This is a genomic window from Leifsonia sp. NPDC056665, from assembly GCF_042791795.1.
Taxonomy (GTDB): Bacteria; Actinomycetota; Actinomycetes; order Actinomycetales; family Microbacteriaceae; genus Leifsonia.
Genome location: NZ_JBHTXK010000006.1, coordinates 122727 through 178238, shown reverse-complemented (window position 1 = coordinate 178238; position 55512 = coordinate 122727). Strand labels below are relative to the sequence as shown.

Below are 55512 nucleotides of genomic sequence, written 5' to 3'. Positions count from 1 at the left end.
GCTGAAGGGCAAGGTCGACGAGGTGATCGGCAAGGTCACCGACGACAAGTCGCGCGTCGTGAAGGGAAAGGCAGAACAGGCGGAGGGCAGCCTCAAGGACACCGCCGCTGACGTGAAAGCGCACCTGAAGGACAGCGCAGAGCGCTCGCGCGACGACCGTCGCGAAGACACGGGGACGCTCTAACGGGCGGCTGATGCGTCCTCGATGGCTTCCGCGAGGTAGCGGGCCGAGGCGCTGATGGGCGCATCCGCGACCTCACGGGGTGTGCCCGCGGCGACGACGGTTCCGCCGTTCTCGCCGGCGCCGGGGCCGAGGTCGATGACGTAGTCGGCGGTGGCGACGACGCGCATGTCGAGTTCGACCACGACGACAGTGTTGCCGGCGTCGACGAGACTCTGCAGATGCTCGACCAGGCGGTCCGCGTCGGCGCAATGCAGACCGGAGGTCGGCTCGTCCAGCACATAGAGGGTGTCCGCGCGTTGGGCGCGTTGCAGTTCGGAGGCGAGCTTCACCCGTTGCGCCTCGCCGCCGGAGAGCTCGGTGGCCGGCTGGCCGAGCCGCAGGTATCCGAGTCCGACGTCGATGAGCGCGGTCAGTGAGCGCATGATCTCGTTCTCGCCGGGGAAGAAGGCGTGCGCCTCCTCGACGGACATCGCAAGGAGCTCGGCGATGTTCCGGTCACGCCAGGTGATCTCGAGTGTGTCCTCCGTGTACCGGGTGCCGTGGCACTCGGGGCACACGGTGTAGACCGACGGCAGGAACAGCAGCTCCACCATGACCGATCCCTCGCCTTCGCAGGTGGGGCAGCGCCCGCCGGCCACGTTGAACGAGAACCGACCCGGCCGGTATCCGCGCGACCGTGCTTCCGGCGTCTCCGCGAATCGGCGCCGGACGTGATCGAACAGTCCCGTGTACGTGGCGACGTTGGAGCGGGGCGTGCGGCCGATGGGCTTCTGGTCGATGCTGACGACTCTGCGCACGCCGCCGAGATCGCCCGACACCCCGCCTTCGAGCACTTCGCGCCCTCCCGCGAGGAGCAGGTCGTCGGTTTCCGGGGCGTCGTCGTCCACACTGACGGGTCGGCCGAGGTGGTCCCCGAGCAGCGCGGGAAGGACCTGGCTGACCAGGCTGGACTTGCCCGAACCCGACACCCCGGTCACCGCCGTGAAGGCGCCGAGAGGGAACGAGACCGACGCGTCGCGCAGGTTGTTGCGGCTGATGTGCTCCAACCTGAGCCAGCCGGTCGCCGCGCGCGGGGTTCGTGAAGCGAGCCCGCGGCTGCCGAACAGATAGCCTCTGGTCACCGACTCGTCCACGTCGGCGAGGCCGTCCGGCGCTCCGCTGTAGATCACGCGGCCTCCCCGTTCACCGGCACCGGCCCCGATGTCCACCAGCCAGTCGGCGTGCCGCATCACCTCGACGGAGTGCTCGACCACGAACAGGCTGTTGCCGCTCCGCTTGAGCCCCTCGAGGATCCCGAGGAGGGCGTTCACGTCTTGCGGGTGGAGGCCAGCCGATGGCTCGTCGAGCACGTAGACGACACCGAACAGCTCGGAGCTCAGCTGGGTGGCGAGGCGGAGTCGCTGCAGCTCGCCGCCGGACAGAGTCGGTGTCGTCCGGTGCAAGGAGAGGTAGCCCAGCCCGAGGTCGATGATGGGTCGCAGGCGTTCGAGCAGCTCCGCCGCCAGCCGCGCCGCCGCAGCGCGCTTCTCAACTGACCGATTCGGAGTGCGACGGACGTCCGGGGCGGCCGAATGCGACGCACCTCCCGAGGCGACACGCTGCTGCGTCGCCTCGTGGCGGGCGGCCTCGTCGAGCGCCACCCCCGAGGTGGCGGGGTCGTCAGCTGCTGCGGCCACGACCGCCGCGAGCCGGCCGGAGAGCTCGCGAAGCGGGAGCCGGGAGAACTCGGCGATGTCGAGCCCCTCGAACGTCACGGAGAGCGCCTCCGGCTTCACACGCTTCCCATGGCACACCGGACACACGGCGGAGGTGAGATACTCCGCGACCCGCCGTTTCATCGATGCGCTCTTGGTCGTGGCGAACGTGTCGAGCACATAGCGGCGCGCGCCGACGAACGTGCCCTGATAGCTGGGCTCCATCCTCGCCGAGATCGCCCGCCGCGTCTGTGCCGGTGTGAGCCCCGCGTACACCGGGACGGTCGGCCGTTCCTCGGTGAACAGGATCCAGTCGCGGTCCGCGCGGGGGAGGTCCCGCCACTTAGTGTCGACGTCGTAGCCCAGCGACACCAGGATGTCCCGTTGGTTCTGCCCGTGCCACGCCGTCGGCCAGGAGGCGATGGCCCGCTCGCGGATCGTGAGCGAGGGGTCCGGGACCATCTGCCGCTCGGTGACTTCGTAGACGCGGCCGATGCCGTGGCATTCCGGGCACGCGCCCTGCACCGTGTTGGCCGAGAAGTCCTCCGCATAGAGCATGGGCTGACCGTCCGGGTAATCGCCGGCTCGCGAATACAGCATCCGCACCAGACTGGAGAGTGTGGTGATGCTGCCCACCGTCGACCGGGCGCTGCGCCCACCGCGTTGCTGCTGCAGCGCCACCGCCGGTGGCATGCCCGTGATCGAGTCGACGTCCGGGACGCCGGCCTGGTCGATGAGCCGGCGGGCGTACGGGGCGACCGACTCCAGGTAGCGCCGCTGCGACTCCGCGAAGAGCGTGCCGAACGCGAGGGACGACTTCCCCGAGCCGGACACCCCGGTGAACACCACCATCGCGTCGCGCGGGACGGTCAGGTCCACGTTCCGGAGGTTGTGCTCGCGTGCGCCCCGAACCCGGACATCCGGCTGGACCGCGGATGCGACTTCCTTCGTCATCGTCCTGAAACCCTCCTCACTGCCGGACGGTACCAGCGCTCCCGGAGTGCACAAGGGCGCGCACCGGCGACGGAGTGCGCTGGATCACAGATGCACGATCTCGACATCTCCCCACGCGGCAGCCAGATACTCCGCGGCCAGGCGCCGATGGCACCGTTCGGGAGTCGCCTCGGAGCACAGCAGGACCCCGCCGTCGAGGTCGGCTGGTGTGAGCACTGCTTCGACTCGTCGATCGCGGATGAGCGCGAGGTAGGTCTCCGCATAGCGATCCCAGGGGAGGTCGCCCCTCTGGTAGGCCCGCAGGTATTCGGCGGTGGGCGCGAGCCGTAGTTCGTGCCGGTACGTCATCCCGCACAGCTCGCGGACGAAGAACTCGAGGTCATCCCGTTTCGCGAAGCCGGCGAGCTGCGAGACGTTGTTGAGCCGAGTGTCGACGAGCGTCTTCGCACCGCTGTCTCGCAGCATTCCGAAGAACTGACTGGCCTTCTTCTTCGTGAAACCGATGGTGTAAAGCCTCATCGTGCCGCCCCTCGCTGTTCTCCGCCCATCGACCGCCATTGTCCCCCTCACCTCGACGGACCTCGATGGCTCGAACCGGGTGCAGTCGTTGCTATGACCTCACGCTGTCCGGACGACCCAGAGCTCAGCGGTGACGGAGCTCCCGTCGGACACGCTGGTGTGCTCCAGAGGTGGAGGCAAGGTCTTCGAGACCCAACTCGATCAGGGCGAGGCGCGCGCGGAGAATGACCGAGCGTGGAAGCCCCGCGAGCTGCGCAAGGCGCGCGTGGCTGAGCGTGGAGACTCCGGTGTCCGAAGCCTGTGCCGCCTCGACCCGGGCGACCGTGAGTACGATCTCACGGTCAAGTGCCTTCGCGGCCAGAACGGCGCGTGTGTCAGGACGCGAAAGCGCACCAACGACGGCGGCGATCCACTCGTGACGCCCCTCGAAGTGGGTGTCTTGCATCGTCCTACCGCCTGACGAAGCCGATGAGCCGGGCGAGTCCGTGACGGGGCCGCGGTCTCGTCGGGTCGCTCGCGTCGCTCTCGTCCGCGGCCTGCCCGGTACCAACGAACCCGACCGACTGGCACCGCGTGCACGTCCACAGATGGGTGTGCACCGCCAGGCCGACGCCGTAATAAGGATTGCTCACAACTCGTGCGCGGGACCCGCAGCGCGTGCAGGTGCGCCTCCGAGACTGGAACTCCGAAGCGGTCATCGGATGCTGGCCGCGTGGTGCCGTAAAGGGTGCATTCGTTTCCGCCTCGGGATGTCTCCCTGCGGTCGCAGGGTCGTTCAGCAGGATGCGGTGGCCCTCCCCACCCGAAGGGGAGGGCCACCGCTCGCCGGCGACGGGCTCGGCTCGGCGATCACTCCACGCTATGCACGCCGGGGGGGCCGCCGATATCCGTTCAGCGCGGGACGCTGTCCGAAGTGCGCGGCCGTCCGACTTTTAGTTAGTGCACATACAATCGCCGCATGGGACCGCACCACGACGAGATGTTCAGGGACCGCCGCATCGCATCGGGACGCGACGTCGAGCAGGCCCGTCGAGCGCTCTCCGACGTGTTCCTCCCCGTCGACTTCCCCCGCGCGCGATCGAGGACAGCTGTCGACCTGACCCTCAACGCCGTGAACGTAGGCCGGATCGTCTGCGGCTTCATGCGATTCCGGGATGCTGTCCGCATCGACACCGCCGAAGCGGAGAACTACCACGTGGACATCCCGACCTACGGCGCCGCGATGATGCGCGCCCCGCTCGGCACTCCGGTGTACGGGACTCCGCATACAGGGGCGATCTTCATGCCGGGCAGGCCGGCCGAACTCGACTGCGGCGAGCGCTTCGCCCAACTCGGGCTGATGATCCCCAGCGACGCGTTACACCTGGAACTGGAGAACCTGCTCGGCGAACTTCCCGCTTGCCCGCTCGAGTTCGAAGCCGAGCTCAGCCTCACTGGAGCGGGTGGTCGGTCGATCCTGCACGCCCTCCGGATGATCGACGCTGCGGCGGCACAGGCTGACGGCCCGCTCGGCCACCCGCTGGCCGCGCAGCGGTTGGAGCAGACGCTGATCCAGGGCCTGCTCTTCGCACAGCCTCACAATCACACAGTTGCGCTCTCCGCACCGTCACCCGGCGCGGGACTGCGCCCGGTGTCCCAGGCGGCAGAGCTCCTCCGCAGCGATCCCGGACACCCGTGGACGGTCGCCGAGCTGGCCGCCGACGTCTCGCTGAGCGTCCGCAGCCTGCAGGAAGGGTTCCGCCGCTCGCTGGACACGACACCGATGGCCTATCTGCGTAGGCTCAGGCTGGAGCGAGCGCACGACGAACTGTCCGCCGCGGAGCCCGGCGCCGTCAGCGTGACCGAGGTCGCCACCCGCTGGGGATTCGTGCATCTCGGCCGCTTCTCATCTACGTACACCCGCGAGTACGGCGAGCGCCCGTCGGCGACCCTGCGACGGTGAACTGCGAGTCCATACCTGTCAGCACGCGCTGGCTCCCCGTCAGATCCGGCAGCCTCCTGTCGCGAGATAATCGTGCACCATCTTCACGACGCTCGCCCCCTCCCCGACCGCCGCGGACATCCGCTTGACCGATCCGCTGCGCACATCGCCGACGGCGAAGACGCCCGGCGTCGAGGTCTCGTAGGGCTGGGAGCTGGAGTCACCGGCGCGCGACCGGGCTCCGGTGAGGAGGAACCCACGTCCGTCGCGGTCGATGCCGGGTCCGAGCCACTCCGTCGCGGGTGCCGCCCCGATGAAGACGAAGAGGTGCGCGGTGGCGATCTCCTCACGCGCGCCGGAGGGCCGATGCTCGACGGTGACGGATTTCAGCCCGGCTCCTCCGGCGGCCTCCACTACTTCGGAGTGCAGATGCACACGGATGCGCGGGTGCTCCTGGACCTGGACGAGCAGGTACCGTGACATGTCCGCGCCGAGGTCGGCGGCGCGCACGACGAGGTGGACACTCGACGCTGTTCCGGCGAGGAAGACCGCTGCTTGTCCGGCCGAGTTGCCTCCGCCCACCACCACGACCGGATCGACTCCGCACTCGCGCGCCTCGTTGATCGTCGCAGCGTAGAAGACGCTCGTGTATTCGAACCGATCGAGGTTCTTCGCCGCCAGACGGTGATACTCCATCCCGGACGCGACGACGACGGCCCGAGGAGACACTGTGGTCCCGTCGGAGAACCGGACCGTGAGCGCACCCCCGGCCGTGTCGAGAGCCTGTGCGGCCGCCGGCGCGAAGACGGTGGCTCCGAACTTGACTGCTTGAAGGCGAGCACGCTCGGCGAGTTCCGCGCCCGAGATCCCCGAGGGGAATCCCAGATAGTTCTCGATCCGGGCGGACCGTGCGGCCTGCCCGCCGGTGGCGACGGCATCCGAGAGGACGACCGACAGACCGTCCGAGGCTGCGTAGACCGTCGCGGCGAGACCCGCCGGCCCAGCGCCCACGATCAGCAGGTCGCAGCCGGCGTCGGGCCGCGCTCTCCCGATACCGAGGATCTCCGAGACCTCGGCGATCGACGGATTCCGCAGAACGCGCGAGCCGGACAGGATGACGACCGGCAGATCGGCGATGTCGAGGCGCAGCCTGTTCACGATGACCTCGGCGCCATGATCGCCTTCCAGGTCGAGCAGCCGGTGCGGTATCCGGTTGCGGGCCGCGAAGTCGAGCAACCGGCGGGTGTCCGGGGAGAACCGCGAACCGACGATGCGAAGGCCTGCGCCCGACCCGATCGCCAGCGACCGCCGGATGAGATACGCGCGCAGGATGACGTCACCGAGCAGCGGGTCGCTGGTGACGATCCGCTCCAGCGCCGGAATCGGCACGGCGAGCACCCTACCGCTCTCCATCGCGGCGATCGTGACGAAGGAGGGCTGACCCTCCAGGAGCCCGATATCGCCGACGAAACGGCCGGGCCCGTGGACCTGGACCGGCACATCCCGCTCGCCCTCGTCGACGGCGACCTTTCCCTCAACCACCGCGAAGAACGATCCGAGGGGCTCGCCGGCGCGCGCGAGCACCTGGCCCTTCGAGACGGGCTCGGTGGTGCCGTGTCCGCTCAGCGCCTGCAACTGAGCCGGCGCGAGCCGCGGATACGCTCCGAAGGCGTCGGGCGTCTCGGCCGCCGCAGGGTCGGCGCGGGGAGCGCTCACCACACGTAGTCCTCGTCGAAGTAGCACCAGCGCCAGTCCTCGCCCGGCTCCAGCGAGCGAACGATCGGGTGGACGTCGTTCAGCGCATGTGACCGCGCGTGCTTCATCGGCGAGGAGTCGCAACAGCCCACTTTGCCGCACGTCAAGCACAATCGCAGGTGGACCCACGGCGTGCCGAGCGCCAGGCAGTCCTCGCACGCACCCGGCGTGCGCGGAGTAACTGCGCGGATGTAGGCGATATGGGGATCCCTACGAGCGGTCACGGGGGTGCCCTCCTTCCTCGGCCTCTCCGGCCTTCCTCTGCGCCCGTCGGCGCTGCAGCATCGCGTCATCGAACCAGCGGCGCAGGACAGCGACGGGCGCGGCCCCCGCCTGCCGCGCGATGACCTCCCCGTGATCGAGGATCATCAGGGTCGGCACGGCCTGCACGGAGAACCGGGAGGACAACCGGGGCGCCCGATCGACATCCACCTTGACGAGCTTCACCTCGCCTGCTCGTTCGGTGGCCAGTTCCACCAGCACCGGGCTCACCATTCGACAGGGGCCGCACCAGGTCGCCCACATGTCGACGATCACTGGCGGATCCGCCTTCACAGCGATCTCCGCGAACGTGTCGTCGAGAGCGTCGACGATCCACGGCAGGGCCTTGTGGCAGTTCGCGCAACGCGGTCGTCCACTCGCAGCGACGGGAACGCGGTTCTTGCGCCCGCAGTTCGGGCAGCGGATGACGGTGGTCGCCTCGAGGGTGGTCATACGGGAACCCCGGCGTCCGCGTCGGCCTGTGCCGGCGCCTCGACCGCGTCGACGACGATGTCGCCGTCCCGCACGTCGATGCGCACGGTCGAGCCCTCCAGCACCGTGCCGGAGAGCAGCGCCCTGCCCAAGCGCGTCTCGATGTCGTGCGAGATGTACCTGCGCAGCGGCCGCGCGCCGTACAGCGGGTCGTAGCCGCGTTCCGCGATCAGCCGGCGCGCCTCCGGTGTCACGTCGAGCCCGATCTGACGTTCCGCTAGCCGGCGCGCCAAGTCGGCCATGAGGAGTTCGACGATCGATTCGATCTGTTCCAGGCCGAGGGGGGCGAAGATGATGATGTCGTCCACCCGGTTGAGGAACTCCGGCCGGAAACGACCGCGCAACTCCGTCAGCACCAGATCTTTGACGTCCTGCGGAATGTCTCCGCCGCTGTCTCGGGAACCGGTCAGCAGGTGTTCGGCCCCGAGGTTGGACGTCATGATCACGATGGTGTTGCGGAAGTCGACGGTGCGACCCTGGCTGTCGGTGATCCGTCCGTCGTCGAGCACCTGCAGCAACGTGTTGAACACGTCCGGGTGCGCCTTCTCGATCTCATCGAAGAGCACGACGCAGTACGGTCGGCGGCGCACGGCCTCGGTGAGCTGGCCGCCCTCGTCGTACCCGATGTATCCCGGAGGGGCTCCCACCAGTCTGCTGACCGTGTGGCGCTCCTGGTACTCGCTCATATCGAGCCGGATCATCGCGGACTCGCTGTCGAAGAGGGCGCCGGCCAGGGCTTTCGCGAGCTCCGTCTTCCCGACTCCTGTCGGCCCGAGGAAGATGAAGGAGCCGATCGGCCGGCGCGGGTCGCGGATGCCCGAGCGGGCGCGGATGATCGCCTCGGTGACCAGTCGCACCGCTTCCTCCTGGCCGACGACGCGCTCGTGCAGGACCTCGTCGAGCTTGAGCACCTTCGCGCGCTCCCCCTCCTGCAGCCGGGCGACGGGGATACCGGTCCAGGCAGCGACGATCTCGGCGATCTCCTCCTCGGTCACGACCTCGCGAAGGAGCCGCTGAGTGCCCTGTTTCGATTGGAGCCTCTGCTCCTCGGCGGAGAGCTGGCGCTCGAGTTCGGCGAGCCTGCCGTAGCGGAGCTCGGCCGCACGGTTGAGGTCGTAGCTGCGCTCGGCGTCCTCGGCCTCACGACGCACCCTCTCGAGCGCGCCTCTGAGCTCTTGCACCTTGCGGATCGCCTGACGCTCCGCCTCCCATTGGGCACGCTTCGCGTTCGCTTCCGCTTGCAGATCGGCGAGTTCGCGCCGCAACTCCTCGAGGCGGAGCCGGCTCGGCTTGTCCTTCTCCTTCTCCAGCGCGGCCTCCTCGATCTCCAGCCGGGTCACGCGCCGGGTGAGCTCGTCCAGGTCGGCCGGCATCGAATCGATCTCCGTGCGCAACCGCGCACAGGCCTCATCGACCAGGTCGATGGCCTTGTCCGGCAGGAACCGGTCGGTGATGTACCGGTGCGAGAGCGTCGCTGCCGCCACGAGCGCATTGTCCTGGATCCGCACCCCGTGGAAGACCTCGAGGCGTTCGCGCAGCCCGCGGAGGATCGAGATGGCGTCTTCGACGCTCGGCTCATCCACCAGAACCGTCTGGAAACGCCGTTCGAGTGCGGCATCCTTCTCGATGTGCTGCCGATATTCGTCCAGGGTGGTCGCGCCGATGAGATGGAGCTCACCACGCGCGAGCATGGGCTTCAGCATGTTCCCCGCATCCATCGCGCCCTCGGTGGCTCCGGCGCCGACGAGGGTGTGGAGCTCGTCGATGAAGAGGAGGATGCGCCCCTCAGCGGCCACGACTTCGGCCAGCACCGCTTTCATCCGCTCCTCGAACTCACCGCGATACTTGGCGCCGGCCACGAGGGCCGCAAGGTCGAGCTGGAAGATCGTCTTGTCGCGGAGCCCTTCCGGGACGTCGGTGCGCACGATCCGCTGCGCCAGCCCCTCGACGATGGCCGTCTTGCCGACGCCCGGCTCTCCGATCAGCACCGGGTTGTTCTTCGACTTGCGCGACAGGATCTGGATGACGCGGCGGATCTCGGTGTCGCGCCCGATCACCGGGTCGAGACGGCCGGACCGCGCGTCCGCCACCAGGTCGCGGCCGTACTTCTCCAGCGCCTCGTAGGTCTGCTCGGGAGTCGCGGAGTTCACGTGCTGATTGCCGCGGACGGCTGTCAGCGCCCGGAGGAAGCTCTCCCTGTTCACCCCGTTGCTCTGCAGAAGCCGAGCGGCTCCGCCGGCAGGATCGTCGGCGAGCGCGAGGAGCAGGTGCTCGACCGAGACATAGGAGTCCTTCAGTCGCGTCGCCTCCCGCTCGGCACGGTCGAGCGTGGCCGCCAGGGCTTTGGAGAGGAACACCTGGCCGGGCGTGGCCCCGGGGCCGGTGGTGCGCGGTTTCCGTTCGATCGCCTGCTGCACCTCGGTGAGAAGGACTGCGAGGTCGACCCCTGCCGCTTCGAGCAGCCGCGGGATCAGGCCGCCTTCCTGCGTGAGCAGGGCGAGCAGGAGATGCTCGCTCTCGGTCTCCGTCTGCCCGTTCCGGCTCGCGATGCTCTGGGCCTCTTGCAGGGCCTCCTGGGACTTCTTGGTCAGCTTGTTCATCTCCATGGCGGAGTCTCCCTTCCGGAGCGGACGACCGATCGCCGGCCCTCGAGCACGTCGATTCGGGCGAGCAGGTCGATGACGAGTGCGACGCCCGCGTAGTTGAGCGCCAGGTCAGCGTGCAGCCGCACGATCCGCCGGACCTGTTCCGGCGCGTCCGTGGTGAACCACAGCCGGCCTGACGCGTCCGCCCGTGCGGGAACGAGCCCGAGTTCGACGAATCGCCGAACCAGCTCGGGATGCACCCTGGACGCGGCGGCGACCATCCCGAGGTCGAGGCGGGGCGGAAGCACGGGGAGCAGAGGAGAGCTCATGATGACGACCTCGGATCGTAGGAGGATTCGCGCTTCAACTGCTCGAAAAGTTCGCGTTCGCGGTCGGTGGGGTGCGGGGGGACCATGATCTTCACCTTGGCGAACAGGTCGCCGGGCTTGCCGCCGGGCTGAGGCATCCCCTGGCCCTTCAATCGCAGCCGGCGGCCACTCGACGAGCCGGGGGGAACGCGCACCGTGATCGGGCCGCCGGGCGCCCGGGTCGAGACGCTCGCGCCCAGAGCGGCCTCCCAGGGGGAGACCAGCAGGTCCATCTCGATGTTCTTCCCGTCGAGGCGGAGCCGCCGGTCGGGCCTGACCCTGAGGGTGATGACCAGGTCTCCCGTCCCGCCGTCCTGTCGCCCGGGTCCGCCGCCGCCGGAGACACGGATGCGCTGCCCATCCAGGGCGCCGGGCGGAATCCGGATCTCGAACGTCTGACGCTCACCGTCCGGGCCGGCGAGGACGACCGTCCGGGGACCGCCGCGGAACGCCTCGTCGACCGTCAGTTCGAGCTCGGCCTCGGAGTCCATCCCGCGACTGGAGCCGAAGACGTCGCCGAAGAGGTCGTCCCAGTTGACCGAGGCGCTCCCCGGGCCGGCTCCCGCCCGGGCGCTGGACCAGCTGAATCCCGACGCACCCGGCCGGGCTCTCGCGCGCGCTCCGCCGCCTGCGGCCCCGGCACCCTGGGCGGCGTACTCCTGCTCGGCGCCCGCATAGCGACGGAAATCCGGTCCGAACCGGTCGTACTGGGCGCGCGACTCGGGATCGCTCAGCACGTGGTACGCCTCGCTGAGCTGCTTGAACCGGTCCTCTGCGCCCGCCTCCTTGTTGACGTCGGGGTGATACTTGCGTGCCAGCTTGCGGTAGGCGCGTTGGATCTCCTTGGCGTCGGCCGTGCGCGGGACGCCGAGCAGCTGATAGTAGTCCTGTGCCACGGCGTCACTCCCGGGTTGCGGAGACGACGACGCCGGCCGGTCGCAGCAGTCGGTCGGGCGTGCCGAAGCCGAGCCGGGTGACCGCCACGACGGTCCGCGGTTCAAGGTCATCCCTGTCGATGACCGACACGACCTCGTGGAGGCGCGGATCGAACGGCACGCCGACCTCGTCGATGCGCGGGTAGCCGAGGCGCTCGAGGGCGGCGACCGCCTGCTCACGGATCGACTCGATGCCTTCGCCGATGGGGTCGTTGACGCGCTTCGCGTAGGCGACCGCATCCGCGAGCCCGTCCACGACGGGGAGGAAGACGGACGCTGCGCGAGCGCGTTCCGCGTCGCGGGCCAGGGCCAGTTCGCGGGCGGCCCGCTTGCGCACGTTGTCCAGATCCGCGGCGGCACGGCGCCAGCGATCCTCGAGTTCCGCGAGGCGGACGCCCCGCTCGTCCTCCGGGGGCGGCTGCTCCGTCGTCTCGGCCCCGTCGACCGACGCGAGCGGCCCATCACCGCCCGGGTCGCGTGCATCCCCGCTCTCCATCTCCGGGCCCCTCAATTCCGATCGAACTCGGCGTCGACCACATCGTCGGAGTCGTCGGCATCGTCGGAGGCTCCTGCGCCGCCCGAGGGCGAGGACTCCTGAGGCGCACGCGCGACGGACAGCGCGGCGTCCATCTGCCGCAGCTCGCTGGTCAGTTCCCGCGCCTCGGCTGCGGAGACCTCCCGTTCGACGGCCTCCCGTGCCTGTCCGACCAGCATCTCGGCGCGCGACCGCTCGTGGGCCGGCGCCGCGTCGCCGTGCTCCGCGAGCGCCCGCTCGAGGCGGTAGGCAGCGGCGTCGAGCTCGTTGCGTGCGTCGATGTCTTCGCGCAATCGCTGATCTTCGACGCGGTGCTGCTCGGCCTCGCGTACCATCCGGTCGATCTCGGCCTGATCGAGGGTCGTGGTGCCGCTGATGGTGATGCCCTGCTCCGCCCCGGTGTCCTTGTCGCGTGCGGTGACGTTGAGGATTCCGTTGGCGTCGATGTCGAATGTGACCTCGATCTGGGGCTCGCCCCGCGGGGCCGGCCGGATGCCGGTCAACGTGAACCGGCCCAGCACCCGGTTGTCCGCAGCGCGTTCGCGCTCCCCTTGGAGCACGACGATCTCGACCGAGTCCTGGTCGTCCTGCGCGGTGGAGAAGACTTCGCTCCGACGCGCGGGGATCGTGGTGTTGCGCTCGATGATCGGCGTCATCACCCCGCCCCGCGTCTCGACGCCCAGCGAGAGCGGGGTCACATCGAGCAGGAGGACGTCGCTGACTTCGCCCTTCAGCACCCCCGCCTGGATGGCCGCGCCGATGGCGACGACTTCGTCCGGGTTGACGGTCATGTTCGGGTCCTTGCCGCCCGTGAGCCGCTTGACGAGGTTCTGCACGGCCGGGATCCTCGTCGAACCACCGACGAGGATGACCTCGTCGATGTCGTTCTCGGTGACCTTGGCGTCCTCCATCGCCTGGCGCACCGGGCCGAGGCAGCGCTCGACCAGGTCGGCGGTGATGTTCTCGAAGGTGGCGCGCTTGAGCGTCGTCGTCAGGTGCTTCGGACCGGCGGCGTCCGCCGTGATGAACGGCAGGCTCACCTGCGTCTGGCTCACGGTGCTGAGTTCGACCTTCGCCTTCTCCGCCGCCTCGAACAGACGCTGGAGGGCCTGGGCATCGTTGCGGAGATCGATGCCGTTCTCCTTCTGGAACTCATCGGCGAGGTAGTCGACCACGCGGCGGTCGAAGTCGTCGCCGCCGAGGTGCGTGTCGCCCGCTGTCGAGCGGACCTCGACGACGCCGTCGCCGACGTCGAGCAGGCTCACGTCGAAGGTGCCGCCGCCGAGGTCGAACACCAGGACCGTCTCGTGCTCCTTCTTGTCCAGCCCGTACGCGAGGGCCGCCGCGGTCGGCTCGTTGATGATCCTCAGCACCTCGAGGCCGGCGATGCGCCCGGCGTCCTTCGTCGCCGTGCGCTGCGCGTCGTTGAAGTACGCCGGAACGGTGATGACGGCTTCGGTGACTTTCTCGCCGAGGAACTTGCCGGCGTCGTCGGCCAGTTTCCGCAGGACGAGAGCGCTGATCTCCTCGGGCGCGTACAGCTTTCCTCGGACGTCGAAGCGGGCTTCGCCGTTGGGGCCGGCCACGACGTCGAAACCGACCGCCTTCGCCTCCGCTTCGATCTCGTCGAAGGATCGCCCGATGAAGCGCTTGGCCGAGGAGATCGTCCCCTTCGGGTTCAGTATCGCCTGACGTCGGGCGAGCTGGCCGACGAGTCGCTCGCCGGTGTCGGTGAAAGCGACGACGGACGGAGTCGTGCGAGCACCCTCGGTGTTCGGGATGACTTTCGCCTCTCCTCCCTCCCACACCGCTATCACCGAGTTCGTGGTTCCGAGATCGATGCCGACTGCCTTAGCCATGAAACGCTCCTTCTGTCTGATCAATCGCCCGACGGCGGTTCGCTGTTGCGGGTGTGTTCGTCTTCCGGCCGCGACGAGATCTCCACCTGCCGCGGACTGCTCGACTCGTCTACAGGGACGAGCAACGTCAGCACACCGTTTCCGAGATGGGCGGTCAGTCCCGCGTCGTCGAGGCTGTCGCCGAGGAAGAGCCGGCGGATGAACTCTCCGCGAGGACGCTCGTCGATGAGGACGAGGTCGTCCGGCGCGAATTTCGGCCGGCGTTGGACGGTGATCGTGACGACATTGCGCTCGACGCGCACGTCGATGTCGCGGATGTCCACTCCCGGCACGTCCGCTATCACGATGTACTCGCCTCCGCGCCGATAGGCCTCCAGCGGCACTGCGTAGGTGCGCCGGTTGACGCCGAGCGCCTGCTCCACGGCGCGATCGACATCGCGAGACGTGTCGAACCCCATCAGACTCACGAACTCCTCCTTCACGGACGGATCGCTGCGTGCTCTCGATACGGAGTCTTCGCCTGCGCAGCAGTCGCCTCATCGACCGAGCGGGGCGAAAAGCAGACCCCGGCGTTGCACTGTCAGAGCAAGCGGATAGGGGCTACCGTTCGCCGCGATGGACGCGTCGACTTCTCCGAACGGTGTCGCGCAGCCCGGCACCGCCCCGAAGGGACGCCCCGACCTGTACGACATCTTCAGGGTGGGTTCGGCCATGTTCGAGCGTCCGTCCACCCGGCGAACGCTCCGCCTCGCAGGGGAAGCGGCCGAGGCGATCGCCCGTTGCGCCGTTCTCGCCGTGTACGTCACCTCGCACGGGCAGCTCGTCCGGTATTCGGGCCGGGAGGATCACCGGCTCGATCTGCTCGTGGAAGCCAGAATGGGGATCGACGGTGACCTCGCGGAGGATGGAGCGTGGAGCTTCGCGCTCTTCTTCCGCGGGACCGGCAAAGTGAAGGGCGCCTTCGTGCTCCAGGCGGCCGGGAAACCGTCGGGAGCGGAGATGCGTCTGCTCCTCGCGCTCGCGGAGCCGACGGGCGCCGCGCTCGCCGCGGCCGAGCTCATCGGCCGCGAGCGCCGTCAGGCCAAGGAATTGCGGCGACTCGGAAAGGCGCACGACGCCTCCGACCGCGCAATGGCCGCCACGATCGTGCAGTTGAACGCTCAGCAGCAGATCCGTGATTCGATCGTCGCGGCGGCCGGCTCCGGCAACGGAGAGGCGCAGATCGTCGAAACGGTGAGCACCGTCACGCGGCGGGCGGTCGTGCTGCAAGACTCCTTCGGCAACGAGCTTGCGCTTGTCGCCTCCGCAGACGACACGGAGTCTTCCGCCATGACCGCGTCCGTCGTCAACCTCTCGACCGTTGGACGCACAAGTACCGGCTGGCGGTCCACGGTGATCCGCTCCCGGGGCGAGACGCTCGGCGTCCTCGGCATCTACGATCCGGAAGACAGCAGGAGCGACGACGATCGATTCGCGGTCGAGTACGCCAGCGCGACGATCGCGGTCGAGCTCGCCCACCGGCGTAACGTCGCAGAAGTCGAAATCCGGCTCGGTCGCGATCTGGCGGACGACCTCGTCTCGGGGGGCGACGTGGTCGACGGTCTCGCTCGTGCAGAGGCTCTCCATTTCGACCTCGGCGGCCTCCAGCGCGTGGTGCTCGTCGCCTGGGAGTCGCCCGCCCCGAACGGAGTCGATGTCAGCGCCGCGGTTCGCTACCAGCTCGCGGCGATGCATGTGCCTGCACTGATCTCGCGGCGACCCGAGGCGACGCTCGCCGTCGTCGCAGACGGCTCCGACCTCTCAAGACTCTATGACAGAGTCGCCGGCGCCCTGACCAGCGTGCGAGGCGCGATCGGCATCGGAGGTCGGTGCACGGCCGAGGAGCTCCCCCGTTCGTTCGCCGAGGCGGGCCGGGCACTCCGCATCCGGTCCGAGTCACGGCAGCCGCTGGGGGTCTCGAATCATGACGACCTCGGCCTCCTCCGCATCCTCGACACCTCGGATGACGGGGTCCGGCTCGAACGCTACGTCAGCGAGTGGCTGGGCGCACTCATCGACCACGACAGGGAGCACCGCTCCGACCTCGTCCACACTCTCGCCGTGTATCTCGACGCCGGCGGAAACTACGACCGCACCGCGGCTGCCCTCGTCATCCACCGGAGCACGCTGCGCTACCGCCTCGGCAGGATCCGCGACCTGAGCGGGCTCGACATCGGCGACCCCGAGTCCCGGCTGAATCTGCACATCGCCGTCCGGGCGCGGGTGGCGCTGACGGACTATCTCCGCTGAAGACGGTCCGACCCTGCCCCGAATCGGAAGACGCACGGATCCTCCGCCTGCCAGATCAGGAAACGCTCACCGGCCTCGATGCGCACGACGGACCCGTCGACGTCCTCGAAGAACCCGAGCGCTATCGCCGTCCCCTCCACCGGCGAGATGCCCTCCCCCTCTTCGGGCGCGCGGAAGGACCGCAGCGTCGTACGCCGATCGAAGAGGATCGCCTCGTCGTCGAGTGCACCCGTTTCGATGCACGTGACGCGGCTCACAGCATCCGCCACATCGTCCGGGTACCCCCGCGTCAGCCCTTCGTAACCGCCGTAGGGGACCAGAAGGACGAAATGCCGCGCCGCGCCGCGCAGCGCTTCGAGCACGTCGCGGACCCCCGGCGCAGTCGGATCGAGCACCTCGCTGTGCAGCGACCGCAGCTCGGCGATGACGGTGCGGTCCTCCGCTTCGGTGAACCCGTCGGCGATCATCCGACCGAGGGCTTCGGTCTCGGCGGAGGTCTGTTCGGTTACCTCTCCGGCGAACGAACGGCGGGGAATCCGGAAGCTCATTCCGAGGATCGGCAGCGAATCGGGTGCGCTCGCCGGAACCTCGCTATCGGCGGGAAGCTGCTCCGAGACCCGCTCCCGCGCGTTGAGTGCATCGCGGAGGGCGGAGGCGAGCGACTCGGTCCGCGACGCCGGCACCGGTTCTCGGAGCGAGCGATCGTTCTGAGCTGAATCCCAGCTGCTGATCGCCGCCTCGAGTCCTTCTGCGGGCAGGCCCTCTCGCGCCGCCTCGGTCCCGGATGAGCCGGCGAGTGCCGTCAGTTGTGCGCGGTCGATGAGGTCGAGCAGCTCGTCCGACCCGACGCTGCCGGACGCCGAGCTGTTCGTCTCCCATAAGTCCCATCGGCTGAACGGCGTTCCCGCCTGCACGACGTCGCGTGCCGCGAGGATGTCGCGCCAGGATCCATCCGAGACCAGGATCGCCTCCAGGCCCGGGTCGGCCGGATAGCGCTGATCGTTCGTGCCGGCGAGATACTGGAGCCATCCGGACAGGACCAGAAGACCCGCCCGGACTTCGCAGCGAGCGGGCCCTTCCGGGTCCGATTCGAAGAGCCGATGGAGTTCTTCCGCCGCACTCTTCGCGATCTCCGGCCTCCCGGCGTCGAGGGCCAGCTTGACCAGCTCGACCATCGCCCAGATGCCGCGCGATCGCAGACCCTCGCTCGCTGACGGGTCAGAGTATGTGGTGAGGTTCTGGACGCACGCGACGATGCGGGGCAGCAGCGCGTCGAACTCGGGTCCGCCGTTCCGGAGGATGTCGGACCACTGCCGCGTGAAACTCCGGAGGCATTCGTCGACGTACTCCGCGGACCCCGTGCCCGGTGCTTCCAGAGCCCGAGTCGTCGCTGCGTCGAGGAAGACCTGTGCGACCTGCGGCGACAGGAGGAGGTCCTGCTCGACCTCGACCAAGCTCTGGAGAAGTCCGCCTCGCTGGGCCGGCGATGCCCGTCGAGACGCGACCGAATGCTCGTGCTCGATGATCCACACTCCTCGCACGACATGCCCGAGCAGTTCCAGCCCCCGCTCGGCCGTCGCCAGAGCACCCGACCGCAGGTTGGTTCCGATGGCGTCTTTCAGAGCGGCGATCTCGTGCTCGGTCTCTTCGTACGGGGTGACCGCTCCCGGTGCCTCCAACTCGATGCTCGACTGGAGGAGTCGGACGATCCGTCCGGTCGTGGCCGCTTCGAGGCGGGCCGACGTGACGACGCGGAACGCGGTGTCGCCGAGCCGGGTACGGTCCCCCGGGCGGATGTCGAGCAGGATTCGCGCCGCGACGTAGTCGTCTGCGGGGCCGCGATCCGCCGATCCGCGGCCGATCGCCGGCAGACCGAGCGACGCGATCGCCTGGCGGACGCCCTTCGGCTTGATGGCTCGGACGATGCGCCCCGCCTTGGGAACCGGCACCTTCAACGTCGACTCACCACTCCTGGAGGTGCGTGGAGCCGATTCCGACGCCAGCAGCTCGTCCAGGCCCTTCCTCGTGTCGGCATACCGACGGGCCATCTCGTCGAACCGGACGGTGAGCGTCTCGACCAGAGAGGACCGCACGACCTCATCGAGCCGAGAGGGGTGTCCGAAGAGGCGGGTCAGCCGGGACGTCGACACCAGCAGCAGCACGGCGGTGGCCACGAACCACGCGAACGCGATGACGACCCCCGTTGCGCTCGGCAGCCAGATGCTCTCCAGAGCCATGACAGCGTTCGCGACCAGCCCGACGGTCACGAACCAGCCCGCGCCGATGTACGCGAGAACACGCTTCCGGGACGTCCCGATCGCGAGGGGAGCTTCCGCGAACAACTGTGCCGCGATGGTCAACCCGGCGAAACCGACCGACAAGAAGGTCGTCTGGACTTGCCAGAGCGCTGCATCGGAACCGGGGACCGGGGTGAGGTCCCGGCGTAGCCAGGCCGGATCGCCGGCGTGATGCACGACGACGAGGACGATCGCGCTGACGAGCATGGCACAAGCCACGATGGTGGCCTCGCGCCACCACGCACCACGCGATCCCTGTGAAGCACGATTCTTTTCGCGCATGACGCGACACTACTCACACGCGCTCCGCCACGACCCCTTGGTGCCCGCCGGATCGCGAAGAAGGGTCGGCTCAGTTGCCCTGACTCGTTCCGCCGTTTCGCTTGCGGGTGAACTTCTCCGCCAGCCTCCTGGCCATGCCCTTGGTCTCTGCTTCGACGCGCTGCGCCAGCTGTTGAAGTCTGCGCAACGGACGGAGCTGGGCTGCATGCCGGTGGCTGGACTCTTCGCTGGTCTCCTCCAGCGGCGCCACGAACTCGTCATCGGCGACCGTGACCACGAACGCGGAGTCGTCCGGGTTCAGAGCGATGCTCACCGGTATCGCCGCCCCCGTCTCCGGGTCTACCGAGATAGCGTTGATCAACAGGTCGGTGTGCTCGCCGTCATCGACCTCGACGACCTCGACGTCGGTCAGCGGCCCGCTCTCGAGTGCGAGGACGAAGTCGTCCTGGGCGGGCGTTCGGTCTTCATCGTCTCTGTCGGTGTCCACGATGGCTCCTTCGATAGTCGGCGGTCGGTATCGGTGAGCACGCTACGCGCCGAGCAGGCCTCGAACACGTCCCGGGCAGCCCAAGAGTGTTCCCGGCACTTCACCTACGAGGGCAGGTGTGTGAGCGCTCAGTCGCCTTCGTGCTTGACGGCGAGGAGGTCGACGGTGCTCAATTCGGGGTCCTTCGCGAGCAGGCGGGGACCCTCCTGACCGAGAGCCGCGGGAACGGCGCCGTTCAGATGCGCTTGCCGCGCGTCCTCATCGGCGAAGGTATCGAAGATGCCGAAATGCGTTTCATCGAGTCGGAAGGCGTACCAGGTGCGCGTTCCTGGCTCGAGGTCGACCAGGGCTTTGCCGCCGATCAGGAACTCGTTCAGCTCCTCCGCCTTGTCGGGCTTTGCTTCAAGCCTTGCCAGTACACCGAGCTTCAGTTCCATGGGATTCTCCTTAGCAGGTCGGTGACGCCCCGCCATCCCGATCGCTGAGGTGTCGGACCGGACGGTACCCCCGGACGCTTGGGTCCGCCATTCGAGGGGCTCGTCGGGAGGTCCTTGGTCGGGCGATCACATGTGTTCGTCAACTGCCGAGGCGACGGTGGAGCTCGGCGTTCTCGGCGAGCAGCTCGCGTACGCGGCCGATGCCGGCGAGGTTGATTCCGTCACCTTGAAGGACGGCCACCTCGCGGATGGCTGCGATGTCGTCGTCGCTGTATCGACGGGTGCCGCCCTCCGTACGCGCAGGTGCGACCAGACCCTTCTCCTCGTAGAGCCGCAGCGTCGCGGCGGGGAGATCGGTGAGTTGCGCCGCGACAGCGATGCTGTACAGGGGCACCTCCCCCGACCGGTCCGTCATTCTCAAAGTTTGCTGTTAAACGGAGATATTGTCAAGATGTGGGTGTATCAAATCTATGTCAATAGCTGTAGGTAATCTCATCCGGGTGGCGGAAAGGGAGGCTCCGAGATGCAAACGGCGGCCGAGACGACGACGGCAGGGTTCGCAGACCTGATCTGCTCCGACTCGGAATGGCTGGAGGCCGAATTCGTCGCTCTCGTCGCGCGTGCACGCTTGGAGCCTCCCGTGCGCACCGGCAATACCGGTCCGCGAGCCGAGTCGCTGGGTCACGGACCGCAGACACCGGTTCGCGTGCACACCAGCGCCGGTGACAAGCGGGTACGGGCGGTGGCCCGCTACCCGCCGGCACCGTGATCCTTACCGCAGCGAACTGCGACGCGCGTCAGCGCTCGCATCCACCACGATGAAAGGAGTTCATACCCATGGCCATGTCGTTCGATCCTTTCAGCCAGCTCGACAGGATCGCCCAGAGCGTCTTCGACACCAGCCGCCAACCGCGCATGATGCCGGTGGACCTCTCGCGGGAGGGTGACAAGTACCTGCTCAACGCGGACCTCCCGGGCATCGACCCCGGGTCCATCGACATCGACCTCGACGGCCACCTGCTCAGCATCCGTGCGCAACGGTCCGCAGGCGATCACTCCAACAGCCGCTGGCTGCTCCAGGAGCGCCCCTTCGGCAGCTACCTGCGGCAATTCACCATCGGCGACGACGTCGACACCGAGGGCATCAGCGCCAGCTACGACAACGGGGTCCTCAGCGTCCTGATCCCCATCGCCGAGCGAGCCAAGCCGCGCAAGGTCAGCGTCGGATCGGCCCGAGAGCACCACAAGGCCGTCGCCGCCTGAGCCGCGGCCTGCGAGCGGGCTCGACGCCGGTGAAGGCCGGACCGCATGATGCGGGCGGCGCGCCTCGCTCGCCCAGACCCACGGGCGGTCGCCTCTCAATGGGGCGACCGCCCTTCGCGTGCAGTGTGGGCAGGTGGCGCACGGTACGCTCCGGCCGGAGTTGATGAAGACCTGCTCAGGGACCTGGGAAGCGCGCCCTCGTGGTGGGAGCGTCTGTGGCATGAACGCAGACAAACAGGCGTCGCGGCACATCTCCGGGATCCGCATCGCCACCATGATCGCCGCCGGCGTTCTCGCAGCGGCTGTGACGGGACTGTTCGGCCAGTGGGCGTACGCCGCAGCAGTGGGCTGGGCCGTCGCGTGCGCGGTCTACCTCACCTGGGTCTGGGTCACCATCTCCCGGATGGGCGGCTCCGAGACCGGGCGGCACGCAGCGGCGGAGGACCCGGCCAAGACGACCACCGACACCCTGCTGCTCATCGCCTCGATCGCCAGCCTCGCCGCGCTGGTGCTGCTGCTCGGTCAGACCAAGAACGCCTCCGCGCCGGGGAAGGACCTGATCGCCGCCCTCGGCGTGGCCTCCGTCGCCCTGTCGTGGTTCTTCGTGCACACGCTCTACACGCTGCGGTACGCGGTCCTCTACTACAACGAGTCCGCCGGCAGCAGGAGGCACGGGATCGACTTCAACGAGGACACCCCGCCCCGCTACCTCGACTTCGCCTACCTGGCGTTCACCGTCGGGATGACCTTCCAGGTCTCCGACACCGACATCTCCGACCAGCGGATCCGCGCCGCGATCCTGCGGCACATGCTGCTGTCCTATTTGTTCGGCGCCGTCATCATCGCGGCGACGGTCAACCTCGTCGCCAGCCTCGCCTCCTGAGGCAGCGAGGCCCTGCCGGCTCGCTGCGCTCCCTAGTGAGCAAACGACGAGTTTGGCCAAAAACCGTTGACCGGGTAGTGTGGGCGGCAGCTTTGGTCCCCAGTGTTTTACTGGGATTCCGGGCCGCGCGAGTGTAGTTCAATGGTAGAACTTCAGCTTCCCAAGCTGATAGCGCGGGTTCGATTCCCGTCACTCGCTCCACTTGTCAGCTCTCGAGCTACTTGGGCTTTTTGTGAGCGCCACCCAGAAGTGGCACTCGCGTAGTCCAAACTGGCACAACTCAAAATTTCGCCCCGGTCAATTGGCACAGACGCCGATACTTGACACTTCCCAAAGCGGTTAATTTTATAGACGCTAGGTGTATCGATCGCAGATCGGGGGGAGCAATGGATCTAAGACAGCAAGTATTTGTGGATCGGATTGCGGACCAGCTTCCTGAGCTTCCGGCACCGACTCGGCAGTGGGAAATTGCGCGCCTTGACAACGCACGAGCACTGCTGCGGTGGGCCTACACGCAGCGTCGTCCGGCTAACGCGCCGTGTCCCTTCTTTTTCGGCAGGCCCATCATCAACCGATACATCGAGATAGAGCACCGCCCATTCGAATCAGCGGTTAGCGACATAACCCTCCGCTACTTATTGGAATACAACCGTGCCTTGATATTCCCGTCGAACAAAGGGGAGTTCCGTCGCGAATGGGACCCATTTGTGCCGGCATCACCCTACGGGCCAGGGCACGTCTCTTTGTTGATGGAATGGTCCACTCACCAAGAGACGGAGGCGGCCTGCAGGGACGCAATGATGCTGATTTCGCTGGGATTGGGCGCTGGTCTAACAGCTTCCGAAATCATGCAAACTCGGGTCACCGACGTAGTGGAACCCTTCGGATCGGAGGGTCCGCTTGAGATCCACGTGCGTGGGTCCCACCCTCGAGTCGTGGCGATTAGTGGTTCCCATTGGTCGAGTGCTATTCGTTTTCGAATCGCGCAGTTATCGTCCGCAGACCGCTTGTTCGCCCACCAGCGCCCGCTGGGTCCAGGCCTCGTGTACAACTTCATTGATCGCAGCAAGGCTTGCGGACTTAAGCCGAGCACCCGAAGAACTCGTTGCACCTGGATAATCGACAGGTTGAGCGAGCGCGAAGATCCCCGCAATGTTCTTAGGTCAGCTGGCCTCGCGTCTTTTGCGAGCCTGCAGCGGCTAATCGCATTTTGGCCCGAGGATCGAGGCCCTGTGGTTCCTTCCTGACCGGGTTCACTGGTGCTCGTCGTATTCAAGCTCCAGGAACCTCCGTCTCGAATCGGTTGCTTGAAGGACGATTCGCTCACTAGTTTGAGCCCATGAACCGCGAGCGCACCGAGGGAGGCCCGCCGCCCACGGATCCCCCAGAGTCGGAGCATGTCGAGAGTGCACCATTCAACGGCTTCTTGAAACTCCAGCCTGAGCCTGGTCAATGGCACGGGGCCGACTCTCTCCATCCAGCGGGCTCTGGAACCTCGGCGTACCGGGTCGTGCGGAGGTCGAATCGACTCGGCATAGCCGACGTCGTATTCCGTCGATCGGGCTACTTTGTCCGGATTAAGGCATGGTCAAGCCGAACCGGCGGCGTAAGCCAATTCGGCGCCTGGCGCTCGGGCGAAGCTGGCTTGTGCTTGGTTCCAGAATGGGGGTCTGTCATCCTAGAGGGAATCGCTTTCGACCCCGATACGACTGATTCCGACGTCGTCACCGACACAAGGGTCTCCCAGGGCGCAGATCAGCAAAGGGAGACCTACATTGGCACCTGCATCGAAGTAACTGTTCTCTTACCCGGATTGCACCTCGAAGACCATCGGCGAATGGAGTTGAAAGCTCAAGATTTCCTCGCAGATGGTCGTAATCGTGCTTCGATCATCACGACGATGCTGGAGATTGAGCTCGGACCTGGTTTTCTTGGTGCTCAGGTATCTGAGGAGCTCGGCGAAACGTTTGACGACGGCCATTGGAATCGCTGGCTAGTTCCTGCCGTCTATTTTGCAAAGCCGATGACGTTGAACTTCGTAGAGGAACGTCGAGTACTGAGCACATTGAGCGCCGCGGTAGACCACGCGACTAGCAATCCGGATCATGGTCAACTTGCGTTTGCATCGACGTGTTACCGCTTTCTGAGGCAAGAATCCTCGCCCGCGATCAAGTTCCTCGTTGCTTGGACTGGGATTGAGGCGTTGCTAGATGCCAATGCCTCAGCCCGGTCCCTCTCAACGTTGCTTTCCGAGATACTTCATCAATCGCCCGATACTTTGGCGCCATCGCTGGATCGGCTTGAGGACTTGAGATCCAAAGTAAGCCGTGGCGAGCCCTTGGGATTCGACGGGCGATTGGACGTCGATCGAGTTCGCATCGTATTGGAGGCTCTTATCCAGCACAAAGTTCGAGGCGGAATTCTGCCTCCTGCCGAATTTGACCTCGGGGCGGCCCTTTGGCTTCCATGGCAGCCTCCTCGCGCCGACCCGTCGGGGTTGGATCGGTAGCGTGTGGTCCCGCCCGGACGCCCTCGTCGACCTAGGTCCTTGCGGCATTCGACGCGAGATCGCGGCAACCAAGGTCTTCAGCGGCTGCGCCAAGGGAGCGCAGCCACGCGCCGTTGCTGCCCCCACTCGCACGGAAACCGCAAGAATTGCGGTTCCCGAGCACAGCTTCCCATTTCAGCTGAACAGAACTAATATCGCGCGCCTGTCTCGACTCAGTCGCTCTCGACTCGGTCGTGGATAGAGATCGCCCCGAAGAACGAGGCTCCCGTGCACCGGTAGATCAACCGCTGGAAGCGGTCATCGTGCGAGTGGGCGTAGTTGCCGCCGGCCATCGTCCGCTCCCGGGTGAAGCGCCAGACTCCCTGCTCGGCGTCGTATTCTGCGGGCGTGAAATCGAGGAAGGTGTCGGCTCCACGGAATCGGACCATCAGTCCGACCGGCGGAGCCTCGTCCAGGTACGCGGAGTTGCAGAGCTGCGCAGGGATAGGGGTGAGCAGGTCGTGGTTGGCACTGACACTGAACCCGACGAGGGTGAGTTGAGAATGCGTACTGCTGACGCCGCCGAGCGTGAAGTCGCCGCGCGCGCTTCGAATTACGCTGAGGGGGATGCCGAGCTGGTTTTCCATGTTGTTCCTATCGTCGAGTGGGCCCGTCAAGGCCGGTTCCCTTTGGCCGCCGTCACTGCGACCCTTACAAGGACAGCTATGCGCGGGCCACACAGTCCGGCTGGGACTGTTGGACGGAACGACTCGGATGCCTTAGCAGGTGGAAAGTGAGGACCTTTGGTCTAGGGTGACGAGGGGACGTCAGCCCCCGCCAGCGCGATGCGGCGTTCCGCGCCCTACGGGCACGCCTGCGCACCTCTGGCGCGGGTCGCCAGGCTATTGCCCTCTGGATCAAGGGGGTGGCGCGTCTACTCCGGCCATCCCTCACGCAGCCTCGCCAGCTGCACGTCGTCCCGCTTGAACCCGTCCCCGTACTTCGAGCTCATCAGCGCAAGAAGTTCCGATCTTTCCTTCGGCGTTAGCACAGGGAGGTGGGCGGGCCTCACGCTTGCCGTCGGATCCCCCGAATCGACCTCATCGTTGAGATCGGCCGACCGTCCTGGCGGGTTATTACTCGTTTCGTCGAATCGTCGAGCAGATCGAAGCGCATCGACGTACGCCTTTCCATCGCTTGCCCGGTCTCTCCAGGTGCCTGCGACGCTCGAGATCGCCTGGACGTCTCGTTCTGCTTCGGAGGTCGCGCCGTATGCGCGTCTGATCGCGTCCCGGATCAGAGCCGAGATCGAGAGTCCCGTGCGTGCAGATTCGGCTTTAAGTAGCGCCCGATCATCCACTGTCAGAGAGATGTGGGTGCGAAACACCGACAAGGTCATCCCCCTTTCAAGGAAGCCCGAGCTTGTACGCGAATTCGCCGCGGCGCTCGCCAATCGCCCTTCGCGGCCAGCGACGTTTAGTAAGGAGAAGGGCCTTGGCCTTCAGCATCGCCGTCGCCTGCTGAACTGGCTCGCTCGCGGAGTGCACGCACGAGCGGAGTCTGGTCGAGCCAGTCGTGGGGGTCTCCGCCACCGTCAATCACCTCAACGATGCTGTCGACTCTGTTGTGAAGGTGGACGATGACATTGGCGGCGTAACGCTTGGGCATCTCCTCAACTAGGAACGGCCGTCGCAGGATGTCGATCCACAATTCGCCTTGCAAGACGATATGCGGGTCGAACGTACCCGGCGGCCGAGCATCCACATCGGTGACAGGAGCTTTGCTGGTCCCCTCAAAACCGTGGATCCGGAGGTAACGGAGCGTTCGCATGTACGCCGCCACGACTTCATCGAATGACACGCCCCGCTCAAGCGCAGCCATGATGACGGGACCGGGGTCGCTATCGAAGGCGTGAGCCAGCTCGATGATCTGCGTGTAGCTATCCACCGTCGGCCCGCCTCCTTCGTCCACGCCGATCACTCTTGACCACAGGCTAGCAAGTGGTTAGAACTATAGCCATACGTTGTTCGATAGGACGCCGATATGGTTGACCGATTCCGCACTCACGACGAGGCGCTGCGCCTTCGACCCGTTGCGATCCAGTTCCTGATGCGCATTGAAGCGATCCTTCCGCCGGGCGAGTTCGAGATTCACTACGGCACAACATTCGTCGGCGAGACCGTTCCCGAAGAGGTCGGCTGCGCCGGCGTCACCGTCCGCGGCATCGCTCGCTCTCTCACCGCTCTCGAATTCAATCTCGATGACGATCCCCAGGAGTACGCGGAGGCGCTGATCCGATACCGCGAACGCCTAATCGAGGAGCGGCACGATGCTGAACGCCCTCCCGAATGACACAGGTAGATACGTCGTCACAACCCGCAGCGGTTCCAAGTACACCTTCGATCTCGCCGCCGGCACAGTGACCCGAGAGCTGGGCGATCGCTCCCGCCCCACCATCAACGACGGAACGCGTCCAATTCGTCAGGTGATCACCTGCGCTGTTGGATATCCCGGCTACTGGACGATGGAACCAGACGACGACGGCCTTGACTACTACTGGCAGCTCACGAGCCCGATCGTCACCATCCAACGGCTCGACGAAGATGGGGCATTGCATGACGATTGATGTGATGTGGCTGTCGATGTACCTCACTGATCGGCTGGGCTCACACAACGTGTCGTGGCTTGCTCTCGCATCCGACCCGTTAGACGCCTACGTGTGGGGCGAGGCCTTCGAACGCGGCCCCGACGACGCAAGCCCCGATCCCGACCAGGTCCGGAGGCTGATGACCGCCTACGAAGCCTGGAACATCGCTATCAAGAAGACCGACGAGTGGGGCGTCAGGCGTTGGTTTAACGACTGGAACGAACTGCTGGGCGCTGCGCCTCTAGACGCAATCCGTGCAGACCGGCATGAACAAGTGATCGAGGCCGCAAGCGCGGCTGAACCGGAACCGGAACCCCACACGGATAAGGCGTGGCGCATCGATCACGACGCGTCACTCGAACGTTGGCTTCGATCAGAGGTGGCGCAGGGCCTCGGTCAAACCCCCTCCCAAGGCACGAGCGTGGAGGACCCGGGGACACATCGCGCCGAGAATGCCGAGACGAACAAGAAGCCAGAATCGCCGGAGGATAACCGCTAAGGCGTCCCGGTCATGTCGCCCCGTCGTCGACTACGCGCTGAGACAATATTCCGAGCCCTCCCGAATCCCGGCCACGGCTACCGCAAACAGTCAATCGACGATGCCCGGCCAAACAGGCCCGATAGTACGTTCAAGCTTTGCAATAGTGATGAGGTCGGGCCATGAGTCTCCGGAGAGCACAGTGCGCAGGACATTGTGATCGATACTTGCTTCGCGTGCGATTGCCCGGATGCTCTTGTCGCCCATGAGCTCGCGGACGTTCACGACTAGTCGGCGAGCCGTCTCCGATACGGGGTCATCGAGTCTTGACGTCGGCCAACCCTCGGGGTCGCCCGCGTTCGGAGCGGGTCGAATCGGGCGCGGCATGCCTCAACGGTAGCGGGCAGAGTTGTCGTCCTCATGCACACTGACCGGTGAGGCGGCAGGCGAATCTGGAATCGAGGTGCGGAGGTCGGACAGCACCGGCCAGGGAAGGTCGTCAATCACTGCCCCCGCTAGCATCGGCCCAAATCTGTCGCCTGTAAGTCCGCTCAAACGTGATGAGCTCGAAACTGTCGGGCAGAGCGCCAGAAAGGATTACTGCAATCCTGCGTGGATCCAGTCCGGTCTTCTCTGCGACTTCGTCCACCCCCTCGTTTCCGAGCACCGCCCTGAGGTTGCGATTGATCCGTTCAGCGAGTTCCGGGATCTCGGAAGCCTGATCGCTCATGCACTCCCCCCACTGGTGCTCGATTGTGGACTGTTCACTTTCCATGCAAACTGCCTATACTTCTAACCACTCCAGACCTTGCCAGAGTTTGCTGCAGCACTCAAGCGGGAGGAATTATGCGCAACCGCGTTCAATCAACCGACGCCCCCCGGGGCTTGCCCATTCTCGGACCTGTCATCAGTGAGAAGGCCATGATCGCCCGGCTTGGAGTGAAGACCGAGGAGTTGAAGGGGTTTGTGGCAGACAGGCGCGCCCTTCGCATCTTCCTAACTGATGGGCGGTCGGTGTTTCCGACCTGCCAGTTGGACGATCAGAGTGCGCTCCTGACCGGACTCGATATGGTGCTCGGCGAGCTAGGGGAGGGTGTCGACGACCCCTACACCTGGTGGGGGTGGTTGCTCAGCCATCCAAAGAGTGGAGATGGCCGCTCAGCGTTGGAACTGCTTCGTGACGGCGAGTTCGACGCGGTGGTCCGAGCGGCGGGGAGATCCGCTTGGGCTTGGCGAGCCTAGACCTCGCATACACGCTCGGGCTCCCCTCCGCCTGTAACGATCGAGTCAGCCGGTCCATGCCAAAGCCGAGTTCGCTAGATCTGGCCGCCGATCGGGAACGAGGGAAGTTTGGATATCTGAAAGTCATTCCTCCGCGTATTCTCGCAGATCTTCTAGGGCGCCTCTCTCCCGTGGTTGATCGTGGGTGGCATTTTCACTCGGTTCGGAGGTAGAACGAGCGGCGTACATCCCGGAGCGAGCGCGACCAGCTCAAACTTCAGCGCGAACGCCCACCCCGAAGCATTTGGAGGCGGTGCGACATGCTTCAACTTCCCTCGGCGGCGCCGAACGATTTCAGCCGCGTCACCAACCCTGGGCCAGGTGACTTCGTCTGGTGGACTGACTCAGACGGAGAAGCTCACTGTGAGCGCGCGAACCAACGAGTCGCCTACGATGCGTTCGGACGAGCGCGCCGCGCGCGGGCTTCACACAATTATCCGAAGCGCCGACACTACGAAGGCGAGTACTGGTTCGCCGGCACGCGAAAGCTCGTGTGGTTCGAATCCCTGCTTGAGTACACCGCATTGATGCGCTTGGACTATCTGTTCCCGATCACTCAGATCAGCGCCCAGCCCATGTGCATCGTGTACGCCGACGGGCACCGCTCGTTCCCCGACTACTTCGCTTTGCACGCGGACGGGCGTCGAGTCCTTTATGAAGTGAAATCTAGGCATCATCTGACCGAAGAGGTGGCGGCACAGTTCCGGCAGACCGCGGAGGTGTGCTATCGAATCGGGTGGGAATTCTCTGTGATTCAGGAGTTCCCCGTGCTTAGCAGGAAGAACCTCGAATGGGTCGGCGCCTACCGCCATCCCTGGTACGCGCCGTCTCGCGAACGACGCAATGAGTTTCTCCGTTCGCTTCGGACGCCCTGCACTTTCGGTCAGGCTATGCAGGAACTCGATCCAGCATCGCCGCCGAGAAGTATCCACACCCTGTACCACCTGATCTGGACGCGTGACCTCGTCTTCGATGGCAGCCGGCGCTTGAACCTCGGTTCGGTTCTTACCAGCGGCGACAACCCCAACTCGAGCGACGCAACGCCGAATGCCCTGCCGACGATCGCGCAGACAACCCTACTTCGACCCAATCAGCTAGCCGCCTAGGAGAGACCATGTCTTCCAACGAATCACAACCAAAGGACTCCGAGGACCGTCGAGACTCGGCTCAAAGCTCGCGTCCTGTCGTTCCAAGCACGCCCTTTGTCCCCCCGGCCGTCGAGAAGTTTTTTCGCGCGCTGCACGAGGACGCACTCGAGCATCTTCCAGGGTATCGGGGCCAATGATGACGAACTCGATCCGATGGACCAGGTTGGGTTCCACAGTCGTTCTCACGGACGGCGACTACGTCATCTCGGAGATTACGCATGCAGGGCTCAAGCTCAGGTCGAAGAAGAACCGCGAGTGCCGAGTCGTGTCGATCGGAGAGTTGCCGAGCCTTCTTGACCCTGTAGCGAACCCGCCTGAACGCATATTGGCAGACGTCCGGGTGATGGACCACCTGGATGCGAGACAGTCCGAAGCCATCTCGAAGCGCGAGGCGCACTTGCGAGAGGTCCTGGATGGAACTCCCCTGCCCGGCCGTGATCGTCGACCGGAATTCGACCCGGAGTACACGTCGCTCGAGACTCGAGTCCAACGCAAGGCGGTCGAGCTCGCCAATGCCGGCGTCCCAAGCGCATCTGCCCGCACCTTGAAGCGCCAGATAGCCATCCTTCGAGACGACGGACCAGTCGGTCTCGTCGATCATCGCGCCGGCCGGTCGGAGAGAGCATTTGCGCGTGCTGACATCCGCGTGATCGACGCAATGATCGAGATCGCGGACCGGCAAACAAATCGCTCGAATCTCAGCCGTCAAGTGCTTGAGCAAGAAATCTCCAAGATCCTCGCGAAGCGATTTCCAGGAGAGGTCATCCCTCGTCCAGGCAAGAGCGCACGAAACACCTACTGGAATCTCATCACCCACGGGAAATACACCTTCGGCGACTCCCAGACACGGCGCACCGCGGCCAATGCGCCTGAACGGATGTTCCAGCCGCGCCGCGCGCTAATGCCCGGCGCAGAAGCACAGATCGACACCACCAACCTGGACATCTTCGTTAAGGGGTGGAACGGCAAACCGATGAGGGTTGTGCTTGCGATCCTCATCGACAAGGCCACTCGCAGCATCATCGCGGCAGTTGTCATGCCGGTCGCGATGAAGGGAGCAGACCTCACATTGCTCCTCGCCCGCGCTCTCGTACCCCCTAAGCAACGACCGACGCACCCGATCGACCCGCAGGAGATAGCAACCGTGCAGGGGTTGGAGTTCTTAACCACGGAGGATGCCGCTCGTGCCGAGGCGGCCCGCCCATACATCGTTCCGCGGATGATCGATACAGACCTCGGCGCCGACTACATGTCCGCAACCTTCCGTTCCGCTCTCGAACAGCGCGGCATCAGTGTTGTTCGATCCTCCGTCCGCACCCCCACCGACAAGGCGATTGTGGAACGGGCGTTCAGAACGATCAAGGACAACTTCCTGCCTTACGGCCCAGGTTTCACAGGAGGGGCGGTCAACAAGCGAGGACAGGCGCCAGAGAACGATGACGGCTTGCTGGACATATACACCTTGCAGACATACCTGGACCGCTTCATCGCAATCGTCTACCAGAACACAGTGACTGAAGGCCTGCGCGATCCGTACGACCCATCGATCGAACTGTCACCTAATGCCGCTTACCTTTCCATGTACGACTTCACGGGCGCGTTCCCTATCCCGCTCGGCCCGGACGACTACATCTCGATGCTGCCCGTCAAGAGACAGTGCATCCTGCGTGACGGCATCACGGTCAACTACCGCCGGTATGACTCCGAGGCACTGAATCCGCTCCGCGAGCAATACGACACGAAAACGCGGAAATCGCGCCGCTGGGACATCCACTGGGATCCGTACGACCCCCAAGCGGTCTGGGTAGAGGACCCCGACACGGGGACGTGGATCAAGTGCGACTGGATGGATCAGGATGCGCTCTCGGACCCCTTCGACCGCGAGATCCGAGCGAACGCGCGCAAGATTCGCGCGACGACGAATCTGCTCAGTCGAGCTGAGTCGCACCGGCTTGCCGCGAGCCTCGTCGAAGGGTCGAAGCGGGCCCAACGCGAGAAGGACCGAATGGAGGTGGGCAACGAGCTCCGAAAGAGCCTTGGCGTGCCAACCCCGAACACGTCGATTCGCAGGCGACGCCCTCCGACCACAGCGCCTGTGATCGCTCCGAGGACACGTCCAGGTCGGTTCGAGCCGTGGAGGGACGAGAACTGATGACGCACATCCAATCGAGTGAGACTGACCTTGAAGTCCCGGGACGCTTGACCGGTGGACCTACGGCCGAATGCGGCCCGGCCTGCAGGCAGCCTCCTAGGCTTCGACGTATGCCTCCGTACGTCGAGGAGCCCGAAATCGACCCAGACATCGTCGACCCGTTCGGCCGATACGAACCCTGAGGACTCCGACAATGGATGGCGCGCGGCTTCCGGAACGCGATCGGCTTGATCGGCGAGAGGGCCTGCTTGAATTCCTCAACGAGAAGCCCGCGAGCTTCAGTCCATTGGACACGGCTCAACTTGCCCTCTTGGCACCGGAGGACCGTGCCGAGTATGACCATCGGCGCCTTGAACATCTGGGCGGCGACATCGTCCTCCGCCTGCCAAAGTTCCTGGAGGTCATCGAGGCCCTCAAACGTGCGAGCCGATTCAATCGGGCGGACATCCCTCGATCCCGCCCGAGAAGAATGGGCCGGCGTGCGGTACTCGTCGTCGGCGAGACCGGCACCGGCAAGACCACGAGCTGCCTAGCAGCACTCCAAGATCGTTGGTATGACCTGAAACGCGCAGGGGAATTGATGCCTGACGGCGACTGCCCTTTCGTGTACATCGAGGTGCCACCCGCCGCGACGGCAAAGTCGATGTTGGCTGCATTCGCCGACTTCTTCAATCTGCCTTATACGGATCGCGACTCGTTGCCTCAACTGCAGAACCGGGTGATCAATTACCTTGTCGACCGTAGGCGTGATCTGCGTTTTGTCGTAATTGACGAACTCCAGAATCTCAGCGTTCGAACTACGACAACCGGGGCGTCGGCGCAGGTGATCAAGGCCCTATACAACCGAGTTCAGGCCACCTTCGTGTTCGCCGGAACGAGCATCGATGAAGCCGGCCCGATCACAGGGCCGTCTGGCGCGCAGATCACTGGACGTTCTATCCCCGTTTACCTGGACAATTACCCACTTGGCAATTCCGGCAGAGGTGCTTCGACGCAGGAAATCAGAGACCGCGAGACGTGGCTCAACGTGGTCGGGATGTTCGGGGACGAGCTTTGCCTCACCGGAACAACGGCTGCCTCAGTTCAGAGGATGGGCCCCTATCTACACCGTCGAACGCGTGGATCGATTGGTGCCCTTGCGCAGCTGCTGACCATGGGAGCGGTTCGGCTCATCGAGAGCCGTCTTGCTGCAGGCAACGAGCGATTGACCGTGGCCTTGCTCGACGAGATAACCCTCGATCTCAAAACAGAAATGGCAGCCGACTTCTACAGAGGAGGAACCGCAAATGCGCCGTGAAATCAGGTCGCTTGCCGTGCGCCCGAAAGAACTCCGGTACATGACCGTGGGCAGCTACATGGAACAGCTCATGCGATCCAACGACATGACCCCGAATCAGCTCCATCAAATGATCGTCGGATTGAGGGGCCCTGGTGACAAGTCGGGCAACCTTACGCGTCGAGTTGTCCGCCAATTGGGAGCGCTCAGGGAGGACGCGCTAGCACCACCGCGCCCACCACGTCACCCAGACGGCACCACCTGCGCGAAGTGCCTCGTCGGTCAAGGCGACCGCTACCTGTGCCGACTCTGCAGTCGGGGACAAAGCATTCACCAGCACGCGCATCTCGGCGACTATGTCTGCCACCACAACATCTGGACAGGGCCAGGCGCGACGCCGGAGCTACAGATTCCCGTTGATCCGTCTCTTCGAGTCGCTGGCCGCCGACTGGACAAAATGATCGCGCGCGGTCGAGTCGACGCGCCGCTGATCGCTGAGCTGACAACACGCATCCGCGCGACCGAGCCTGGTGCCGCAGACTCGCATCCTGCAACGTGGTTCACGCAGCTCGTCGGGATTGCTTGGTTCATCACCGACCGATCCTTCAATGATCTGGTGTTGGACGGGCGACTGAGTTTCAAGGAGTCGTACGAAGTCCTTGCCTGTGCGATCCAAAACGTGCTCGGTCATCCCAATCGCTTCCTAACCGACCAACTCTGGGCGTTATACCGACCCGTCTTCTGGCGACGGCAAATGGAGCTCCTTGGGACCTCAGCCCAACCCCCAGAACCACACACATTCAACCCGAGCTATGCGCTACGACGATCCATCGGCCCGCTCGAGCCCTTCTCCCGGTATGTGGGTCCGGTCAGCGCCGCGTCTCGACCCCTAAACAAATTGTTCTGGGAGCTTGAGAGCGTGCGAGGCGCATTTATCGTGGCGACCACTACTCCAAACTGTCGGACCTCCTGTCAAGCCATCTGCCCGCTGGGCCACCGACATGAGACAACACCCCTAACGCTCGCGAACGCCGCGCGGTCAAGTACGTTTGGTTGCCCCGTATGCGCAGGAACGGTCGTTGTGCCATGGTTCAACTCCCTGGCAGTCTTGAGACCAGATCTTGCCGCTCATCTGCACCCCACACGGAATTCACCGCAAACGGCTGAGACGATCTATGGCGCCACGCAAACGCCGTTCCTATTCGTATGTCGCGAGTGCCAGCGATCCTTCCAGGCGGCTCCACGCAGGCTCAAGGAGCCCCGCTGTGATCGGTGCCGGCATCCTCGAACCCCATTGCCCAGGTGGCTTGTGCTGGAGATCGACAGACAGTTCGAACCACATACGACCGCTCGAACTCTCGAGGAAAACCTCTTTACAGTCCACCAATGGCGATGCCGGAACGACACGCGCCATAGATGGACGGCGAGCACGAAGAGCCGATTGGCCTCCAAGTCGTGCCCGATCTGTGCGGGGCGGATCGTACTTGTTGGAGTCAACGATCTTGCGGCGCGCTTCCCCGAGGCCGCAGCGCATTGGGACTACGAAGCCAACTTCCCTCTCCTGCCGAAAGACTTCACCGGGCGAGAAGGTCGCACTGTCTTTTGGACGTGCGCGGGCGGTCACAGCTACCGGTCCCCGATCAACATCCGCCGGAACGGTCCGTCCTGCTCGTTCTGCCGGGGACTGGCCGTCCTCGACGGGTTCAATTCCCTGGCGACGGTTAGGCCCGAGATCGCCCAGGAACTTCATCCATACCTGAATGCGAAAACGGCGAGACAAATCAGCTGGGGCAGCGGGCTCCACGCGTTCTGGAATTGTCCGAAGGGCCACATTTACATGCTCGAGGTCTTCCGACGCTCCGTAGATCGTCGAGGATGCACAGTCTGCAAGCCAATCCAACGTCGCCTCGCAAGCTGAACGGAGGGAACTAGACCATGTCGCCCCAAAGCCAATCATCTTTGGACAACGAAGAGAAGCTCTACGCCTGGTGTCTCGAGCAGCGTCTCTTGGCCGGTGCCGATGTACTGGAACTGTGGAAGGAAAGATGGCTGGACCGACACGCACCCGGGTGGCAGACCCCCGTCACGCCGCAGGATCTCGCATACGCAGTCACTTCCGACGACCCGAATTTGGTGCGCGCATTCGAGGCGTGGTGGAACGCGAACGAGTGCTCCCCGTTGCGGCTCACAATCGAAGAACTTCGGCTGCGTATCGCTGTAGAAGCAGCTACCCATCAAATGAACGAAGAGTTAGAAGGGCGTGAATCGTCATGACGAAGAACGCAGCTCGAAAGCGGGAAATCCGAGCAATCATGTCCGTTGAAGGCGTGAGCTACACGACTGCGAGTCACATCAATGACATTCGGATGGCGGACCAAAGAGCCAGCGAAGTCTCCGAGGGGACCGAACCGAAGCTAAAGGATGACGCAAAGGGCTGACGCTCGTGCGAGCGAAACCCTAGATCGCTGCCCTCGTCGAGGGCGTCACCGGGAGCGCAATTGAGTGAGCCGGAACTCTTAGACCCCGCTTCCTTTTCGGCATACCAGCAGGGTCGCCTTCAACGCTGGAAAATGAACTGAATCGTGGCCCACTGCACCCTTCGCGCCTTCAAGGTCTACGACCATCGATGAATCTCCGCGGATGGTATCTGTGAACGGAATCGCCGGGTCGATCGTCGGCTGGGATTGATGAGCGTGGTCTTGTTGGCTACGCGGGCCAGGGGAAGATCGGATGTCGAGTCGGTGTAGAGCTCGAATCGGTGGAGGTTGTAGCCGTTGGTCCGCAAGGACTCGACCTTCATTGCTCCCACGTTGTGTACCACTAGATGAGGGGACGCACCGTCAAAACCGAGTTGAGATGCGAGCACGCGCACACCCGGCAGTCCAATCGCGTCTATGTACGCGCGTGCGAGGTGGAACTCGGATGCCGTGGCGACTACGACCTGGTGCTCGGACGCAAGCCGCTTGAGCTCGGCGATCGCCTGGCGATTCGGACTCCCTCGAAGCGCCAGGCGGAGGCCGGTTCGGCGAGCAAGCATGATGTACGAGTCTCGGTCCAGTCCGCGAAGCGCCAGCGAAACGAGCACGCGGTGCAGTCGTGCTCGGCGAAGGCTCGTCCCAGGAAGGATCTGCGCCGCGACGAATAACGGCAACGCTGCGAAAAGGCGGAGCGGGTGTTCGCGAAGGCGTCCGAGGACGAGTGCACCCATCGTGTCGCCGTGAATCAAGACGCCATCTAGGTCGAAGACGCTGAGACGTCGACGAGTATCCACGGCTGACACGATAGCTGCCGTCACAGAACGGCGTCGGCTTCGATCTCGACGGTGAGTTCAGGTGCGGCGAGAGCGCTGACCTGAACGACGGCAGTCACCGGTCGGATGTCGCCGAAAATCTCTCCATGCACGGCGCCAACTGCATCGAAGTCAGCGATGTCGGTCAGGTACACGCGTGTTCGTACGACGTTCTCGTAGTCGGCCCCGGCCTGGTTCAAAGCGGTACGGATTCGGGCGAAGATCTCACGGGCTTGATCGGCCGCGGTATTACCGACTCCCCCAGAGGTGGTTCCGGCAATGAAGATCAGGTTCCCAACCCTGACGGCACGCGAGTACCCGAGGAATGGCTCGCGCGGGGAGCCAGAGGAAATGTTGACCCTGTTCTCAATCGGCATGGTGCCTCTACTTTCTTCGTGGTTATTTGGTGTTGTTCTCAACGTTCGAGTGCGACCGTGATTCGGCCGCGACGCCGGTCGACGCCGTGAAGGATGCTGGATGGGACTCGGAACACGCGTCCGGGCGCGGCTGGCCACCAGAGTCGTTTGCGAGCGACGACGGAGCCCTGCTGTTTTAGGACGACCTTCGGGAAGGCGACGAAACGATCCGTCCACAGCAGCAGCCGGCCGCGTGGTGGTTCGCTGCCGTTCAGGTTGACTCGCGACGGCGAAACCCAGCGCAATGGTGCTTCGGTCCCGACATCCAGCGGCGAGCGGTGGGGAGCCACGCCGGCAAGGTACCGGAGTACGTGATCTGCGACCGCGGCGCCGTCCAGCGCTGCGATGTCTGCAGTGTCGACGGGGTGGAGCATGTTGCCGATTGCAAATAGCCCGGGTCGGGTGGTCTGCAGGGTCTCGTCGACGACGGGTGCCCTGTTCGATGGGTCGACTGGAAGCCCAGCTGACCGGACGAGCTCGTTGTCGGGGATCCAGTCGCCGGTGAGGATGACGGTGTCACATTCGATCAGGTCGCGCTTGCCCGTGTCGAGGTTTTCGATCTCGATTGCCTGCACTTCAGGCTTTCCGATGATGCGGGTGACTTTGGTCCGGGTGGCGATTTTGGTGTTGAAGAAGATCTTTCCCGGCTTGCTGAAGAAGAAGTACGCATCCGGCTTCGGGTATTCGGTGGTCATCAACACCGTTCGGCAGCCGACGTGTTTGAGCGTGAGGGCGGCGGACCAGCTCACAAGCTCGGAGCCGACAATCACCGCGCGTTTTCCCACTTTGTTGTGTTTCAAGTGGACGACGTTTTGAAGGTTGCCTGTGGTGTAGACGCCGTGTCCTCTGTCGCCGGGAATGAGCCTGGCGGGCCGCGGACGTTCGCGAGCGCCGGTCGCGAGGATGACGACACGGGCCTGGATTGTGATCCGTCCCTGCGGGGAGGTGGCGTTGACTGCGAGGTCGCCGGCCCAGTCGGTGACCATCGTGTTGACCATGATTTTGGCGCCGGCTTTGCTGGCGCGCTGGCGCAAGATGTGGGCGTATTTCGGGCCGCTGATGAACTTCCCCATGTCGCGGATTCCATAACCGGGGTGGTCGCTGTGGCGGGGGATGCCGCCGGCTACGCTTTCCCGTTCAACGACGAGGACCTGTCCCTCCACACGAGGCCCCAGTTCAGCGGCCGCCCGAAGACCCGACGGGCCTCCACCGATAATGAGGACGGTGGGAGTGAGGATGTTCTCGCTCATCGACGGGCCTCCAGCGAAGACGTGTTTTGAGTGTTGTTGGCGCTCGCTCCGGAGGTGTCGAACAGTTCTTTGACTTCGGCTCCGCAGAAGAATCCTTGGCAGCGCCCGTTGTGGGCGCGTGTGCGTCGGCCCAGCCCCTCAATGGTCCGTGGCGGGATCGGTGAGGTGAAGGTGTCCCTGATCTCGCCTGCGGTGACTCGTTCGCAGAAGCAGACGATCTTGCCATAGGCGGGGTCTGCGGCGATTCGGGCTGCGTCCTGGTACGGCCGAATGAATGCCTCGCCAATGTTGGGCATGTGTGGGGCCTCAGGGAGGTCTTGGCGAGGCGTCAGCTGAATCGCCCCAGATTCAGTGAGGAGCTCATCGACATACTCTGCGACGGCGATTCCAGACGTCAGCCCGGTGGAGCGGATTCCGCCGACGACGACGTACTGGTTCGCCGTATCGACCTCGATGAGGTAGTCGGGGTGACTGGAAGCCGCGCGAAGTCCAGCGTAGGTGGCCGTGACCTCCTCCTCCAGCAGTTCGGGCATCAAAGTCTTGCCCTTCTCGAGCAGGAACTCGAATCCCTTCTCACTAGTGCTGGTGTCGGTGCGGTCCTGGAGATCCTCGGCTGTTGGGCCGAGCATGACATTGCCGTAGATGGTGGGGCTGACCAGCACACCCTTGCCCCGTGCCGTCGGGACGGGAAGGACGATTTTGTCGACGAGTGGACGGGCCTGCTTGTCGTAGACCAGCAACTCCCCGCGGCGCGGAGTGATCCGGAACCGGTCGTATCCGAACATCTGGTCAATGTAATCCCCGCCGAGCCCCGCCGCGTTGATGACCCATCTTGCTTCGACGGCGCCGCCCGTCGTGTCTAGTCGAGTGATGTATCCGTCGCGGTGGACAGACGTGACTCGGTGGAGCAGTTTCAGGTCGACGCCGCGGAGCACGGCCTCGGTGGCCAGGGCGAGGTTGGTCGTCCAGGTGCAGATGATCGATTCGTCCGGGACCGTGAGTCCACCGACGGCGCCCTTCCCGAGGTGCGGGAGCATGGCGTAAACCTCGGACGCAGAGACGATCTGTGTCTTCTCGTAGCCGTTCTTTGCTGCCTTCTCTTTCAGCGACGGCAGCGCGGCGAGTTGTTCGTCGTCCCAAGCTACGAGGACAGCACCGGTGTGTTCTACCGGGATACCGGTTTCCTTCGCGTATTCGGAGAGCAGTTCGTAGCCGCGGTGAACCATGCGGGACTCGAGTGTTCCCGGTGACGCGTCGAAGCCGGTGTGGAGGATGGCGGTATTCGCCTTGCTGGTACCGTCTCCGACATCGTCTTTCGCGTCGAGCAGTGTCACGCTCAGCGCATAGCCCGCGATACGTCGGGCGATCGCCGATCCGACAATTCCGCCTCCAATCACGGCAACGTCGTAGATCGGATCTGGGTTCGAGTTCATGGGTCTGTAACTCCTTACCGAATGATTTCTGCAGCGGTGGCCCAGCGTCGACGGAACTCGGCCGTCTGCTCTGGTGACCACTTCGGCTCATAGGTGGTGCTCGGCTGCCACGGAACGACCGCGTCGGCCAGGGAGAGTGCGGGGTTGTCGGCAGTGCGAGCTAGTGCCACCGCCCCCAGCGGGGTGGCGTGCTGTGAGGGGTAGACATCGATCGGGACTTGGAGGAGGTCGGCGACCGACTGCATCAGGACTTTGCTCTGCGTCAGCCCTCCGTCCGCCCGGAGACGCTGCAAGGGCGTTCCGGTGTCTTGAGCGACCAGTGCTCCGAGTTCGGCGACCTGAGCGGCGATTCCTTGCAAGACGGCGAGGACGATGTGACCCGGTTCGGTCGAGAGCGACATCCCGGTGATCGAGGCGCGTGCTTGTGGACGCCACCACGGCGCGGCGAGTCCTGCGAACGCTGGAACGCTGAGGACTCCGTCCGCATCGGTGACAGCTACGCGATCGAGGTCGGCGGCATTGTCGATGAACTTCATGCTCTGCAGCCATCGCACTGCCGACGCCGCGGTGTAGACCTGGCCGTCGAAGCAGTACACGAGATGTTCGTTCTCGCTCCACGCTACCGATGCGGAAAGTCCTGCCCGAGACCGGACCGGTGTCGTGCCAACGTTGGCCAGCAGGAACGCGCCCGTACCGAAGGTGCACTTCGCGTCGCCGGCGGTCAAACAGTTCTCAGCGAGCAGGGCGGCCTGCTGGTCGACGATGAGACCACCGACGCCCATCACCCCGCCGAACGCATCCGTGGTCCCGGCCATCGCGTTCGACGGCAAGATGGTTGGAAGCTGTTCGTCACCGAGCTCGAAGATCTCCAGCAGCTCGCGGTCCCAGTCACCGGTATTCAGGTCGGTGACCAAGGATCGGCTGGCCGTGGAGACGTCGGTGACGAACTCTCCTGTGAGCTGGTGGATCAGCCAGGAGTCGGATGTGGTCACCACACCGTCTTTGGTGATGTTCCTGCGGATCCATGCCTGCTTCGGCGCCGAGAAGTAGGGGTCGAGGACAAGCCCCGTGCGCTCGGCGAGCAACTCGGCCTTCGCGCCAAGCTCCCGCGTGATGCTCTCCGCACGGCGATCCTGCCAAACGACCATGTTCGAGAGCGGCTTGCCCGTGTCGGGATCCCACGCGAGAACTGTCTCGCCTTGATTGGCGATCGTGACGACGTCGACGAGAGCTCCTGATTGCGCGACCGCTGCGCGGCCGGCGTTGAGGACAGAATCAAGCAGCTCGTGCGGATCCTGCTCCACAGCGCCGCCGTCGAAGTAACGCGGCCGGACTGGTAGCTCGGCGAGGCCGAGGATACTTCCCTCGCCGTCAACAACGACAGCTTTGGTGCCGGATGTTCCTTGGTCAATTGCGAGGACGGTGGTCATTTCTAGCTTTCTCACTCAGTTTGGCGTCGACTTCGAGTTCTTTATCGATGGAGTGGAGGTCAGGCATGGCGAGTCCAGACGGTCCACCGCGCCGGATCAGGAGGAAGACGAGATAGATCGCTCCCAGAGCCACCATGACGAGCACGTACAGCCAAGCAGTCACGAACGAAGCGTCACGGAAGATCAGGAGCTCGAATACGAGCCAGATCGACGCGAGCACGATGACGGGCACTTCGAACCTTCCGAGGGTGAACCCTTTACTCGGCGGCAGGCTGTTGCGCTTCACGATATAGAGGAGCACGATCGCGGCGTAGATCACGGCTGGCAGTAGCGTCGCGGCGGCAAAGAGGCTGAAGAGCACGTCGCTCTGGTAGGCGAAGATCGCAAGGATCAGCTCGGAGACGACGAACACGAACCCTGTCGCTGCCGTGGGCGTGCCGTACCGCTTCGAGACGGTGCGCCAGGCGCGGTGGCCCGGAAAACGCTCGTCCCGCGACATCGCCCAAACCAGTCGAACACCGGACATCAGGATCACCATGCCGCACGCGAAGATCGCGACCACGACCAGCACGAGCAGGGCTGTACCGACGACGGGGCCGAGGACGCGGTTGATGACGTCCGCGATGGGGGTGCCAGATTTGGCCAGAGCGACGGGGTCACCGGCCAGCAGCGTCACCACGAGGAGGAAGAGGAATCCCAGAATGCCGGATGCGAGGACTGCCTGGTACATGGCTCGCGGAACCACGCGGGCAGGCTGCTTCGTTTCCTCGGCTAGGTTCGCTGCCGACTCGAATCCGACGATGGTGAATGCGCCGAGCAGCGTTCCCATCATCCACGGGCCGACCTTGGTTAGGGTGCCGAAGCTGAAGTAGCCTTCGGCCGGTATCGCTCCGGTGGAGAAGAGGTTGCCCACGTTCAGCTCCTTTGTCACCCATCCGACGATGAAAAGGATGACCACCAGGAGGACCATACCGATCAGCTCAGCCGACACAGCGAAGTTGTTGACTCGTTCGGTCCATTTAGTGGAAAAGGCGACCAGCAGGGCCTGGAACACCAAAACGAAGGCCGTAATCAACCACGAGTTGCCCGCGTTGCCGGTGTAGCCGAACAGGACAGGGAAGATCGTCGACGCAATGGTGTAGTCGACTGCGACGGCGACGATGGCAAGGAACGTGAACGAGATCCAACCCATGATCCAACCGAGGACAGGGTTGGCCAGGCGCGACATCCACTGATACGCGTACCCGGTGACCGGGATTCGGGCGGCGAGTGAGCCGAAGATGAATGCGACCATCAGCTGGCCGACGACGACGATCGGCCATGTCCAGATACCGGCCGGCCCGGATGTGTTCAGCACGGATCCGTAGGTGGTGAAGATGCCTGTGGCGATCGACACGAAAGCGAAGGCGACGGCGAAGGATGCGAATCGACCTGTTCCGCGCTTCAGTTCCTGCTTATAACCGAACTCCGAGATGTTGACGCCAGCAGTTGGTGTAGCTGCGTCGGGTGCGTCCTGTGCCATGCGAAACGTTCTCCTTTGAGCATGCGATGGTGACTGACGAATGGGAAGGTTGACGATTATTGACCGATATTGCCGCTTTTGTTGGATTTATTGTGGAGGATTGTGGGTTTGATGTCAAGCCTTCGATCGGCCGCGCTATGCTGCGCTTATGCTGGCTAGTGAGCGCCACGCACGAATCCTGGACATGCTCCGGGCTGCCCGGACCGTGCGCACAGAGGAGATCGCCGAAGCGCTCTCCGTTTCGATGGAGACTGCACGGCGTGACTTGGTCGCACTTGATCGTCGCGGCGTTCTCAAACGAGTGCACGGCGGTGCTCGCAATATCTCCCTGGTCCCGGTCGGCGACGAGCCCCCGTTTCTTGAGCGGGCGAACACGGCAGGCGCGGCCAAACAGGCGATCGGCGCCCGAGCAGCGGGCCTGATCGTTCCAGGTCAGACGATCATCATCGACGTGGGCACGACCGCTCTTCAGGCGGCGCGTGCAATCCCACTGGATTACAACGGCGTCGTCGCTACCTGTTCGCTTCTCGCGGCAGTCGAACTGGCTGATCGACCGAACCTCGAAGTGCTAGTCGCGGGGGGCCGCGTCCGCGCGGGGGACCTCGCCTTATCGAATGCCCAGACAGTGGATTTCTTTCGCGAGATCCACGCAGACGTTGCGTTCCTCGGTTCAGGCGGTGTAGACGCAGCGGCTGGGTTGACGGACTTCTACCTCGACGAAGCGATGACTCGGCGGGTGATCCTGAAAAACTCGACCGCAAACTTTGTCCTGGCGGACTCGAGTAAATTCGGTCGGGTAGCTCGCCATCACGTTGCCGACCTAGAACAGATCGATGGGCTGATCTCGGACAAGCCGCTGCCCGAGCGAATTCTTGCAGCAATGCGCCCCGAAGCGCGTGACCTCTCGGTTGCCTGACTCAAGCTCTACCGCGCGAGGTATCCTCCGTCGACCTGGAGTTCGACACCCGTGACGAATTGAGCCTCATCGCTGGCGAGGTAGACGACGGCATGAGCGATATCGGCTGGGGTACCGCCTCGCTTCATCGGCGTGGTGGCGATGAAGGTGTCGTTGAGGTCGCTCGCCTGGCCGGCTGTCATAGGCGTTGCAATCCACCCGGGTAGCACGGCGTTTGAACGGATGCCTTCGCCCGCGTAAGTGATGGCAGCGTTGCGGCTGATGCCCAACACCGCGGCTTTGCTCGCCTGGTAGGCCGCAAGGTCCGGAACTGCACGAGCTCCGAACATCGACGAGATGTTCACGATCGCGCCTTTCCCGGCTGAGCGCATCGCCGGGATCACTGCCTTGATACCCAAGTAGGTTCCGAGTTGGTTCACATCGACGATTCGTCGCCATTCGGCACGATCCAGCTCGTCGAGCGGCTTGAACCCAGTGGTTCCGGCATTGTTCACCAGGGTGTCGACGGGGCCGTACTGCACCGATACGGCGGCTACAAGCTGAAACCATTCCTCTTCGTCGGTGACATCGAGATGGCGCTCGAACGCGGTTGGCTCGGTTACCGATACGTCTGCGGCGACCACCTTCGCTCCTTGCCGACGGAACTCCTGAACAATACCGGCGCCGATTCCGCTGGTACCTCCGGTCACGATTGCGACTCTGCCTTGTAGCCTGCTCATCTGCTGCTCTTTCGTCTTCGTTTCGCTGTTCAGACTGAGAGGCCGCCGTCGACGACGATCTCCGCCCCGGTGATGTAGGAGGCACCGGAGGATGCCAGGAAGAGGGTTGCCGACGCCACCTCATCCGGCTCGCCGATCCGATGAAGGAACGTGCGGTCGATGATGTTGTCATTCACGGCGTCCCCGTTCGCATCGGCCATCGCAGTCGCGACAAGGCCGGGGATCACACAATTGACGCGGATGCCGCGGGGCGCGAGCTCGGCAGCGAGCGATTTCGTGATGCCTCTCACCGCCCACTTTGTCCCGGAGTAGGCGACGATCTCGGCGTCGCCCGTAATTCCCGCCGTAGAAGAGATGTTCACGATCGAACTCCCGGGGCTGCGGACGAGGTACTGCAATGAGGCCCTGACCCCTAAAATCACCGCACGCTGGTTCACCCTGTAGAGCAGGTCGACGTCGTCTAGCGGCATCGATTCGACTGCTCCTCGCCGGTAGATGCCCGCGTTGTTTACCAGCAAATCCAGCTTGCCGCTGGTGTCTGCGATGTGCCGTAGTACGGATACCCACCCAGCTTCGTCGGAAATGTCGGCTTGAATTCCGGTGGCGTGTTCTCCGACCGAGGAGGCGGACGTTTCGACGTCGGTCGTGATATCTACGAGCACGACGTGGTATCCCGCGGTATGTAGTGCGCGGGCCGTCGCCAGCCCTTGCCCTGTGGCCGCGCCCGTCACGATCGCGGTGCGGTACTCATTCGATGTCATCGATCGGTCCTCCGATTCTGGCGTCCGTCCGTGAGCTGATCAGTCGTTGAAGTTCGTCCGTGTTCCCGGCAACCGCGTCCTCGCTGAACACAAGCGGGAAGTACGTCCCGGCAGCCCAGAGCTCGGCCAGGTCGGCATAGTGCGGAGAGCGAGGGTCGCCAGACTGACCTGGCGCGTTTGCCGCGAGAGAGCCGTCCCACTCGCCGACGTCCATAACGAGCCGCACAGAGGCGCCGACGGTCTGCCGGTAGTTGGCATCTCGTGCCGTCACGTTGACTGTGTCAGGGCTTCCCGATTTGGGAAGAGGAGCAATGTCCCACTCGGTTGTCCGGCGGATGGGGTGCTTGAAATCGGCGACCTGGAGTTCCCCGAGCTCGCGGTCGGGCTCCTTCGACGCTCGTCGGGCGTACCCGTTCAGGCTGTCGGTCAGCACTGTTACCGCATCGTCTGGATAGTCGTCCAAGCTTCGTAGCAGGTCGATGTCGATGCGCGGGTCCCCGGTGAGCTCTTCCTGCCGGCTCGGCAGCAGGTGTTCGACGGCACGTCCGAGCCTTGCGCTGTCCACCTGCGTCTGCAAAGCCCACTGCAGGAGCGCCGGCCGTAGGTGCTCGCGATACCACAGCTCGAATTCAGCGGCGGGAATGGAGTCGGCGCTCATCTCGAAGTCCCACTCGAGCAGTCTCTGCAGGATGGGCTCGCCTGCCGGGCTCACGGTCGGCTGGTGGCGTCGAAGCGCCCCTACGACCTCGCGTGCGGGAATGCTATGGATGTCGGTTTGGAGTCGGGCGCTGGATTCCACTGTCGATTCGCGTTCGGCCGAAAGCACCTCCGCGATGCGCTGATATCGGTATGGTGCGAACCATTCCGAGGTGATTTCGGGTTCGTTCCACTCGTCCGGGAGGTTCCGTTCGTTCGCGGTTGCGATCCAGCCGGCTTCGGGGTCGAGTTTCGTCGGGAGGTCGTCCGCGGACCAATACCCGTCCCACTCGTAGTGCCCGTCCCCAGGCACCGGCACGGTGCCGTCCCAGTTGGGTCGTTTCGGGAACAGGCCGCGCGGCGCCCACGCAATGTGCCCGTGGATGTCTGCCACTACGTGGTTCACGCTCGGCATGGCCCACGTTCGGACTGCGTCGATGAACTCGGTTGTTGACCGGGCGTTCAGATATTTGAGGCTACCGATGTACGGCGCGGCCCCCGGCTCAAGCCAGGCTGCCCGCAGCGCGTACGCCACATTGTTGGACAGGTCGACGTGGATGACGGGTCCATGAATCGAGTAGCCGAGTTCGATCTCGACATCCTCGCTGTCCCGCACCTTGACCGTCTCGACGATGCGGGTGAATGGTTCCCAACGCCCCTTATAGAGGTAAAGGGAAGGATCGTCGGGGTTGAGTTCGTAGACGTAGAGATCCTCTTGGTCGCTGGGGAAGATCGTCAGTCCGAAGGCGATGTGCTCGTTGTGGCCAAGCGAGACGCCAGGCAGTACCGGCTCTTGCGCCCCGATGACGTCGAACTCCGGGCACGTCAGGTGGATCAGGTAACGCAGCGACGGGAGAGGAAGCGCCCGGTGGGGATCATTTGCCACGATCGGCCGCCCGGAGGCCGTCCGTGTGCCGCTGATGGCCCAGTTGTTGCTCCCTTCTACGGAGGAACGCTTGCCCGGCTCGCCGTCCACCACCACCGGTGAGGTCGCCAGTAGATAGGTGCTGAGAATCTCAACGCTGAACAGATCGACATCGAGCCCCGCCGGAATCGACACGGGGCGAAGCGGTTCCCGCACCTTTCGAAGGTCTTCGACGCCGGGCCCGAAGTCGCGCAGCGTGATGACGCGTTCAACCTCTTGGATCACGTTGTCGAAGAGGCCGTGGGTACGAATTCGGGAAATGTCCGAGCCGTTCCAGTACAGCGGTAGATAGCGGTAGCGGGAGAATTCGGGAGGCAGCAGGACTGGGTCAACATGCGCGGCATCGATGAACGCGTTCACCCCGTCGGCGAAGGCTTCGAGCGCTTCTATGGTTGCGTCTCCGAGGGCCTGCCGCTCCTCGTTCCGGTCTCCTCGGTACAGGAAGAGCCGCGAGGCGCGGTCGCGTTCAGAGAACTGTTCGCCAAACGCCTCCGCGAGGCGTCCGAGTCCGCGCCGGAGCCAGAGATCCATCTGAAAGAGCCGGTCCCGGGCTTGCACCCATCCTTGGGCGCGGAAGGCGTCTGCCGCCGATCCTGCCTTGATATGGGAGACACCCCAGGTGTCTACCCGGATATCGACATCGCCCTCGAGTTCGGGAATGACCCCAACGGTAAGTAGCTGGGCGGGGCTCACCGCTGCTTCCTCCGGACGAGCTGGTCTGCTGCTACTGCGAGGATGACGATGGCACCCTTGACGATCAGCTGGGCGTTGCTGTCGACGGCGAGGCTGTAGAAGATGTTGTCCAGGATGGCCAGCACGAGCAGTCCCACGGCGGTTCGCCAGAGTTTGCCTTCGCCTCCTACGAGCGATGTCCCGCCGATGACGACGATCGCGATGGCATCCAGGGCGACGGTTCCACCCATTGAGCCTTGTCCGGCGCCCTGCTGGGAAGCTGTCATGATTCCCGCAAGAGCGGCGAGGAAGCCGCTGATCACGTAGGTCGAGCCTTGGACCAGGTTCACGCGGATGCCGGAGAGGCGGGCGGCCTCCCGGCTGCCGCCGACAGCGAATATGCCTCGCCCGAAGGTGGTGAAGTTGAGGGCGACGACGCCGGCGGCGAACGTGAGGATCAAGAGCAGGATCGTGTTCGGAATCCCGAACAATGTGCCTGTTCCAAGCCATTGGAACGCGTCGCCGGTGTCGCTGAACGCGGTCGAATTGGTGATGAAGAGCACGGCACCGGAGTAGAGCGAGGACGTGCCGAGGGTGGTGATGAACGGATTGACTTTGAGCACCGTTACACCGAATGCGTTGATCGCTCCGAGCGCGATGCCGCTGATGAGGGCGAGTGCGAAGGCTGCTGGCACTCCGATCTTCGGTGCGAGCGCTGCGGCGATGGTGGCGGCGGTTGCGAAGATCGCCCCTACCGATAGATCAAAGCCTCCGGCGATGATGACCAGTGTCATGCCCACAGCGACCACGCCGAGTGGCGCGTACTGCGACAGCACGATCGAGAGGTTTCCGGGTTCGAGGAACCCGGGGTAGATGATCGTCGCGGCGATGATCAGTACGACGAGCACGCCGAGCATGGAGTATTCCATGATCCGTTCAGGCGAGTGCCAGCTGGGCTTAGCGACTGTTCCCTGCGCCGCGCCAGCCGGACGGAGTTTTGTGTCAGTCACGGTTTTCCTTCGAGCCGAAGGCGACATGCAGGATGTCGCCGGGAGTGGGGTTCTGGGTGTGGAGATCGATCTCAGCGACTGCGCGTCCCTCGCTCATCACGATGACGCGGTCGCTGATTTCCAGGACTTCTTCGATCTCGGAGCTCGTCATGACGACGGCTTTGCCGCTGTCGGCTGCGTTACGCAGCGCATCGAGCACGTCTGATTTGGCGCCGACGTCGATCCCCCGTGTTGGTTCGTCGACGAGAAGTACGGCCGGGTTCCGGTAGAGCCATTTCGCGACGGCGACCTTCTGCTGATTGCCGCCGCTGAGCCAGCCGACGGGATAGTTGCCGACTTCGCGGCTCAGAGACAGCTGCCCGAGCAGTACCTTCGCCGCATTCAGCTGGCGTCGCGTGCTGACGAATCCGAAACGACCCGCGGCGTTGAGGTTTGCAAGGGTCACGTTGTCCGGGACGGACATTCGAAGGAGAAGCCCATCCGACTTGCGTTCCTCGGGAATCAGACCGATCCCGAGTCGCAGACCGGTGCGAACGCGTCGTGGCCAGCTGGCCGGCCGGCCATGAATGCTGATCCTTCCGGTGCTCGATGATTCGGCACCCGCAAGAGAGCGCAGCAGACTTGTTCGTCCGGACCCGACAAGACCGGCGAGGCCGACGACCTCGCCCGCGCGGACGTTGATTGAGACGTTCTCTATCGCGCCGGGGAGAGTGACCTCGTGAGCATCGAGGATGATCTCGCCGCGGTGTGCCCCGCGCTGCTGAGCTCGTTCGGCCGGCTGGTCGCCGGTCATCGCTTCGACGAGAGCGGGGCGAGTCCACTGGGCCGCCGGACCTTCTGCGGTCTTCTGCCCGTTGGTCATGACGGTGATGTCGTCGCTGACTTCCAGAACCTCACCGAGGTTGTGGGTAACGAGGACCATTGTGATGCCTCGACGCTTCAGCTCTCGGACGAGGTCGAGGAAGTGCCGCCGTTCGCGTTCTGACAACGCTGCGGTGGGTTCGTCGAAGAGGATGGCGCGCGCACCGGATTGAATCGCGCGAAGGATTTCGAGGATCTGCGCGTTCGCCACTGTGAGGTTGCGCGCGGGAAGGTTCGGGTCGAAGTCCACCCCGAACTCGGCACAGAGTTCGAGGAAGCGTCGCTTCATCTCCTTCTTCTTCAGCCATCCTCCGCCGGTGAGGTCTTGACCCAGGAACACGTTCTCGGTCGTCGTCATGGCTGGGAGGACGGTCAACTCTTGGTAGACAGCGACGAGGCCAGCTCGTCGTGCGTCGGTGGGACGTGCTGATTTGAGTTCGTGTCCGAAGACGGTGACTGTACCTGATGTTGCTGCGGTGCGTCCGCTCATGATGCCAAGGAGTGTGGACTTCCCTGCACCGTTAGCGCCGACCAAGGAATGGACGGTGCCTGCGCGTACCGTGACGGATACGTCCGACACCACGGTGGACTGACCGTATTGCTTGGTGATGGATGAACAGACGATGGCGTCGCTCATGTGTTCGCCTCTCATGGCCGGTTCGGGTGGCCGCCTGTCGCCAGGCGGCCACCGAATTGGAACTCGGCTGTTAGTACTCGGGCTTCCACTGGTCGACGTTGTCCTTGGTGATCAAGGGCGCGCCTGGGAAGGTCAGAGTGTCGAGCGGGTTGGTGTTGGTGGCAACGGTCTTGCCCTTGAGCTTGTCGACCAAGAGGGCAAGCGACAGTTTGATGTCGGTGTAGGGCATTCCTGGCAGTGCGGCCTTGATCGTTCCGGCTGCGACCTGAGACTTCGTCCACGAGTCGCCATTGCTGTCGTAGACAATGACGCTGTCGGCCTTTCCGGCCTGCTTGACGGCCTGGACGACGCCACGGGTCATGCCGGAATAGTTGCTCGCGATCGCTTTGAGGTCACCGTTTGCGTTGAGGAACGTTTGGGCGGCCTTGTACGCGGCATCCGTGGAGTAGTCCGTGTTTTCGATCGATGCCAGCTTGAAATTGCTGTGTGAGGCGAAGCCAGCCTTTGCTGCAGCGGTAGTGGTGTCGGTCACGAAGTCGAGAGTCGGCCCAGTGATGAGCGAAATCGAGCCCGGGGTCGTGTTGGCGAACATGTAGTTGAACCACTTGTCGTAGCCGCTGCGGTTTTGCTCACCGACGAACCCGACGGTGCCCTTCGTGTAACCGTCGTCCCCGCAGATTGCGGTGATCGCGATGATGATTGGGATGCCGCTCTGCGCGGCCCGCTTGATCCCGTTGCACTGATCGGCAGGCGAAATCGCGTTCACTACCCAGCCGTCGTAGGTCTTACGCTGCTGAGCCAGCTGGAAGGCGGTGTTCTGGTCCTGGGCTTTCCAGTTGGAGGTGATCACCGTGACGTCGACGCCCAGTTCCTTGCCGACCTCGGTGGCTGCCTTCTGCTCCGACTGGAGGTAGGCGTTGCTGTTCGCGGGAATGAAGACGCCGATCTTCAGCTTGTGGTCTTGGCTGGCGCCGGCTCCGGCTCCGCTACACGCGGCCAAAGAGACTGCAACGGCGGCCGCCGCCACAGCGGCGAGCACGCGCTTCTTTGCGCGGGAGGTGAGCTTCATGTTGGTCCTTACTCTTGGGTGGGGGGGTGGGGTGGGGTGGGACAGCTGAGGGAGTTCAATCCGTCCAGTAGGGAAGGAGCGCGCTGAGGTTGGTGAACCAGACGCCCTCGAGGTTTGCCACGTAGCTCAAGAACCGCTCAAACATGAGCAGGTAGTGAGCTCGGCCGATCGCCTGCGGGTGAACGGTGATCGAGACCAGGGCGTTCGGGACACGTTCGTAGGCGAAGTCGATGTGCGCCTTCCACCGTGCGTAAATCGTCTCGGGCGATTCGAAGCCCTGATTGACGCCGGGGATGTGCTCCGTCGCAGGCCAGTCGTCCAGATGCCAGGAGACGGGGAATTCCAGGATCGAACTTGGGGCACCGAAGCTGTTGCCGTGCTCCCGATCGATCGTCACTGGGCGAGGGCGGTAAGGCTCGAAGTCACGTCCCATCAGGGACGAGTCCCAGTCGAAACCGAATTCCTCGAGCAGGTCGAGCGTCTGCTCGGTGAAGTCCCACGCGGGCGAGCGGTAGCCGCGAGGTCGCTTGCCGACGATCCTCTCGTGCTGTTCGATCTGCAATTGAAGAAGTCGACGCTCTTCGGCCGCGTCGATCTTCATGATCGGTTCGTGCCAGCATCCGTGAGCCGAGATCTCGTGTCCGCTTTCAAGCACTGACTCGAATTCAGCCGGGAACGTCGACATCGTGTGGGTGGGGGTAAAGAAGTTGCCGATCACGTCGTGACGAGCTAGGGCACCCAAAAGACGAGGCAGTCCGACGAGCGCATCGAACTCGCCTCGTGACAGGAATCCGGGGCTGGTCTGCCCGAACGTTCCCATCCAGGTCGCGTGCGCGTCGAAGTCGACGCCGATGTTGACAGCTAAGCGTCGTTGGGGAGGCAGTTCCAGTGTCATCGTTGCCACCGTTCTCAGGGTCAGTGGGAGGTCCGCCCTAGTTTGAGCGTTCTTGCCCGAAGCTGTGGGATTTCATCCATTCTTGCCACCTAGGGGTAATCTGTCGAATGACTTTTTGTGTCCCTGGCTATAACATCCAGGAATGGACAGGCGAGCTCTCGAATGCTTCAACACGGTCGCGCGACTTGGAACGGTGAGCGCCGCGGCGGCGGCCCTCTCGGTCACCCAGCCCGCCGTCTCGAAGCAGATCGCCAGACTCGAGAGCGAGTTGGCGGTGCGGTTGTTCCATCGGACCCCGACTGGGATGACGACCACCAGTGCGGGCGAGACGCTCCTAGAGCTTGGAGATGACGTTCTCTCCCGCTTCGAACGCACCGAGGCGGTCATGCGGTCCAGATTTCACGGCAGGCCCTCCTTCCGCGTCGCGTGCCCGCATTCGACCGCTCAGGACGTATTGGCACCATTCATGGCCGATGAGGATCCTCCGATTGTCGACCTCGACATCATGCCGGCCAGCGAGGTAGACGGCGTCCTCGACCGCGAGGCGGACATGGCGGTCAGCTCGCTGGCTCCCCCGGCCCATCGTGGCCAGTTGGCAGTCGCGACGATTCCGATCATGGTTCAGTCACCGCTGGATAGGTCGGGGCCATTTCCGGACTATTCTCGGGGAGACCTCGAACGACTTAGGGACGAGTGGATCATCGTGCCCCGAAGCGGCGTTCAGATCGCAGTGCTGAAGGCAATGGCCATGTTTACGGGTTCACCGCTCGTCCGAGAAGCTTCCACCGGGACTATCGCCCAGGCGCTCGCGGCGAACGGTCACGGCTATGCCCTGGTGACGGAGCCGGTGCGGTACAACCTTCGCGCGGTTCCAGCCTTCGCGAATTCCCTGCCGGTGACGATCGTCCTTTACGCGTCATGGGATGCTCAGCACTACGCTGCAGAAGACCTGTACCGGACAGCGTTGAGTCTGCGTCGTTGGATGAAGGCTCACCCGCCGTGGGGGCAAGTCTTGAGGCATCACGCAGATACGTGAAACGACTATCGACCAGGCTAGGAGACGATCTAGCTTTCGTCCTGCTCCTGAAGGAGCTCGGCGAAGCCGCCGAGAATACGGCCACCGTGGATCCAGTGAGGCCGCGCGATCTGTCTATCTAGTCATCACCGTCACACTTCACCGCGAGGGGGCGGGCCGCGCGCCCGCTCCCTTCGCTGGCGTTAAGGGAAGACGTCGGTGTGACCCGGCGTGATCGTGGTTGCGCTGCTCACAGTCTTCTTGCTGCCCTCGCAATATGGCTACTGCGTCGATGGGGGTTGCGAAGGTCCCTAGTCCCGGGCGATGGATCTCTTCACGAACTCCACGTCGGTCATCACTCGCTCCGAAAGGCATGAGGTCGGACGGGCGCGGACACAACGCCGGTGACAGCAGCACAAGAGATTTAGCGACACGACAACGGCTGGTTTCGCGATCCGTTGGCTCCGGCGTTCCCCCTCGATGGAGTGCTGAGGATTGTTACGCGGGTGGGCTGGCGTAGGAATCAGGCAGGCGATCTCAGGTTGCGCAACACATGGTTGACGTATCGTCCCCTCTTCTATCGGCGCTGCCTGGGCCTGCTTCGGTCCGCCAGGTCGTCCAAGTTCCACTGACCTTCGCCGACGGCTACTCCACCGTCGCCGACATCCACACCTTTACCGACCTTACCGATGGCACGGAGCACCTGCTCCTCGGCCTTGGGCCGTGGCGGATGGCGCTCCAACGGTCGAGAAATGGGGGCCACGCGCCTCTTGTTCGCCCGCACAGCGAGTGCCTGACTGGCGACGTATTCGGCTCCCAACGATGCGATTGCGGTCCGCAGCTACGCGAAGCCGTTGAACGGATCAGCGAGCAGGGTGGGTTCCTCCTCTACCTTCGGCAGGAAGGTCGAGGGATCGGGCTGTACACGAAACTAGACGCGTACGCGTTACAAGATGCGGGGCTGGACACGTACGAGGCGAATATCGCACTCGGTCATGGCGCTGATGAGCGGGATTACTCCGCCGCTGCGCAGATGCTCGCAGCGTTGCACGCGACTCGCATCCGTCTCCTGAGCAACAACCCGGACAAGGCTGCTCAACTCACGGCGTTGGGAGTCGAAGTTGAGGCGGTGGTAGCAACAGGGACACACCTGTCGCCGGCAAACGCCAAGTATCTGCTTGCCAAGCGAGACAAGACGTCGCACACGATTGACATTCCTGCCTAGATGCTGCTCGCGGCGGAGGCGAAGGGCGGGCTGGCCCTGCGGAGCAGCCCGCCCTTCACCTGACTGCTAGTTGAAGATATCCACGCTGTCCAGGGCAATTGTTGTGCCGCTGCTGGCGCTGTTCTTCGCCCCAGTCACCGTGATCGTGACGGTGTGGCTCCCCGACGTGAGTGCTCCGCTCGCCCAGACGACTCCGCTGCCGAGCCGCGACGACGCGTAATCGTCCACGGTCACCGGTGTGCCGCCGTCGACCGAGATCGTCATTATGCCCTGGTCGACGTCCTGCACAGCGTGGACAGCGACCTGGGTGCCGGTGAAGGTGAGGCTGGCGGTGTCGCCGCCGTGCGGATCCCACTGAGCGGTGCCGAGATACATGTCGGCGACGCCGGGGGTGTTGCCCCATCCGGAACCTGCGTAGGTGAGATGGGTTCCGGTGGTGGCGTTCGCGTCGATGCGGGTCGCGGAGGTGACGTCGGCTCGATCGATGGCGATGTTGTACCCGCTACTAGCCGCGTTCTTCGTTCCCGTATTGGTGACGACGAGCACGTGCGGGCCGGGGTCGAGGACGGGCGACGTCCACACCACTCCCGATGCGTTGCGCGTCGCGGAGTAGTTATCGACAACCGTGGGCACAGACCCGTCGACGGACACCGACATCTTCGCCTGGTCGACATCCTTGACGGCGCGGAGGGCGACCTGGTTGCCGGTGAAATGGAGCACGGCGGTGGATCCACCAGTGAAGCTCCAGTTCGCGGTTCCGTTGTACATGTCGGAGACACCTCCGGTGACGCCCCAGCCGGCGCCGTACTGGAAGTAGTTCGCGGCCGCGCTAGTGGCGTTCCCGTCGATGATGGTCGTCCCGGTTGTCACCGGGGTGATGGTGACGAAGTATGCGTCGTTCGCCTGCGCCCAGGTGATCGGAACGGTGACACCACTGGTGCCGGAGGAAATCACCTGCGTGCTGACGACAGTCGGCTGGGCCAGCGGGTTGCTGTCGGGGATCCGCTGGATGGACAGCAGCGCTCCGGAGGAGCCGAACACCCAGCTCGTCGACGAGAGACCGTTAACGTTGAGTGTGAGCGCTCCGCTGTTCGCGGCGGAGTCACCGAGCAGGATCGCGACGCGGCCACGGGTCTGGTCGACACCCGCGACCGCTCCGGTAGTGCCGCTGGAGGTGACTGCCGCGAGGCTGCCGGTGACGTCGGCGTAGTCCTTGTAGACCCACCATTGCCCGGTCGGTCGCCAGGTGCCAGAGCCGTCCTGGACGAGCGTGGAGTCGAGGCTGCCGACCATGCAGCAGT

At 64.4% G+C, this 55512-nt stretch carries 54 protein-coding genes and 1 tRNA gene (2 of these 55 running past the window's edge); 20 read left to right on the top strand and 35 right to left on the bottom strand.

From position 1 onward, the window contains the following. Window positions 1–184: the 3' portion of a CsbD family protein gene (locus ACFQ9V_RS08920; RefSeq protein WP_382458813.1), read on the top strand. It extends 38 nt beyond the left edge of the window; 184 of the gene's 222 nt are visible here — the last part of the coding sequence; the start codon falls outside the window, past its left edge; its stop codon occupies window positions 182–184. Here the strand turns inward: ACFQ9V_RS08920 and ACFQ9V_RS08915 are convergent. The 3 genes from ACFQ9V_RS08915 to ACFQ9V_RS08905 form a co-directional block, all read right to left on the bottom strand. After that, window positions 181–2832: an excinuclease ABC subunit A gene (locus ACFQ9V_RS08915; protein WP_382458812.1), complete on the bottom strand. Its 2652-nt coding sequence runs from the start codon at window positions 2830–2832 to the stop codon at window positions 181–183. The genes ACFQ9V_RS08920 and ACFQ9V_RS08915 overlap by 4 nt on opposite strands. 84 nt (window positions 2833–2916) lie before the next feature. Beyond that, window positions 2917–3351 (bottom strand): DUF488 family protein, encoded by a 435-nt coding sequence (locus ACFQ9V_RS08910; RefSeq protein ID WP_382458811.1) that lies wholly within the window; start codon window positions 3349–3351, stop codon window positions 2917–2919. A 124-nt stretch (window positions 3352–3475) separates the two neighbouring features. After that, the gene (locus tag ACFQ9V_RS08905; protein ID WP_382458810.1) at window positions 3476–3796 is read right to left on the bottom strand and encodes a hypothetical protein; all 321 of its coding nucleotides are present in this window, start codon (window positions 3794–3796) and stop codon (window positions 3476–3478) included. A 513-nt stretch (window positions 3797–4309) separates the two neighbouring features. Here ACFQ9V_RS08905 and ACFQ9V_RS08900 point away from each other — a divergent pair. Next, window positions 4310–5293 carry an AraC family transcriptional regulator gene (locus tag ACFQ9V_RS08900; RefSeq protein ID WP_382458809.1) on the top strand — a complete coding sequence of 328 codons (984 nt, stop codon included), beginning with the start codon at window positions 4310–4312 and terminating at the stop codon, window positions 5291–5293. Between the two features lie 39 nt (window positions 5294–5332). Here the strand turns inward: ACFQ9V_RS08900 and ACFQ9V_RS08895 are convergent, their stop codons facing one another. Genes ACFQ9V_RS08895 through ACFQ9V_RS08855 form a run of 9 tightly spaced genes read right to left on the bottom strand, consistent with a single transcriptional unit; the run spans window position 5333 to window position 14544 of the window. Beyond that, entirely contained in the window at window positions 5333–6988 is a 1656-nt protein-coding gene (locus ACFQ9V_RS08895; RefSeq protein ID WP_382458808.1) for an FAD-dependent oxidoreductase, read from the bottom strand. Beyond that, window positions 6985–7320, bottom strand: coding sequence for a UBP-type zinc finger domain-containing protein (locus ACFQ9V_RS08890; RefSeq protein WP_382458807.1), 336 nt, complete (start codon window positions 7318–7320; stop codon window positions 6985–6987). Before ACFQ9V_RS08890 ends, ACFQ9V_RS08895 begins: the two co-directional genes overlap by 4 nt. Then, on the bottom strand, window positions 7238–7741 hold the full coding sequence (trxA, locus tag ACFQ9V_RS08885) for a thioredoxin (RefSeq protein ID WP_382458806.1): 504 nt from the start codon (window positions 7739–7741) through the stop codon (window positions 7238–7240). The genes ACFQ9V_RS08890 and trxA overlap by 83 nt, the downstream gene beginning before the upstream one ends. Then, window positions 7738–10386 carry an ATP-dependent chaperone ClpB gene (clpB, locus tag ACFQ9V_RS08880; protein WP_382458805.1) on the bottom strand — a complete coding sequence of 883 codons (2649 nt, stop codon included), beginning with the start codon at window positions 10384–10386 and terminating at the stop codon, window positions 7738–7740. Before clpB ends, trxA begins: the two co-directional genes overlap by 4 nt. Beyond that, on the bottom strand, window positions 10377–10694 hold the full coding sequence (locus ACFQ9V_RS08875) for a chaperone modulator CbpM (protein ID WP_382458804.1): 318 nt from the start codon (window positions 10692–10694) through the stop codon (window positions 10377–10379). Before ACFQ9V_RS08875 ends, clpB begins: the two co-directional genes overlap by 10 nt. Beyond that, entirely contained in the window at window positions 10691–11629 is a 939-nt protein-coding gene (locus tag ACFQ9V_RS08870) for a DnaJ C-terminal domain-containing protein (protein ID WP_382458803.1), read from the bottom strand. The genes ACFQ9V_RS08875 and ACFQ9V_RS08870 overlap by 4 nt, the downstream gene beginning before the upstream one ends. A 4-nt stretch (window positions 11630–11633) precedes the next feature. Then, a complete protein-coding gene (locus ACFQ9V_RS08865; protein WP_382458802.1) occupies window positions 11634–12164 on the bottom strand; it encodes a nucleotide exchange factor GrpE in 531 nt (176 codons plus the stop codon). Window positions 12165–12175: 11 nt separating this feature from the next. Next, window positions 12176–14062: a molecular chaperone DnaK gene (gene dnaK / locus ACFQ9V_RS08860; protein ID WP_382458801.1), complete on the bottom strand. Its 1887-nt coding sequence runs from the start codon at window positions 14060–14062 to the stop codon at window positions 12176–12178. 20 nt (window positions 14063–14082) lie between these two features. Further along, window positions 14083–14544, bottom strand: coding sequence for an Hsp20/alpha crystallin family protein (locus ACFQ9V_RS08855; protein WP_382458800.1), 462 nt, complete (start codon window positions 14542–14544; stop codon window positions 14083–14085). 133 nt (window positions 14545–14677) lie between these two features. Between ACFQ9V_RS08855 and ACFQ9V_RS08850 the strand changes: the two genes are divergently transcribed. Then, window positions 14678–16351: a PucR family transcriptional regulator gene (locus ACFQ9V_RS08850; protein ID WP_382458799.1), complete on the top strand. Its 1674-nt coding sequence runs from the start codon at window positions 14678–14680 to the stop codon at window positions 16349–16351. Here ACFQ9V_RS08850 and ACFQ9V_RS08845 read toward each other — a convergent pair. The 4 genes from ACFQ9V_RS08845 to ACFQ9V_RS08830 form a co-directional block, all read right to left on the bottom strand. Further along, complete coding sequence (locus ACFQ9V_RS08845; protein ID WP_382458798.1) at window positions 16339–18525, bottom strand: hypothetical protein; 2187 nt, start codon at window positions 18523–18525, stop codon at window positions 16339–16341. The two genes, ACFQ9V_RS08850 and ACFQ9V_RS08845, sit on opposite strands and share 13 nt — an antisense overlap. Before the next feature lie 475 nt (window positions 18526–19000). Continuing rightward, entirely contained in the window at window positions 19001–19417 is a 417-nt protein-coding gene (locus tag ACFQ9V_RS08840; protein WP_382458797.1) for a hypothetical protein, read from the bottom strand. A gap of 128 nt (window positions 19418–19545) precedes the next feature. After that, the gene (locus ACFQ9V_RS08835; protein WP_382458796.1) at window positions 19546–19854 is read right to left on the bottom strand and encodes a putative quinol monooxygenase; all 309 of its coding nucleotides are present in this window, start codon (window positions 19852–19854) and stop codon (window positions 19546–19548) included. Between the two features lie 139 nt (window positions 19855–19993). Next, window positions 19994–20269 (bottom strand): MerR family transcriptional regulator, encoded by a 276-nt coding sequence (locus tag ACFQ9V_RS08830; RefSeq protein ID WP_382458795.1) that lies wholly within the window; start codon window positions 20267–20269, stop codon window positions 19994–19996. 108 nt (window positions 20270–20377) lie between these two features. Here ACFQ9V_RS08830 and ACFQ9V_RS08825 point away from each other — a divergent pair, with 108 nt between their 5' ends. From ACFQ9V_RS08825 to ACFQ9V_RS08805, 5 genes are all read left to right on the top strand, one after another. Next, the gene (locus ACFQ9V_RS08825) at window positions 20378–20623 is read left to right on the top strand and encodes a hypothetical protein (RefSeq protein WP_382458794.1); all 246 of its coding nucleotides are present in this window, start codon (window positions 20378–20380) and stop codon (window positions 20621–20623) included. Window positions 20624–20691: 68 nt separating this feature from the next. After that, window positions 20692–21117: an Hsp20/alpha crystallin family protein gene (locus tag ACFQ9V_RS08820; protein ID WP_382458793.1), complete on the top strand. Its 426-nt coding sequence runs from the start codon at window positions 20692–20694 to the stop codon at window positions 21115–21117. Between the two features lie 220 nt (window positions 21118–21337). Continuing rightward, a complete protein-coding gene (locus tag ACFQ9V_RS08815) occupies window positions 21338–22000 on the top strand; it encodes a DUF1345 domain-containing protein (protein ID WP_382458792.1) in 663 nt (220 codons plus the stop codon). A gap of 127 nt (window positions 22001–22127) precedes the next feature. Next, window positions 22128–22201 (top strand) — tRNA-Gly (locus ACFQ9V_RS08810). Window positions 22202–23837: 1636 nt separating this feature from the next. Further along, the gene (locus ACFQ9V_RS08805) at window positions 23838–24509 is read left to right on the top strand and encodes a hypothetical protein (RefSeq protein ID WP_382458791.1); all 672 of its coding nucleotides are present in this window, start codon (window positions 23838–23840) and stop codon (window positions 24507–24509) included. A 212-nt stretch (window positions 24510–24721) separates the two neighbouring features. Here ACFQ9V_RS08805 and ACFQ9V_RS08800 read toward each other — a convergent pair whose 3' ends face one another. The 3 genes from ACFQ9V_RS08800 to ACFQ9V_RS08790 form a co-directional block, all read right to left on the bottom strand. Next, the gene (locus tag ACFQ9V_RS08800) at window positions 24722–25135 is read right to left on the bottom strand and encodes a hypothetical protein (RefSeq protein WP_382458790.1); all 414 of its coding nucleotides are present in this window, start codon (window positions 25133–25135) and stop codon (window positions 24722–24724) included. Window positions 25136–25422: 287 nt separating this feature from the next. Then, on the bottom strand, window positions 25423–25887 hold the full coding sequence (locus tag ACFQ9V_RS08795) for a ribbon-helix-helix protein, CopG family (RefSeq protein ID WP_382458789.1): 465 nt from the start codon (window positions 25885–25887) through the stop codon (window positions 25423–25425). A 77-nt stretch (window positions 25888–25964) separates the two neighbouring features. Beyond that, the gene (locus ACFQ9V_RS08790; RefSeq protein ID WP_382458788.1) at window positions 25965–26468 is read right to left on the bottom strand and encodes a hypothetical protein; all 504 of its coding nucleotides are present in this window, start codon (window positions 26466–26468) and stop codon (window positions 25965–25967) included. Between the two features lie 63 nt (window positions 26469–26531). Between ACFQ9V_RS08790 and ACFQ9V_RS08785 the strand changes: the two genes are divergently transcribed. The 3 genes from ACFQ9V_RS08785 to ACFQ9V_RS08775 are packed head-to-tail and all read left to right on the top strand — an operon-like array spanning window position 26532 to window position 27634. After that, a complete protein-coding gene (locus tag ACFQ9V_RS08785; RefSeq protein WP_382458787.1) occupies window positions 26532–26840 on the top strand; it encodes a hypothetical protein in 309 nt (102 codons plus the stop codon). Continuing rightward, window positions 26818–27114, top strand: coding sequence for a hypothetical protein (locus ACFQ9V_RS08780; RefSeq protein ID WP_382458786.1), 297 nt, complete (start codon window positions 26818–26820; stop codon window positions 27112–27114). The genes ACFQ9V_RS08785 and ACFQ9V_RS08780 overlap by 23 nt, the downstream gene beginning before the upstream one ends. Further along, window positions 27104–27634: a hypothetical protein gene (locus tag ACFQ9V_RS08775; RefSeq protein ID WP_382458785.1), complete on the top strand. Its 531-nt coding sequence runs from the start codon at window positions 27104–27106 to the stop codon at window positions 27632–27634. The genes ACFQ9V_RS08780 and ACFQ9V_RS08775 overlap by 11 nt, the downstream gene beginning before the upstream one ends. A gap of 478 nt (window positions 27635–28112) precedes the next feature. On the opposite strand, the gene ACFQ9V_RS08770 is transcribed toward ACFQ9V_RS08775, so the two are convergent. Beyond that, window positions 28113–28388, bottom strand: a complete 276-nt coding sequence (locus ACFQ9V_RS08770) for a hypothetical protein (protein ID WP_382458784.1) — start codon at window positions 28386–28388, stop codon at window positions 28113–28115. 71 nt (window positions 28389–28459) lie between these two features. Here ACFQ9V_RS08770 and ACFQ9V_RS08765 point away from each other — a divergent pair, with 71 nt between their 5' ends. From ACFQ9V_RS08765 to ACFQ9V_RS08750, 4 genes are all read left to right on the top strand, one after another. Beyond that, window positions 28460–28855, top strand: coding sequence for a hypothetical protein (locus tag ACFQ9V_RS08765; protein ID WP_382458783.1), 396 nt, complete (start codon window positions 28460–28462; stop codon window positions 28853–28855). Between the two features lie 299 nt (window positions 28856–29154). After that, entirely contained in the window at window positions 29155–30000 is an 846-nt protein-coding gene (locus ACFQ9V_RS08760; RefSeq protein ID WP_382458782.1) for a TnsA-like heteromeric transposase endonuclease subunit, read from the top strand. A 178-nt stretch (window positions 30001–30178) separates the two neighbouring features. Beyond that, on the top strand, window positions 30179–32194 hold the full coding sequence (locus ACFQ9V_RS08755) for a Mu transposase C-terminal domain-containing protein (RefSeq protein WP_382458781.1): 2016 nt from the start codon (window positions 30179–30181) through the stop codon (window positions 32192–32194). Between the two features lie 193 nt (window positions 32195–32387). Beyond that, window positions 32388–33491, top strand: coding sequence for an ATP-binding protein (locus ACFQ9V_RS08750; RefSeq protein WP_382458780.1), 1104 nt, complete (start codon window positions 32388–32390; stop codon window positions 33489–33491). 382 nt (window positions 33492–33873) lie between these two features. On the opposite strand, the gene ACFQ9V_RS08745 is transcribed toward ACFQ9V_RS08750, so the two are convergent. Then, complete coding sequence (locus ACFQ9V_RS08745) at window positions 33874–34161, bottom strand: hypothetical protein (protein WP_382458823.1); 288 nt, start codon at window positions 34159–34161, stop codon at window positions 33874–33876. A gap of 63 nt (window positions 34162–34224) precedes the next feature. Between ACFQ9V_RS08745 and ACFQ9V_RS08740 the strand changes: the two genes are divergently transcribed. Both ACFQ9V_RS08740 and ACFQ9V_RS08735 read left to right on the top strand, forming a co-directional pair. Continuing rightward, on the top strand, window positions 34225–35388 hold the full coding sequence (locus ACFQ9V_RS08740; protein WP_382458822.1) for a zinc-ribbon domain-containing protein: 1164 nt from the start codon (window positions 34225–34227) through the stop codon (window positions 35386–35388). Window positions 35389–35429: 41 nt separating this feature from the next. After that, window positions 35430–35744, top strand: a complete 315-nt coding sequence (locus ACFQ9V_RS08735; protein ID WP_382458779.1) for a hypothetical protein — start codon at window positions 35430–35432, stop codon at window positions 35742–35744. Window positions 35745–36084: 340 nt separating this feature from the next. Here the strand turns inward: ACFQ9V_RS08735 and ACFQ9V_RS08730 are convergent, their stop codons facing one another. The 6 genes from ACFQ9V_RS08730 to ACFQ9V_RS08705 are packed head-to-tail and all read right to left on the bottom strand — an operon-like array spanning window position 36085 to window position 42810. Continuing rightward, window positions 36085–36741: an HAD family hydrolase gene (locus ACFQ9V_RS08730; RefSeq protein WP_382458778.1), complete on the bottom strand. Its 657-nt coding sequence runs from the start codon at window positions 36739–36741 to the stop codon at window positions 36085–36087. Between the two features lie 20 nt (window positions 36742–36761). After that, a complete protein-coding gene (locus tag ACFQ9V_RS08725; protein WP_382458777.1) occupies window positions 36762–37136 on the bottom strand; it encodes a RidA family protein in 375 nt (124 codons plus the stop codon). Window positions 37137–37174: 38 nt separating this feature from the next. Then, a complete protein-coding gene (locus ACFQ9V_RS08720) occupies window positions 37175–38425 on the bottom strand; it encodes an NAD(P)/FAD-dependent oxidoreductase (protein WP_382458776.1) in 1251 nt (416 codons plus the stop codon). Then, window positions 38422–39858, bottom strand: a complete 1437-nt coding sequence (locus tag ACFQ9V_RS08715) for an NAD(P)/FAD-dependent oxidoreductase (protein ID WP_382458775.1) — start codon at window positions 39856–39858, stop codon at window positions 38422–38424. Before ACFQ9V_RS08715 ends, ACFQ9V_RS08720 begins: the two co-directional genes overlap by 4 nt. Before the next feature lie 14 nt (window positions 39859–39872). Next, a complete protein-coding gene (locus ACFQ9V_RS08710; RefSeq protein WP_382458774.1) occupies window positions 39873–41288 on the bottom strand; it encodes an FGGY family carbohydrate kinase in 1416 nt (471 codons plus the stop codon). Beyond that, on the bottom strand, window positions 41266–42810 hold the full coding sequence (locus tag ACFQ9V_RS08705; protein ID WP_382458773.1) for an amino acid permease: 1545 nt from the start codon (window positions 42808–42810) through the stop codon (window positions 41266–41268). The genes ACFQ9V_RS08710 and ACFQ9V_RS08705 overlap by 23 nt, the downstream gene beginning before the upstream one ends. 148 nt (window positions 42811–42958) lie before the next feature. On the opposite strand from ACFQ9V_RS08705, the gene ACFQ9V_RS08700 reads away from it, so the two are divergent. After that, complete coding sequence (locus ACFQ9V_RS08700; RefSeq protein ID WP_382458772.1) at window positions 42959–43726, top strand: DeoR/GlpR family DNA-binding transcription regulator; 768 nt, start codon at window positions 42959–42961, stop codon at window positions 43724–43726. A gap of 8 nt (window positions 43727–43734) precedes the next feature. On the opposite strand, the gene ACFQ9V_RS08695 is transcribed toward ACFQ9V_RS08700, so the two are convergent. From ACFQ9V_RS08695 to ACFQ9V_RS08665, 7 genes are all read right to left on the bottom strand, one after another. Then, window positions 43735–44445 (bottom strand): SDR family NAD(P)-dependent oxidoreductase, encoded by a 711-nt coding sequence (locus tag ACFQ9V_RS08695; protein ID WP_382458771.1) that lies wholly within the window; start codon window positions 44443–44445, stop codon window positions 43735–43737. Between the two features lie 29 nt (window positions 44446–44474). Next, window positions 44475–45206: an SDR family NAD(P)-dependent oxidoreductase gene (locus ACFQ9V_RS08690; protein ID WP_382458770.1), complete on the bottom strand. Its 732-nt coding sequence runs from the start codon at window positions 45204–45206 to the stop codon at window positions 44475–44477. After that, window positions 45193–47520, bottom strand: coding sequence for a penicillin acylase family protein (locus ACFQ9V_RS08685; RefSeq protein ID WP_382458769.1), 2328 nt, complete (start codon window positions 47518–47520; stop codon window positions 45193–45195). The genes ACFQ9V_RS08690 and ACFQ9V_RS08685 overlap by 14 nt, the downstream gene beginning before the upstream one ends. Continuing rightward, the gene (locus tag ACFQ9V_RS08680) at window positions 47517–48509 is read right to left on the bottom strand and encodes an ABC transporter permease (RefSeq protein ID WP_382458768.1); all 993 of its coding nucleotides are present in this window, start codon (window positions 48507–48509) and stop codon (window positions 47517–47519) included. Before ACFQ9V_RS08680 ends, ACFQ9V_RS08685 begins: the two co-directional genes overlap by 4 nt. After that, complete coding sequence (locus ACFQ9V_RS08675; protein WP_382458767.1) at window positions 48502–50007, bottom strand: sugar ABC transporter ATP-binding protein; 1506 nt, start codon at window positions 50005–50007, stop codon at window positions 48502–48504. The genes ACFQ9V_RS08680 and ACFQ9V_RS08675 overlap by 8 nt, the downstream gene beginning before the upstream one ends. Before the next feature lie 70 nt (window positions 50008–50077). Beyond that, complete coding sequence (locus tag ACFQ9V_RS08670; protein ID WP_382458766.1) at window positions 50078–51076, bottom strand: sugar ABC transporter substrate-binding protein; 999 nt, start codon at window positions 51074–51076, stop codon at window positions 50078–50080. A gap of 55 nt (window positions 51077–51131) precedes the next feature. After that, window positions 51132–51971, bottom strand: coding sequence for a polysaccharide deacetylase (locus ACFQ9V_RS08665; RefSeq protein WP_382458765.1), 840 nt, complete (start codon window positions 51969–51971; stop codon window positions 51132–51134). 142 nt (window positions 51972–52113) lie between these two features. On the opposite strand from ACFQ9V_RS08665, the gene ACFQ9V_RS08660 reads away from it, so the two are divergent. Beyond that, window positions 52114–53007 carry a LysR family transcriptional regulator gene (locus ACFQ9V_RS08660; RefSeq protein WP_382458764.1) on the top strand — a complete coding sequence of 298 codons (894 nt, stop codon included), beginning with the start codon at window positions 52114–52116 and terminating at the stop codon, window positions 53005–53007. A 532-nt stretch (window positions 53008–53539) separates the two neighbouring features. Then, the gene (ribA, locus tag ACFQ9V_RS08655) at window positions 53540–54211 is read left to right on the top strand and encodes a GTP cyclohydrolase II (RefSeq protein WP_382458763.1); all 672 of its coding nucleotides are present in this window, start codon (window positions 53540–53542) and stop codon (window positions 54209–54211) included. A gap of 66 nt (window positions 54212–54277) precedes the next feature. Here ribA and ACFQ9V_RS08650 read toward each other — a convergent pair whose 3' ends face one another. After that, window positions 54278–55512, bottom strand: partial view of a hypothetical protein gene (locus ACFQ9V_RS08650; RefSeq protein WP_382458762.1) — the 3' portion only. Its footprint extends 769 nt past the window's final position; the window shows 1235 of its 2004 coding nt (coding positions 770–2004); its start codon lies beyond the right edge, outside the window; it ends in the stop codon at window positions 54278–54280.

What these genes read in the sequence shown, in the direction of transcription:
- ACFQ9V_RS08665 (WP_382458765.1), bottom strand. Translation starts at nt 51,971, where the DNA reads ATGACACTGGAACTGCCTCCCCAACGACGCTTAGCTGTCAACATCGGC.
- ribA (WP_382458763.1), top strand. Translation starts at nt 53,540, where the DNA reads ATGGTTGACGTATCGTCCCCTCTTCTATCGGCGCTGCCTGGGCCTGCT.
- ACFQ9V_RS08875 (WP_382458804.1), bottom strand. Translation starts at nt 10,694, where the DNA reads ATGAGCTCTCCTCTGCTCCCCGTGCTTCCGCCCCGCCTCGACCTCGGG.
- ACFQ9V_RS08765 (WP_382458783.1), top strand. Translation starts at nt 28,460, where the DNA reads ATGCGCAACCGCGTTCAATCAACCGACGCCCCCCGGGGCTTGCCCATT.
- ACFQ9V_RS08795 (WP_382458789.1), bottom strand. Translation starts at nt 25,887, where the DNA reads ATGACCTTGTCGGTGTTTCGCACCCACATCTCTCTGACAGTGGATGAT.
- ACFQ9V_RS08775 (WP_382458785.1), top strand. Translation starts at nt 27,104, where the DNA reads ATGACGATTGATGTGATGTGGCTGTCGATGTACCTCACTGATCGGCTG.
- clpB (WP_382458805.1), bottom strand. Translation starts at nt 10,386, where the DNA reads ATGGAGATGAACAAGCTGACCAAGAAGTCCCAGGAGGCCCTGCAAGAG.
- ACFQ9V_RS08750 (WP_382458780.1), top strand. Translation starts at nt 32,388, where the DNA reads ATGGATGGCGCGCGGCTTCCGGAACGCGATCGGCTTGATCGGCGAGAG.
- ACFQ9V_RS08755 (WP_382458781.1), top strand. Translation starts at nt 30,179, where the DNA reads ATGACGAACTCGATCCGATGGACCAGGTTGGGTTCCACAGTCGTTCTC.
- ACFQ9V_RS08850 (WP_382458799.1), top strand. Translation starts at nt 14,678, where the DNA reads ATGGACGCGTCGACTTCTCCGAACGGTGTCGCGCAGCCCGGCACCGCC.
- ACFQ9V_RS08780 (WP_382458786.1), top strand. Translation starts at nt 26,818, where the DNA reads ATGCTGAACGCCCTCCCGAATGACACAGGTAGATACGTCGTCACAACC.
- ACFQ9V_RS08710 (WP_382458774.1), bottom strand. Translation starts at nt 41,288, where the DNA reads ATGACCACCGTCCTCGCAATTGACCAAGGAACATCCGGCACCAAAGCT.
- ACFQ9V_RS08785 (WP_382458787.1), top strand. Translation starts at nt 26,532, where the DNA reads ATGGTTGACCGATTCCGCACTCACGACGAGGCGCTGCGCCTTCGACCC.
- ACFQ9V_RS08800 (WP_382458790.1), bottom strand. Translation starts at nt 25,135, where the DNA reads ATGGAAAACCAGCTCGGCATCCCCCTCAGCGTAATTCGAAGCGCGCGC.
- ACFQ9V_RS08675 (WP_382458767.1), bottom strand. Translation starts at nt 50,007, where the DNA reads ATGAGCGACGCCATCGTCTGTTCATCCATCACCAAGCAATACGGTCAG.
- ACFQ9V_RS08830 (WP_382458795.1), bottom strand. Translation starts at nt 20,269, where the DNA reads ATGACGGACCGGTCGGGGGAGGTGCCCCTGTACAGCATCGCTGTCGCG.
- ACFQ9V_RS08745 (WP_382458823.1), bottom strand. Translation starts at nt 34,161, where the DNA reads ATGACCGAGCACGTTTTGGATCGCACAGGCAAGGACTTCGTACGACTC.
- ACFQ9V_RS08825 (WP_382458794.1), top strand. Translation starts at nt 20,378, where the DNA reads ATGCAAACGGCGGCCGAGACGACGACGGCAGGGTTCGCAGACCTGATC.
- ACFQ9V_RS08705 (WP_382458773.1), bottom strand. Translation starts at nt 42,810, where the DNA reads ATGGCACAGGACGCACCCGACGCAGCTACACCAACTGCTGGCGTCAAC.
- ACFQ9V_RS08900 (WP_382458809.1), top strand. Translation starts at nt 4,310, where the DNA reads ATGGGACCGCACCACGACGAGATGTTCAGGGACCGCCGCATCGCATCG.
- ACFQ9V_RS08670 (WP_382458766.1), bottom strand. Translation starts at nt 51,076, where the DNA reads ATGAAGCTCACCTCCCGCGCAAAGAAGCGCGTGCTCGCCGCTGTGGCG.
- ACFQ9V_RS08835 (WP_382458796.1), bottom strand. Translation starts at nt 19,854, where the DNA reads ATGGAACTGAAGCTCGGTGTACTGGCAAGGCTTGAAGCAAAGCCCGAC.
- ACFQ9V_RS08690 (WP_382458770.1), bottom strand. Translation starts at nt 45,206, where the DNA reads ATGACATCGAATGAGTACCGCACCGCGATCGTGACGGGCGCGGCCACA.
- ACFQ9V_RS08695 (WP_382458771.1), bottom strand. Translation starts at nt 44,445, where the DNA reads ATGAGCAGGCTACAAGGCAGAGTCGCAATCGTGACCGGAGGTACCAGC.
- ACFQ9V_RS08820 (WP_382458793.1), top strand. Translation starts at nt 20,692, where the DNA reads ATGGCCATGTCGTTCGATCCTTTCAGCCAGCTCGACAGGATCGCCCAG.
- ACFQ9V_RS08725 (WP_382458777.1), bottom strand. Translation starts at nt 37,136, where the DNA reads ATGCCGATTGAGAACAGGGTCAACATTTCCTCTGGCTCCCCGCGCGAG.
- ACFQ9V_RS08890 (WP_382458807.1), bottom strand. Translation starts at nt 7,320, where the DNA reads ATGACGCGATGCTGCAGCGCCGACGGGCGCAGAGGAAGGCCGGAGAGG.
- ACFQ9V_RS08915 (WP_382458812.1), bottom strand. Translation starts at nt 2,832, where the DNA reads ATGACGAAGGAAGTCGCATCCGCGGTCCAGCCGGATGTCCGGGTTCGG.
- ACFQ9V_RS08910 (WP_382458811.1), bottom strand. Translation starts at nt 3,351, where the DNA reads ATGAGGCTTTACACCATCGGTTTCACGAAGAAGAAGGCCAGTCAGTTC.
- ACFQ9V_RS08700 (WP_382458772.1), top strand. Translation starts at nt 42,959, where the DNA reads ATGCTGGCTAGTGAGCGCCACGCACGAATCCTGGACATGCTCCGGGCT.
- ACFQ9V_RS08770 (WP_382458784.1), bottom strand. Translation starts at nt 28,388, where the DNA reads ATGGAAAGTGAACAGTCCACAATCGAGCACCAGTGGGGGGAGTGCATG.
- ACFQ9V_RS08865 (WP_382458802.1), bottom strand. Translation starts at nt 12,164, where the DNA reads ATGGAGAGCGGGGATGCACGCGACCCGGGCGGTGATGGGCCGCTCGCG.
- ACFQ9V_RS08805 (WP_382458791.1), top strand. Translation starts at nt 23,838, where the DNA reads ATGGAGTTGAAAGCTCAAGATTTCCTCGCAGATGGTCGTAATCGTGCT.
- ACFQ9V_RS08760 (WP_382458782.1), top strand. Translation starts at nt 29,155, where the DNA reads ATGCTTCAACTTCCCTCGGCGGCGCCGAACGATTTCAGCCGCGTCACC.
- ACFQ9V_RS08720 (WP_382458776.1), bottom strand. Translation starts at nt 38,425, where the DNA reads ATGAGCGAGAACATCCTCACTCCCACCGTCCTCATTATCGGTGGAGGC.
- ACFQ9V_RS08815 (WP_382458792.1), top strand. Translation starts at nt 21,338, where the DNA reads ATGAACGCAGACAAACAGGCGTCGCGGCACATCTCCGGGATCCGCATC.
- ACFQ9V_RS08715 (WP_382458775.1), bottom strand. Translation starts at nt 39,858, where the DNA reads ATGAACTCGAACCCAGATCCGATCTACGACGTTGCCGTGATTGGAGGC.
- dnaK (WP_382458801.1), bottom strand. Translation starts at nt 14,062, where the DNA reads ATGGCTAAGGCAGTCGGCATCGATCTCGGAACCACGAACTCGGTGATA.
- ACFQ9V_RS08660 (WP_382458764.1), top strand. Translation starts at nt 52,114, where the DNA reads ATGGACAGGCGAGCTCTCGAATGCTTCAACACGGTCGCGCGACTTGGA.
- ACFQ9V_RS08905 (WP_382458810.1), bottom strand. Translation starts at nt 3,796, where the DNA reads ATGCAAGACACCCACTTCGAGGGGCGTCACGAGTGGATCGCCGCCGTC.
- ACFQ9V_RS08740 (WP_382458822.1), top strand. Translation starts at nt 34,225, where the DNA reads ATGGAGCTCCTTGGGACCTCAGCCCAACCCCCAGAACCACACACATTC.
- trxA (WP_382458806.1), bottom strand. Translation starts at nt 7,741, where the DNA reads ATGACCACCCTCGAGGCGACCACCGTCATCCGCTGCCCGAACTGCGGG.